53 protein-coding genes (1 of these 53 running past the window's edge) are annotated in these 57,671 nt (G+C 56.0%); 16 read left to right on the top strand and 37 right to left on the bottom strand.

Annotated features, from left to right (window positions below; translation table 11 throughout):
• Both gltA and ACTG39_RS06765 read left to right on the top strand, forming a co-directional pair.
• Positions 1–1,084 carry the 3' portion of a citrate synthase gene (gene gltA, locus ACTG39_RS06770; RefSeq protein ID WP_439106775.1) on the top strand. It extends 209 nt beyond the left edge of the window, so only the last 1,084 of its 1,293 coding nucleotides appear in the window; its start codon lies beyond the left edge, outside the window; it ends in the stop codon at positions 1,082–1,084.
• A 129-nt stretch (positions 1,085–1,213) separates the two neighbouring features.
• On the top strand, positions 1,214–2,359 hold the full coding sequence (locus tag ACTG39_RS06765; protein WP_439106774.1) for a beta-ketoacyl-ACP synthase III: 1,146 nt from the start codon (positions 1,214–1,216) through the stop codon (positions 2,357–2,359).
• 31 nt (positions 2,360–2,390) lie between these two features.
• Here the strand turns inward: ACTG39_RS06765 and hisC are convergent, their stop codons facing one another.
• The 22 genes from hisC to ttcA all read right to left on the bottom strand — a co-directional run bounded on the left by hisC (position 2,391) and on the right by ttcA (position 26,738).
• Positions 2,391–3,467, bottom strand: a complete 1,077-nt coding sequence (hisC, locus tag ACTG39_RS06760) for a histidinol-phosphate transaminase (RefSeq protein ID WP_439106773.1) — start codon at positions 3,465–3,467, stop codon at positions 2,391–2,393.
• Positions 3,464–4,189, bottom strand: a complete 726-nt coding sequence (gene phoU, locus ACTG39_RS06755) for a phosphate signaling complex protein PhoU (RefSeq protein ID WP_439106805.1) — start codon at positions 4,187–4,189, stop codon at positions 3,464–3,466. The genes hisC and phoU overlap by 4 nt, the downstream gene beginning before the upstream one ends.
• A 78-nt stretch (positions 4,190–4,267) precedes the next feature.
• The gene (pstB, locus tag ACTG39_RS06750) at positions 4,268–5,089 is read right to left on the bottom strand and encodes a phosphate ABC transporter ATP-binding protein PstB (protein WP_439106772.1); all 822 of its coding nucleotides are present in this window, start codon (positions 5,087–5,089) and stop codon (positions 4,268–4,270) included.
• Complete coding sequence (gene pstA, locus ACTG39_RS06745; protein ID WP_439106771.1) at positions 5,090–6,562, bottom strand: phosphate ABC transporter permease PstA; 1,473 nt, start codon at positions 6,560–6,562, stop codon at positions 5,090–5,092.
• Positions 6,549–8,624, bottom strand: a complete 2,076-nt coding sequence (locus tag ACTG39_RS06740; RefSeq protein ID WP_439106804.1) for an ABC transporter permease subunit — start codon at positions 8,622–8,624, stop codon at positions 6,549–6,551. The genes pstA and ACTG39_RS06740 overlap by 14 nt, the downstream gene beginning before the upstream one ends.
• 128 nt (positions 8,625–8,752) lie before the next feature.
• Complete coding sequence (locus ACTG39_RS06735) at positions 8,753–9,529, bottom strand: substrate-binding domain-containing protein (protein ID WP_439106770.1); 777 nt, start codon at positions 9,527–9,529, stop codon at positions 8,753–8,755.
• Entirely contained in the window at positions 9,526–10,803 is a 1,278-nt protein-coding gene (gene phoR / locus ACTG39_RS06730; RefSeq protein ID WP_439106769.1) for a phosphate regulon sensor histidine kinase PhoR, read from the bottom strand. Before phoR ends, ACTG39_RS06735 begins: the two co-directional genes overlap by 4 nt.
• Positions 10,800–11,510, bottom strand: coding sequence for a phosphate regulon transcriptional regulator PhoB (gene phoB, locus ACTG39_RS06725; RefSeq protein WP_439106768.1), 711 nt, complete (start codon positions 11,508–11,510; stop codon positions 10,800–10,802). The genes phoR and phoB overlap by 4 nt, the downstream gene beginning before the upstream one ends.
• A gap of 99 nt (positions 11,511–11,609) precedes the next feature.
• Positions 11,610–12,236 (bottom strand): transglycosylase SLT domain-containing protein, encoded by a 627-nt coding sequence (locus ACTG39_RS06720; protein ID WP_439106767.1) that lies wholly within the window; start codon positions 12,234–12,236, stop codon positions 11,610–11,612.
• Positions 12,233–14,254 (bottom strand): NAD-dependent DNA ligase LigA, encoded by a 2,022-nt coding sequence (gene ligA, locus ACTG39_RS06715; RefSeq protein WP_439106766.1) that lies wholly within the window; start codon positions 14,252–14,254, stop codon positions 12,233–12,235. The genes ACTG39_RS06720 and ligA overlap by 4 nt, the downstream gene beginning before the upstream one ends.
• Positions 14,255–14,262: 8 nt before the next feature.
• Positions 14,263–15,222, bottom strand: coding sequence for a cell division protein ZipA (gene zipA / locus ACTG39_RS06710; protein WP_439106765.1), 960 nt, complete (start codon positions 15,220–15,222; stop codon positions 14,263–14,265).
• Positions 15,223–15,291: 69 nt separating this feature from the next.
• On the bottom strand, positions 15,292–18,792 hold the full coding sequence (smc, locus tag ACTG39_RS06705) for a chromosome segregation protein SMC (RefSeq protein WP_439106764.1): 3,501 nt from the start codon (positions 18,790–18,792) through the stop codon (positions 15,292–15,294).
• Between the two features lie 138 nt (positions 18,793–18,930).
• A complete protein-coding gene (locus ACTG39_RS06700) occupies positions 18,931–20,124 on the bottom strand; it encodes a tetratricopeptide repeat protein (RefSeq protein ID WP_439106763.1) in 1,194 nt (397 codons plus the stop codon).
• Positions 20,121–20,618, bottom strand: a complete 498-nt coding sequence (locus ACTG39_RS06695; RefSeq protein WP_439106762.1) for a cytochrome c-type biogenesis protein — start codon at positions 20,616–20,618, stop codon at positions 20,121–20,123. Before ACTG39_RS06695 ends, ACTG39_RS06700 begins: the two co-directional genes overlap by 4 nt.
• On the bottom strand, positions 20,618–21,157 hold the full coding sequence (locus ACTG39_RS06690; protein ID WP_439106761.1) for a DsbE family thiol:disulfide interchange protein: 540 nt from the start codon (positions 21,155–21,157) through the stop codon (positions 20,618–20,620). The genes ACTG39_RS06695 and ACTG39_RS06690 overlap by 1 nt, the downstream gene beginning before the upstream one ends.
• Positions 21,141–23,123: a heme lyase CcmF/NrfE family subunit gene (locus ACTG39_RS06685; RefSeq protein ID WP_439106760.1), complete on the bottom strand. Its 1,983-nt coding sequence runs from the start codon at positions 23,121–23,123 to the stop codon at positions 21,141–21,143. The genes ACTG39_RS06690 and ACTG39_RS06685 overlap by 17 nt, the downstream gene beginning before the upstream one ends.
• Entirely contained in the window at positions 23,120–23,563 is a 444-nt protein-coding gene (ccmE, locus tag ACTG39_RS06680) for a cytochrome c maturation protein CcmE (protein ID WP_439106759.1), read from the bottom strand. Before ccmE ends, ACTG39_RS06685 begins: the two co-directional genes overlap by 4 nt.
• Before the next feature lie 4 nt (positions 23,564–23,567).
• A complete protein-coding gene (ccmD, locus tag ACTG39_RS06675) occupies positions 23,568–23,771 on the bottom strand; it encodes a heme exporter protein CcmD (protein ID WP_439106758.1) in 204 nt (67 codons plus the stop codon).
• Complete coding sequence (locus tag ACTG39_RS06670) at positions 23,771–24,511, bottom strand: heme ABC transporter permease (RefSeq protein ID WP_439106757.1); 741 nt, start codon at positions 24,509–24,511, stop codon at positions 23,771–23,773. The genes ccmD and ACTG39_RS06670 overlap by 1 nt, the downstream gene beginning before the upstream one ends.
• Positions 24,512–24,588: 77 nt before the next feature.
• Entirely contained in the window at positions 24,589–25,275 is a 687-nt protein-coding gene (gene ccmB / locus ACTG39_RS06665; protein WP_439106756.1) for a heme exporter protein CcmB, read from the bottom strand.
• Positions 25,272–25,877: a cytochrome c biogenesis heme-transporting ATPase CcmA gene (ccmA, locus tag ACTG39_RS06660; protein WP_439106755.1), complete on the bottom strand. Its 606-nt coding sequence runs from the start codon at positions 25,875–25,877 to the stop codon at positions 25,272–25,274. The genes ccmB and ccmA overlap by 4 nt, the downstream gene beginning before the upstream one ends.
• 3 nt (positions 25,878–25,880) lie before the next feature.
• On the bottom strand, positions 25,881–26,738 hold the full coding sequence (gene ttcA / locus ACTG39_RS06655; protein ID WP_439106754.1) for a tRNA 2-thiocytidine(32) synthetase TtcA: 858 nt from the start codon (positions 26,736–26,738) through the stop codon (positions 25,881–25,883).
• A 157-nt stretch (positions 26,739–26,895) separates the two neighbouring features.
• Here ttcA and ACTG39_RS06650 point away from each other — a divergent pair, with 157 nt between their 5' ends.
• On the top strand, positions 26,896–27,876 hold the full coding sequence (locus ACTG39_RS06650; protein ID WP_439106753.1) for a malate dehydrogenase: 981 nt from the start codon (positions 26,896–26,898) through the stop codon (positions 27,874–27,876).
• Between the two features lie 18 nt (positions 27,877–27,894).
• Entirely contained in the window at positions 27,895–28,518 is a 624-nt protein-coding gene (locus tag ACTG39_RS06645; protein WP_439106752.1) for a TetR/AcrR family transcriptional regulator, read from the top strand.
• 34 nt (positions 28,519–28,552) lie between these two features.
• Here ACTG39_RS06645 and ACTG39_RS06640 read toward each other — a convergent pair whose 3' ends face one another.
• A complete protein-coding gene (locus ACTG39_RS06640; RefSeq protein WP_439106751.1) occupies positions 28,553–31,021 on the bottom strand; it encodes an ABC transporter permease in 2,469 nt (822 codons plus the stop codon).
• 1 nt (position 31,022) lies between these two features.
• Complete coding sequence (locus ACTG39_RS06635) at positions 31,023–31,700, bottom strand: ABC transporter ATP-binding protein (protein WP_439106750.1); 678 nt, start codon at positions 31,698–31,700, stop codon at positions 31,023–31,025.
• Positions 31,701–31,710: 10 nt separating this feature from the next.
• Between ACTG39_RS06635 and ACTG39_RS06630 the strand changes: the two genes are divergently transcribed.
• Positions 31,711–32,364, top strand: a complete 654-nt coding sequence (locus ACTG39_RS06630) for an arylesterase (protein ID WP_439106749.1) — start codon at positions 31,711–31,713, stop codon at positions 32,362–32,364.
• Entirely contained in the window at positions 32,361–33,194 is an 834-nt protein-coding gene (locus tag ACTG39_RS06625) for an ion transporter (RefSeq protein ID WP_439106748.1), read from the top strand. The genes ACTG39_RS06630 and ACTG39_RS06625 overlap by 4 nt, the downstream gene beginning before the upstream one ends.
• A gap of 22 nt (positions 33,195–33,216) precedes the next feature.
• On the opposite strand, the gene ACTG39_RS06620 is transcribed toward ACTG39_RS06625, so the two are convergent.
• Positions 33,217–34,119: a hydrogen peroxide-inducible genes activator gene (locus tag ACTG39_RS06620; protein WP_439106747.1), complete on the bottom strand. Its 903-nt coding sequence runs from the start codon at positions 34,117–34,119 to the stop codon at positions 33,217–33,219.
• A 71-nt stretch (positions 34,120–34,190) separates the two neighbouring features.
• Here ACTG39_RS06620 and ACTG39_RS06615 point away from each other — a divergent pair, with 71 nt between their 5' ends.
• The 3 genes from ACTG39_RS06615 to ACTG39_RS06605 all read left to right on the top strand — a co-directional run bounded on the left by ACTG39_RS06615 (position 34,191) and on the right by ACTG39_RS06605 (position 36,674).
• A complete protein-coding gene (locus tag ACTG39_RS06615; RefSeq protein WP_439106746.1) occupies positions 34,191–35,054 on the top strand; it encodes an HAD family hydrolase in 864 nt (287 codons plus the stop codon).
• A 107-nt stretch (positions 35,055–35,161) separates the two neighbouring features.
• The gene (locus tag ACTG39_RS06610; RefSeq protein ID WP_439106745.1) at positions 35,162–35,731 is read left to right on the top strand and encodes an NnrU family protein; all 570 of its coding nucleotides are present in this window, start codon (positions 35,162–35,164) and stop codon (positions 35,729–35,731) included.
• A 67-nt stretch (positions 35,732–35,798) separates the two neighbouring features.
• Positions 35,799–36,674 carry a lysophospholipid acyltransferase family protein gene (locus ACTG39_RS06605; RefSeq protein ID WP_439106744.1) on the top strand — a complete coding sequence of 292 codons (876 nt, stop codon included), beginning with the start codon at positions 35,799–35,801 and terminating at the stop codon, positions 36,672–36,674.
• 37 nt (positions 36,675–36,711) lie between these two features.
• Here ACTG39_RS06605 and ACTG39_RS06600 read toward each other — a convergent pair whose 3' ends face one another.
• Together ACTG39_RS06600 and ACTG39_RS06595 are read right to left on the bottom strand one after the other, a co-directional pair.
• A complete protein-coding gene (locus ACTG39_RS06600; RefSeq protein WP_439106743.1) occupies positions 36,712–38,076 on the bottom strand; it encodes an MATE family efflux transporter in 1,365 nt (454 codons plus the stop codon).
• 79 nt (positions 38,077–38,155) lie between these two features.
• Entirely contained in the window at positions 38,156–38,695 is a 540-nt protein-coding gene (locus ACTG39_RS06595; protein ID WP_439106742.1) for a peroxiredoxin, read from the bottom strand.
• 353 nt (positions 38,696–39,048) lie between these two features.
• Here ACTG39_RS06595 and ACTG39_RS06590 point away from each other — a divergent pair, with 353 nt between their 5' ends.
• The 3 genes from ACTG39_RS06590 (at position 39,049) to ACTG39_RS06580 (ending at position 42,277) form a co-directional block, all read left to right on the top strand.
• Positions 39,049–39,522: a hypothetical protein gene (locus ACTG39_RS06590; protein WP_439106741.1), complete on the top strand. Its 474-nt coding sequence runs from the start codon at positions 39,049–39,051 to the stop codon at positions 39,520–39,522.
• Positions 39,523–39,706: 184 nt separating this feature from the next.
• A complete protein-coding gene (locus ACTG39_RS06585) occupies positions 39,707–40,567 on the top strand; it encodes a WYL domain-containing protein (protein ID WP_439106740.1) in 861 nt (286 codons plus the stop codon).
• A 114-nt stretch (positions 40,568–40,681) separates the two neighbouring features.
• The gene (locus tag ACTG39_RS06580; protein ID WP_439106739.1) at positions 40,682–42,277 is read left to right on the top strand and encodes an FMN-binding glutamate synthase family protein; all 1,596 of its coding nucleotides are present in this window, start codon (positions 40,682–40,684) and stop codon (positions 42,275–42,277) included.
• On the opposite strand, the gene ACTG39_RS06575 is transcribed toward ACTG39_RS06580, so the two are convergent.
• On the bottom strand, positions 42,264–43,658 hold the full coding sequence (locus ACTG39_RS06575) for a M20/M25/M40 family metallo-hydrolase (RefSeq protein ID WP_439106738.1): 1,395 nt from the start codon (positions 43,656–43,658) through the stop codon (positions 42,264–42,266). The genes ACTG39_RS06580 and ACTG39_RS06575 overlap by 14 nt on opposite strands.
• Positions 43,659–43,785: 127 nt before the next feature.
• On the opposite strand from ACTG39_RS06575, the gene ACTG39_RS06570 reads away from it, so the two are divergent.
• A complete protein-coding gene (locus tag ACTG39_RS06570) occupies positions 43,786–45,390 on the top strand; it encodes a WS/DGAT/MGAT family O-acyltransferase (protein WP_439106737.1) in 1,605 nt (534 codons plus the stop codon).
• A 32-nt stretch (positions 45,391–45,422) separates the two neighbouring features.
• Positions 45,423–46,904 (top strand): helicase HerA-like domain-containing protein, encoded by a 1,482-nt coding sequence (locus tag ACTG39_RS06565; protein WP_439106736.1) that lies wholly within the window; start codon positions 45,423–45,425, stop codon positions 46,902–46,904.
• Between the two features lie 35 nt (positions 46,905–46,939).
• Here the strand turns inward: ACTG39_RS06565 and ACTG39_RS06560 are convergent, their stop codons facing one another.
• The 4 genes from ACTG39_RS06560 to ACTG39_RS06545 all read right to left on the bottom strand — a co-directional run bounded on the left by ACTG39_RS06560 (position 46,940) and on the right by ACTG39_RS06545 (position 51,855).
• A complete protein-coding gene (locus ACTG39_RS06560) occupies positions 46,940–47,884 on the bottom strand; it encodes a DUF808 domain-containing protein (protein ID WP_439106735.1) in 945 nt (314 codons plus the stop codon).
• A 5-nt stretch (positions 47,885–47,889) separates the two neighbouring features.
• Positions 47,890–50,034, bottom strand: coding sequence for a polyphosphate kinase 1 (ppk1, locus tag ACTG39_RS06555; RefSeq protein WP_439106734.1), 2,145 nt, complete (start codon positions 50,032–50,034; stop codon positions 47,890–47,892).
• 54 nt (positions 50,035–50,088) lie between these two features.
• Positions 50,089–50,964 carry a universal stress protein gene (locus tag ACTG39_RS06550; RefSeq protein ID WP_439106733.1) on the bottom strand — a complete coding sequence of 292 codons (876 nt, stop codon included), beginning with the start codon at positions 50,962–50,964 and terminating at the stop codon, positions 50,089–50,091.
• Positions 50,965–51,033: 69 nt separating this feature from the next.
• On the bottom strand, positions 51,034–51,855 hold the full coding sequence (locus tag ACTG39_RS06545; protein WP_439106732.1) for an alpha/beta fold hydrolase: 822 nt from the start codon (positions 51,853–51,855) through the stop codon (positions 51,034–51,036).
• Positions 51,856–51,941: 86 nt separating this feature from the next.
• On the opposite strand from ACTG39_RS06545, the gene ACTG39_RS06540 reads away from it, so the two are divergent.
• A complete protein-coding gene (locus ACTG39_RS06540) occupies positions 51,942–52,703 on the top strand; it encodes a hypothetical protein (protein ID WP_439106731.1) in 762 nt (253 codons plus the stop codon).
• A 61-nt stretch (positions 52,704–52,764) separates the two neighbouring features.
• Here the strand turns inward: ACTG39_RS06540 and ACTG39_RS06535 are convergent, their stop codons facing one another.
• The 5 genes from ACTG39_RS06535 to pspA all read right to left on the bottom strand — a co-directional run bounded on the left by ACTG39_RS06535 (position 52,765) and on the right by pspA (position 56,690).
• On the bottom strand, positions 52,765–54,138 hold the full coding sequence (locus tag ACTG39_RS06535; protein ID WP_439106730.1) for an alginate export family protein: 1,374 nt from the start codon (positions 54,136–54,138) through the stop codon (positions 52,765–52,767).
• Between the two features lie 44 nt (positions 54,139–54,182).
• Entirely contained in the window at positions 54,183–55,007 is an 825-nt protein-coding gene (locus tag ACTG39_RS06530) for a lipase family alpha/beta hydrolase (protein ID WP_439106729.1), read from the bottom strand.
• A 102-nt stretch (positions 55,008–55,109) separates the two neighbouring features.
• Positions 55,110–55,676: a PspC domain-containing protein gene (locus ACTG39_RS06525; protein WP_439106728.1), complete on the bottom strand. Its 567-nt coding sequence runs from the start codon at positions 55,674–55,676 to the stop codon at positions 55,110–55,112.
• A complete protein-coding gene (gene pspB / locus ACTG39_RS06520) occupies positions 55,673–55,936 on the bottom strand; it encodes an envelope stress response membrane protein PspB (protein ID WP_439106727.1) in 264 nt (87 codons plus the stop codon). The genes ACTG39_RS06525 and pspB overlap by 4 nt, the downstream gene beginning before the upstream one ends.
• 67 nt (positions 55,937–56,003) lie before the next feature.
• Positions 56,004–56,690 carry a phage shock protein PspA gene (pspA, locus tag ACTG39_RS06515; protein WP_439106726.1) on the bottom strand — a complete coding sequence of 229 codons (687 nt, stop codon included), beginning with the start codon at positions 56,688–56,690 and terminating at the stop codon, positions 56,004–56,006.
• 392 nt (positions 56,691–57,082) lie between these two features.
• Between pspA and ACTG39_RS06510 the strand changes: the two genes are divergently transcribed.
• Positions 57,083–57,671: sigma 54-interacting transcriptional regulator (locus ACTG39_RS06510; RefSeq protein WP_439106725.1), on the top strand; the 589-nt coding region annotated here is incomplete at its 3' end.

The raw sequence follows: 57,671 nt of genomic DNA, 5'->3' as shown, positions 1-57,671 counted from the left end.
CCGCGGATACCCTATCGATCAGCTGGCCGCCGAGTCTGATTACCTGGAGACCTGCTATCTCCTGCTCTACGGCGAACTGCCAAATACCGAGCAAAAGGAACAATTTGTTAGCACCGTTCACAACCATACGATGGTGCACGAGCAGATTCGTACGTTCTTCAACGGTTTCCGTCGTGACGCGCACCCTATGGCGATCATGTGTGGTGTCGTAGGCGCACTGTCTGCCTTCTATCATGACTCCCTGGATATCTCCGACGAGCACCATCGCCAGGTGGCGGCCTTCAGACTTATAGCCAAGATGCCCACCCTTGCGGCAATGAGCTACAAGTTCTCTATCGGGCAGCCCTTCATGTATCCGGACAATAGTCTGGGCTACGCAGAAAACTTTTTGCACATGATGTTTGGCACCCCTTGCGCGCCCAGCAACGTATCGCCAGTTCTTGCCAAGGCTATGGATCGGGTATTCCTGCTTCACGCAGACCATGAGCAGAACGCTTCGACCTCAACCGTGCGTCTTGCCGGCTCTTCCGGGGCTAATCCCTTTGCGTGTATTGCAGCAGGCATCGCGGCGCTGTGGGGTCCATCTCACGGAGGCGCTAACGAAGCAGTACTCAATATGCTGGAAGAAATCGGGGATGTATCCCGAATTGATGAGTATGTCGCTCGCGCCAAAGACAAGGATGACCCCTTCCGCCTCATGGGCTTTGGTCATCGGGTTTACAAAAACTTCGATCCTCGAGCCAAGGTGATGAAGGAAGCAGCGGACGATGTGCTGGCTGAGCTTGGTATCGAGAATGATCCCCTCCTGGCCATTGCAAAGCGCCTCGAAGAAATCGCTCTGGAAGATGATTACTTCATCGAGAAAAAGCTCTATCCCAACGTAGATTTCTACTCGGGCATCATTCTCAAGGCCATCGGCATTCCCACCAGTATGTTTACGGTTATCTTCGCGGTGGGTCGAACAGTGGGTTGGATCGCGCACTGGAACGAGATGATCTCCGGCAGCTATCGCATCGGCAGACCGCGACAGTTATACACGGGCCACGCACAGCGCGACTTTGTAAACATCGACGACCGAAGCTAGATAAAGAGGGTTTTCCCCGGGGTCGTGATTGGCGGTTACACTGTCGCTCATCACGACCTTTTGATTTTTTAAGGGTAGCGGTAGCACCTACCCGCCCTCTCCACAAAACAACAATACGCAGAGGCACGCATGCCCGAATCGTCGGAATCAGCAGATTTAAAAGCGGTCTATCTGACCGGCACAGGCCTCTATACGCCGCCGAACTCCATCAGTAATGAAGAACTGGTTGAGAGTTTCAATCAATATGTAGATCTTCATAACGCTGAAAACGCCGACGCTATTCAAGCCGGCGAGCTACCCGCGCTTGCCCATTCATCTGCTGAGTTCATCGAGAAGGCCTCAGGTATACGCTCGCGGTACGTCATCAACAAAGAGGGTGTTCTGGACCCGAAACGCATGACGCCTAGTATCAAAGAGCGTGCTAACGACGAGCCTTCGGTTATGTGCGAAATGGCGGTCATAGCCGCCAAGCAGGCATTGCAAACCGCAGGACTGGAAGCATCAGATTTGGATTCGGTGATTTGCGCCGCCTCGAATATGCAGCGCGCCTACCCCGCGATGGCCGTAGAAATCCAGTCAGCCCTTGGCAGTAAGGGCTATGCCTTTGATATGAACGTCGCCTGCTCTTCGGCGACTTTTGGGCTTCAGCAAGCTCGCGATGCCATCCGCAGCGGTAGCGCCCGAAATGTACTGGTTGTAAATCCGGAGATATGTACCGGACATTTGAACTTCCGGGATCGAGACTCGCACTTTATCTTTGGTGACGTCTGCACTGCGATGATTATCAGCGACCGGCCTGGCCCCGCTGACAGCAACTTCAAAGTATTGGACAGCCGTCTACAGACCATGTTCTCAAACAACATTCGCAATAACTTTGGCTTCCTTAACCGCGGTGACGAAGAAGGCATCGGAAACGCGGACAAGCTCTTTGTGCAGGAAGGACGGAAAGTGTTCAAAGAAGTCTGTCCCGCGGTAGCGACCCAGATCAGCGAGCAGCTCGCATCGCTGGATATCGCGACAGACGACTTAAAGCGCTTGTGGCTTCATCAAGCCAATCTCAATATGAATGTGCTTATCGCCAAACGCGTTCTCGGCAGAGATGCCACGACCGAAGAGGCTCCGGTTATATTGGATAAGTATGCAAACACCAGCTCCGCGGGTTCGGTCATTGCCTTTCACAAACACCACGATGACTTTGCGGTCGGCGAACGGGGTGTGCTGTGTTCCTTTGGCGCCGGTTACAGCATCGGCAGCGTGGTGCTGGAGCGCTGTTAACGCTGCAAGGCTGCAACGCTGCGCTAATCCTCTACGCAGGATTAATCCTGCCAAGCACCGCTCGCAGCGTTTCGACAAAGCGTTGGCACTGGGACTCCGTACCCACACTAATCCGAAGATAGTCTTGGATACGCGGCTTGTCCCAGCGACGCACGATCACCCCCTCTCCTCTCAAGGCATCAAAGATCTGAGGTCCCGGAAGTGATGCATGCCTGGCAAATACAAAGTTTGCCGTAGAAGGCAAAACCTCGAAGCCCAGCCCCTGTAAATCCAGAGTGAGCTTCTCCCGACTGGCGATCACCCGTTCGCTGCACTGCCTGAACCAGGACTCATCACGATAGGCTTCTGCCGCTGCTCGCTGGGCGACTACGCCGATAGGATAGGAGTTAAAACTATCTTTGATACGCTCCAGACCCTCGATGAGCCCCGCAGAACCAAACGCCAAACCAATGCGCAAGCCCGCCAGCGCTCTGGACTTGGATAGAGTCTGAACAACCAGCAGATTGTCGTACTCTTTGAGCAAAGAAATCGCAGACTCTCCGCCAAAATCGATATACGCCTCGTCGACGACGACCAGACGATCAGGCGCAGCCTCCAGAAAACCCCGAACACTCTCCAGCGAAGTAAGGATGCCCGTTGGCGCATTGGGATTGGGAAAGATAACGGCTGCAGCGGCAGTATCGTAATCATCGGCGTGGAGCGTAAAGTCCTCACGCAGGGGGACCTGACGATACTTCACGTCATGGAGTTGGCACCAAACCGGGTAAAAACTGTAGCTAATATCCGGGAACAAAAGCTCCCGATGCTGCTTTAGCAGCCCCTGAAAAACGTGGGATAAGACTTCATCGGAACCATTGCCGGCGAACACGCAATCAACACTAATGCCGTGGGTGTCGGCTACCACCTGCCTGAATGCTAGCGATGTGGGATCGGGATAGCGCAACAGCTCATCACCGGTAACCGCCTTGATCTGCTCCAAAACTCTCGGCGACGGCGGGTACGCGCTCTCGTTCGTATTCAGCTTTAAGAGGTTTTCGACCTGAGGCTGCTCCCCCGGAGTGTAAGGTTCCAGGCGTGTTGTGAGTTCACTCCAAAATCGCCGACTCATTGCCCTCGCGCCTCGACCAAGCTCTGCAGCTCATCAGTGGTCATGTGTCGTACATCACGACCTAACACCAGATAAATCACTTGTTCGGCAATATTGGTCGCGTGGTCCCCCACCCGCTCGAGTCCCCGCAACGCCCACATCTCATGGACCACGCCACTGATGCTATCGGTATCCGACTTCATCAGAGTGATCAGGCTTTCCAGGACCGCCTCGTACTCCCCGTCAACCTTGTCGTCGTCTAGCACCACGTCAATCGCCTTGCTCACATCAAGACGGGCAAAGCTATCCAGGGCCTCTCTAAGCATTGACGCTACGTGATCACTGATGAGTCTCAGCTCCATAAACATGCTTGCGGACGGCGGCAGTTCCGTTAGCTTTGTCGTCTGGCGCGCGATACGGGTCGCCTCGTCGCCAATACGCTCAAGGTCCGTCGTAGACTTTGCAACCGCTAGCACCAAACGCAGGTCACTGGCCGCTGGCTGGCGTCTGGCGAGAATTCTCGAACACTCCTCGTCAATCTGCAGTTCCATCTCATTGATCTGTCGATCACCGAGCACAACAGACTCAGCCTGACCACTATCGCGATTCAGCAATGCCATCACGGCAAGACCGAGCTGTTGCTCAACAAGCCCACCCATCTCCAGAAGATGATTTTTCATGGCATCCAGTTCCGCATTGAATTGGCCGGAAATATGCTGCCTGTGCTGATCGCCTTGCAAGATTGCTCCTCGAATTTATCTAAGTGTTTTTGCCACGCTGAAACCCAGAACCGGAATCAGCAGAGACACGCTCACCCGCTGCTATCCATAGCGGCCGGTTATGTAATCCTCTGTTTGAGATTCACGGGGGTTGGTAAAGAGTGTATCTGTTTCTCCAAACTCCACCAATCGTCCGAGGTTCATAAAAGCCGTCATGTCCGATACCCGGGCTGCTTGTTGCATATTGTGCGTGACAATCACAATCGTATAGCGTGTCTTAAGCTCATAAATTAACTCCTCGATGCGCAGCGTCGAGATCGGATCCAGAGCCGATGCCGGCTCATCCAGAAGAAGCACCTCGGGCTCTACGGCAATGGCCCGCGCAATAACCAGACGTTGTTGCTGGCCTCCTGAAAGCAACAAGGCATTGTCGTCCAGCCGATCCTTTACTTCATCCCACAGCGCAGCAGCGCGCAATGCCCGCTCTATAAGCTCGTCCAACAAGCGCTTCTTGTTCAACCCTTGAATTCTGAGGCCGAAAGCGACGTTCTCATAGATGCTTTTAGGAAAAGGGTTGGGTGATTGAAACACCATACCCACGCGACGACGCAAGGTAGCGACGTCGACGCCCTTTGCATACACATCTTCCCCATCCAGCCAAACGTGGCCGCTGACGATACTGCCCTCGATGAGATCATTCATACGATTGAAGCAGCGCAAGAGGCTTGATTTACCGCATCCCGAAGGGCCAATAAAGGCCGTCACTCGCTGCCTGGGTATCTCCAGACTGACATCCTGCAAGGCCACGTTTTGGCTTCTCTGGTAGTGAAGGCTGAGTCTTTCGACATGCAAACACACATCCGAGGCACTCTTTACGCCCGGTGCACGTTTCAAAGCCTTCACATCAATACTGTGGCTTTTCATCTAAATGGCTTCTTGTGGTTTAAAGGCTTCGCGTAAGCGGCTACGCAAGAGTACCGCGGCGATGTTAAGAAACACTGCAATCAAAACTAACAGTAGCGCGGTGGCAAAAACCAGGCCCTCAACGGTTTCGAGATGCGTACTTTGAAATCCAAGGTCATAGACGTAAAAGCCAAGATGCATAAACTGCCTATCCAGGTGCAAAAAAGGATACTCCGTACTGACCGGAAGCCCCGGTGCATACTTAGCCACACCCACCAGTAAGAGCGGCGCCACCTCACCTGTCGCTCTCGCGACCGCCAGAATCAGTCCCGTAAGCACCGCTGGTGACGCCGCGGGCAGTACGACCCGCCAAAGAGTTTCAGCGCGCGTCGCACCCAAGGCAAGACTACCCTCCCGCAAACTGGCGGGGACCCGGGCCAGACCCTCTTCCGTCGACACAATCACCACCGGAAGAGTCAGTAACGCCATAGTCAGTGCTGCCCAAAGCATACCCGGAGTTCCCAGAGTCGGAGCGGGAAGTCTGTCTTCGAAAAAGAGAGCGTCAAGGGATCCGCCCAGGGCGTATACAAAAAAGCCCAACCCAAAAACGCCGTAGACGATGGAGGGAACTCCCGCCAGATTGTTTACCGCGATGCGAACTAGTCGGGTGAGAGGGCCGCGCTGGGCATACTCATGCAGATAAATTGCGGCGAGCACGCCAAGGGGCGAAACGATGACTGTCATCAGCAGTACCAAGACCACCGTACCCAGAATCGCCGGAAAAACCCCGCCCTGCTCATTACTCTGGCGGGGAGATTCGCTCAGAAATCGTCCAAACGCGCGCGCAAAGTGTCCCAGCTTCTCGGACGTCAGCATGGCATTGGGCGCATAGGCTGCCTTCACATCCTTAAGAGGAATATCCGCCACCAGACCTGATGCCAGGCGCAGCTGGAGCATTGCTACGCCCTCTGTTGTTCCTGCCGAGGAAACTAAAGACGCTGTATCGGTGCCGTTCTCAATGAAGTCCAACTGCAGATTGGCGGAGAGCTCCGCCAACGGCGTTGTCTGCTGAGCAAAATTCAAAGCCTCGGCAAAACCGAAAACAGGTCCCTGGGATAAGCGCTCAACCACCAGAGCATTCTCAGGCGCACTTCGAAGAACTATGTCAGCGTCGTCAATCCACAGGAGCGGAGAGTCAAACAAGTCTTCGCCGCCGCGGTGCAGCAGCGTTCGAGCGCTATCCAGCGAAGGCCCGGACTCTCGCTCAAGAATGACTCCCAGGTGGGCCTGTGGCCCGGACGCTGCGCTCTGAAGCAGCATTAGCGGCTGAGGCCAAAAGTGCCCTAAGCCACGGGTAGTCAGCAGAAACAGGAGGCCAATAAGGACCAGCATCGCAAATACCACGGCACCGGCACTCATCCATACCATCGGTTCTGCTCGCCGCACACCGCTTTGCAGGCTCGAAAAGTTGATGAGGCCTCTAGCGGCTGGCATAGGCGTACCGCAGTCGCTGCCTGAATAGCTCGGCAATGGTGTTGAGAACAAAGGTAAGCCCAAACAAGACCAGCGCCGCCAAAAACAGCAAGCGGAACTGTACGCTTCGGGAGCCTGCCTCCGGGAGCTCGACAACGATACTCGCACTGAGACTTCTTAAACCGGAAAACATACCGGGCTCCATTAATGGCGTATTCCCGGTCGCTAAAAGCACAATCATGGTCTCGCCGAGGCCACGCGCGAGGCCGATAAGCAAGGCCGACAGTATTGCCGGAGACGCGGCCGGAAGCACTACGCGAGCCAAGGATTGCCAGCGCGTGGCCCCCAGAGCGAGACTCCCATCAGAGAGACTTCGAGGAACCGCGAAGATCGAATCCTCGACGATCGAAAACATCACGGGCGTAATAGCCACGCCCATTGCCAGACCGACCAGCAGCGCGTTTCTCTGCTCGTAGGCAATACCCCACTCCGTCCATAGCCAATCCCGCAAAGAATTTTCGAACAACCAGGCTTCTAAATTTTGCGCATTCAGCATGAGCGCAATGATCGCAGCGATATACACCACCGAAATCAGCGCGATACGTGGGGGTCGGCGTTGAAACTTAGGCGACAGCACTTGCAGCAACAGATGAATGACTGAGAGAAGAAGCGGCAACCCCAGCAACACCAATGGCAAAAGAAGAATGGGTAACAAATAATCCAGTAGTAATGGCGCAAGCCAAAGTCCTGCCACAAAGCCCAGTACCACCGTGGGGAAGGCTTCCAGTAACTCGATACTGGGTTTAATGCGATTGCGTACTCGCGGTGACAAAAAGTACCCGGTATACACAGCCGCACCCAGAGACAAAGGAATCGCCAATAACATGCCGTATACAGCGGCTTTAAAGGTACCGTACAGCAGAGGCGACAAGCTCAGTTTAGACAAGGCGCCGATCGCAGCGCCGTCGGAATGCCAGTATTGGCCCGGTGCATCGTAGGCCCCAAACCACTGCGGTAGCCACAAACTCTTCCACCCCGTTTCGGGAAAGGGGTTGTCAAGCGCTACCCGCAGCAGCTCCTTGTCGCTTAATCGATAAACAAAGGCTCCATCAGCGCTGACACCCAATCGTCCGGGCCCCCGGAGCTCAGAAACTGTCTGTCTCAGAAGCTCTTCCGCGCTGCTGGGCACGAGAATAACAAGCTCACCCGCCTCGCTCAGCAAGTACACAACGCGTCTACTGGACTCACTGGCCAGCCATCGCACCTTCATTCCCACGTCGATGGGAGGGCCCAGAAGCGGGAGTGCCGCGCGGGCAGTATCAAAGCGATACAGCTCATTGTTTGCATCAACCACAAGGAGCGTCTCGTGGTTGGGCCCCCAGGCGACGAGGCTTGCAGACGCTTTAAAGCCCGGCAACGTAGCCTCCAGCAGACGGTTGGACTCTGCAGCCTTAGGCTGCCATCGCAAATACGAGTGGTCATTAAGAACAAACACAGTCCCTGTGGCGGCATCGACCCGTATCATGCCAGCCGCCATCGCTGTTGCTGATGTCGCATAGCGAGTAATCACGGGATCAGGCAGCTCGGCAAAATTGACAACGCCAGCATGCAGCAGACCGCCATCGTCTAAATAGGCAAACATCAGGCGGTCACCGTCACTGTGTACATCCAGACTCTCTGGCACGGCACCGGGTGCAAGAAGGGCTTCCCTGAGCACCGCGTCTGCTGGAGACCTGCCAGCTACAGCTCCCGGAAGCTTAAGCTCGAACAGCTGTAAAACATCATCCCCCAGGTTCGCTGCATAGCGCTCGTCGCTCAACAAGACTCCCGCTTCGGCAACGCCCGGAACTTTCACCAGAGCATCGCCCACCAGTACCGACGCCGCCCCCGCAAAGGACAAGCCTTGTACTGACCTGGCCTCCAGCTTTGCTGGACTCGCCAAGGGCAGCGTCACGTACAGCAGATACATCAGGATCATCAGAAGCAACAGAATGACGGCAGCACCGGCAGCGTTGATGGCTAGGCTTGCGGCGCGATCCCAGGCCCGGCGACGGGACGCGATCCTTGTTCGGGCATCAACCATCACTTAAACCCAGCTCTTCGCGTAAGCGCCTTAACTCGTTTTCGCCCAGGGGTGTATAACCAAGTCGGGAGACCTCTCTCTGCCCTTCCCCACTAAATGCCACCTCCATAAAAGCCGCGGTCAGCGCCTCAACGGGCGTTTGGGGGGGGGCGATTGATGTAGACGAACAACCTTCTGGACAGTGCAGCCTCATCCACGCCATCACTTCCAATCAACTGCAAGCGCTTGACGCTCGCATTCAGATAACCGGCACTGGCATAACCAACCCCATTAATATCCATCGCTACCGCTCTCACAACCGCCGAAGACCCGACTAAACGATTGAGATACACGGCGAAATCACCGGAGCACAATACCTGTCTGCGAAAGACGCTATAGGTTCCCGAGGCCGCACTCCGTCCGTAGACGCTGATCACCCTCTGAGTCCAGGGACTACTCAGACCAAGCTCCCCCCACAGACGGACCGCCCGAGGCAACCCGCAGCGTCTGGTCCCGGAAAAAATCGCGTCAAGCTGGCCGAGGGAAATACTATCCAGAGGGTTATCCCGATGCACAAAAACCGCCAGTGCATCTTCGGCGACCGGCACCGCTGTGGGTTGATATCCATACTTGCTGGTAAATGCACTAATCTCGTCCGGAGACATGGGGCGACTCATAGGACCGATATTCGCCGTCCCCTGGATTAATGCCGTAGGCGCCGCTCCAGAGCCTATCGCGCGCACATGCATCGAAACTCCAGGATGCCTGGCAGTAACCATTTCAGCCCAGAGTGAGGTCAGGGAACCCATGGTGTCAGAGCCTGTGCTGACGAGCTTGCCGACCAGAGGCTCTGCAGCCAAAGCGCCGCGACTCCACGACAAAAGAAGGAACGCCAGACAGGCCGCCGCAAAGGAACCGGGTTTCACAGTTGAGGAAAATGTAACGAGAATCGGCTCCCGCGCCCGAGTTCACTGTCAATCGTTAACTCAGCACCATGAGACGCGGCCACGTGTTTCACTATCGCAAGCCCCAATCCGGTACCTCCCGTTCGGGCATTACGACTCTCATCGACTCGATAAAAACGCTCTGTCACGCGAGCAATGTGCTGCTCTTCGATACCCACGCCGGAATCCACAACGCTCAACACCAATGCATCGCCTTCTCGCTCCCAACGCACCACGACCGGCTCCTGATCATCACTGTACTTCAGCGCGTTGATCACAAGATTCGACACCGCACTGCGAAGTTCCCGGTAGTTGCCAAGCACTGTTTCCTCACTCTGGACTTCGACCACTACCAATCTGTCCGGATGACTTGAGTCGAGCTCTTCGCGCAATTCTTCAAGCATTGCCACCATATTCACTGCACTGGTTTCACGATCTTCGCTAACGGTTTCGATGCGACTCAGCCACAGCAGGTCTGTGAGCAGATTTTCCATACGTTGGACCTGCATGTCCATTTGCCCCGCCGCTTTGCGAAACCTTGGGTCGTCAAAGAGCTCGCTGGACTCCAGGGTCTCCAGATATCCCTTAAAAACAGTAAGCGGCGTGCGTAGTTCGTGAGACACGTTGCCTACGAAATCCCGGCGCATTTGTTCCATTTGCACCACCCGGGTGACATCACGAAAGAACAGTAGAAAGTCCCCACCGGCAAACGTAGTGATCTCAATCTGAATGATTTGCCGAACATTAGTGGCATTTGGTATTTGTAGAGGCTGCTGGAAATCGCCCTTCAAGAAGTACTCGTGAAATGCGGGCCAGCGTAAGAGATTGAGTACTGGCTGACCTCGATCCCGTGGGTACTGTAGCCCCAGCAGCCTTTCCGCTGCATTGTTAGACCACTCGATGACTCCGCTCTGCGTAAGGATCAAAACTCCATCACGCATTGAGGCAAAGGAGCTTCGGAGGTAGTCCACGGTAGATTGAAGCCGACCCCGAGCATCACGGTTTTCACGCTGCAGGCCGTAGATTGTGTCGTAAACCAGTCCCCAGATACCCGCGCTCTCAGGGGGCGCCTGCTCGGGATCCTCGAGCCAGCGACGCATGAGCCACAGCTGCCAGAGCCAGATACCCGTCAGTACAGAAAGCCCGATACACAGCATCTCGAGGGTATAGCCCGTACCCCAGCCGAGTGCGCCCGAGGCAACAAGTACCAGTAGCAGCTTACGAAGTTCAGCACGCCAGCTGCCCGCTAGACTCAATCCGACGGTGCTCCCCGAGAAGAAAAGCGGTAACCGGTACCCCTTACAGTCTGAATCAAACCGCTGTAGTCCTTGTTATCCACCTGCAGTGCTTTTCGCAGCCTGCGGATATGCACATCAACGGTTCGCTCTTCGACGTAGACATTCGCGCCCCATACCTGGTCAAGCATCTGGTTGCGACTGTAAGCCCGCTCCGGATGAGACATAAAAAACTGCAGGAGGTTAAATTCCGTGGGGCCCATGTCCAGCGGTTCATCGGCCAGAAATACGCGGCGACTTTTACCATCAAGCACCAGTTCTGACACCTGCATACGATCCGTGCTTTCACCGACGCCGGAGCGACGGAGCAAGGCCTTGATCCGCGCGATCAATTCTCTGGGAGCAAAGGGCTTTGTGATGTAATCGTCTGCGCCTACTTCAAGCCCCTGAATCACATTGTCTTCGGCCGTCTTGGCCGTCAGCATAATCACAGGGATCTCCTGTGTGGTGTCGTCACGCTTCAAGCGCCTGAGAAGCTCAATGCCGCTACCGCCGGGCAACATCCAGTCAAGAAGCACGATATCCGGTCGCTGATCGACAACGATCGCATGCGCGTCCTGTATGTTGTCCGCTTCCAAACATCGATAGTCGACTATCTCTAGCGCCATTCGCAGCATATCTCGAATGGCAAACTCATCATCAACCACCAAAACGGTACGTTCGCTCATGCCCATTCTCCCGCTGGACCACTAAAGCGGTGAATCTTGCAATCTCCGTGTGACACAAAGATGACAATCGAAGAGCAATCTGACACATAAATGTCACAGTTAAAACCAGTCAAACCAGCCCCTCCCTTGTTCAAGGCGAGCCCGGCAGCCATTTAACTGCCCTGCGTAGCTTGCGGAGCGCGCCGAAACTTTCCGCGCCACACCCAAAAGCCAGTCCTTGGACCGATAGGTACCCCGCTCATAACCGCCATGCCCATCGTGATAGGCAAGATAGAGGGAATAGGCGTCGTTCTTCTGAATGCCGTTGCGCCGAAAGGACTGATGGTTGTACCAGCCGACAAAATCAATGGCGTCGCCAAAGTCGTCCCGGTCCGCACCATAACGACCCGCAGAACGTTGGTAGGACTCCCAGGTGGACTCCAGTGCCTGACTGTAGCCATAGGAGTCCGACGGACGTGGTCCGGGGATTACTCCGAGGATTTTCTTGCGCGGCGGCTTGGCATTAGCCACAAAGCGCGACTCCTGATGGATAATGGCCATCATTACAGGGATGGAGCTTCCCCAGGCTTTCTCAGCCTTTCGCGCGTCTTCATACCAACCCTTTTTGTCATCAAATATATTGCAAATATTGTCGAGGTCTCTGGGAGGAGACGTTGCACATCCGCCGAATAGCACGGCAAGTGCGGCCGATATCAACAGGGCCACCCCCGGGCGCAGGAGGCTCATGTTGTCGCCGCCATCCGTGAGAGGAACTCGGCTTCATCCACGATCTCGACACCCAGGGATTCTGCCTTAGCCAACTTACTCCCTGCGCCGGGCCCTGCGAGTAACACGCTGGTCTTTCCCGAAACTGACTTGGCTGTTCGAGCACCCAGGGCGCGCAGTGCCGCCTCGGCCTCATCCCGGGACTGACTCTCCAGCTTACCGCTGACAACCCAGATCTGCCCTTCCAGGGGGCCCTCAGCATCGGTACTTTTCTCGATGACCGGCCAGGCCAGCCCTGCCTCAAGGAGTGCCGCAAGAACCGTTTGATTCGCAGGCGTGCTAAAAAACGCTAACAAGTGCTCCGCCACCACGGGCCCAACGTCAGACACCTCGAGCAGGCTTTCAAGACTTGCCGCGGCTATCGCCTCCAAGCTCCCAAAATGATTGGCGAGGGCCAGCGCTGTAGCCTCCCCCACTTCGCGAATACCCAGGGCAAAGATGAATCGCGGCAGGGTAGTCTGTCGACTGGCATCAATGGCAGCTAAGAGCTTGGAGGCAGACTTATCCCCCATGCGCTCCAGCGTAAGCAGCTCCGGTTTTTCTAACTTGAAAAGGTCTGCGACATCGCGAACCAGTCCGTTGTCGATCAGCTGCTCCACTATTTTTTCACCCAGGCCATCGATATCCATTGCCCGCCGGCTGGCAAAGTGTCGCACCGCAGCCTTTAACTGCGCCGCGCAAATCAAACCGCCGGTGCATCGCAAGGTGGCTTCGCCTTCTACCCGCTCTACGGGTGACGAACAAACCGGACAGGCATGCGGCGCCTGAATGGGCGCGGCCGAGTCCAGGCGACGCTCTTCGATCACCGACACTACCTGAGGAATAACGTCGCCCGCTCGACGGACTACGACGGTGTCACCGTAGTGCAGTGCCAGGCGAGCAATCTCGTCCATATTGTGAAGCGTCGCATTACTCACCGTAACCCCGCCTACAAACACCGGTTCGAGACGCGCAACCGGCGTAATGGCCCCGGTACGTCCTACCTGAAACTCAACACCGCTTACCTTGGTAAGAGCTTCCTGGGCAGGAAACTTCCTGGCGATAGACCAGCGCGGCGCACGGGCAACAAAGCCCAGCTGCTGCTGCGCGTCAAAACGATTGACCTTGTACACGATGCCATCAATATCAAAGCTCAGGCCATCCCGTTGCTGGCCTAGTCGCTGGTAGTAATCGACGCACTCCTCCAGATTACCCAAGCGCTCTGCATAGCGACTGATGGGGATCCCCCAGCGGGCAAACAGTTGGAGAACGTCCCAGTGCGATTCAGGCCAGGCCTCTTCCGGATGCTGCCCTGCCGAATAGGCACAAAACTCCAGAGGCCTCCGCGCGGTGACCTGTGAATCAAGTTGTCGCAGGGATCCTGCGGCCGCGTTGCGGGGATTCACAAAAGGTTTTTCCCCCGCTCGCCGTGCCGCCTCATTGAAAGCCTCAAAGCCGGCCCGGGGCATAAAGATCTCACCCCGTATCTCCACCTCCGCAGGTAAATTCTCACCCCGAAGCCTCAATGGCACCGAACCAATGGTGCGCACGTTAAGGGTAATGTCTTCACCGTGAGTGCCGTCACCCCGCGTCGCAGCGCGAGCGAGCACACCCTCGCGATACAGCAAACTAATGGCTATACCATCAAGCTTAGGCTCCGCCACCAGTTCGGGGACCGAATCCACATCCAGACGATCTACTACCCGACCCAGAAACGCCCCCAACTCCTCGTCGCTGAAAGCATTGTCCAGTGACAGCATGGGGATCGGGTGAGCGACGCTTTCAAACGCACTGAGAGGCGCTGCGCCTACTCTCTGGGTGGGTGAGGAAGGATCCTCTAACTCGGGGTATCGGGCTTCAAGGTCCTGCAGTTGACGCAGCACCTTGTCGTAGTCCTGATCGGGAACCGAGGGCTCATCAAGAACGTAGTACTCGTGATTCCAGCGCTCAAGCTGCTCGCGGAGATCCCTAGCCTGGTTTTGGATGTCAGCTTCGGACATACCAACCACTAGTCCTGCTGAGCGAGTAGCCGACGTTCCAGCTCGCGTATCTGTTGCCGCGAATGCTCTACAGCTTGCTGGGTTAGAACGCTGCGGGACTCATCTAGCAGCTCTCCCCCGAGATTTCGCGCGACGGCACGAGCAGTTTCAAGCATGTGATCAAAGGCCTGGATCATATCCTGGGGGCCCGGGAGAGTAATGAAAAACACCAGCCCCCGGGTATGCATCCCGTCCATATTGTCGATATCGAACACGCCCGGTTGCAGCATATTTGCGACACTAAACTGAATGGGACCACGACCCGCCTGCTGCTCGTGTCGATGAAAAAAGTTCATATCACCGAAGCGCAGATCGCAGGCCAACAATATCTCGAGGATGTCTTTACCGGAAAAGCCCTCGGTGCTCCGCGACATCACATGCAGGATGATGACTTCCGTTTCTACACGCGGGGCGGGATGATCTCTGGCGGGGCTATCAGCCTCCTCAACGGGCATATCCTCAAGCCAGTCGAGGTTGCTCGGCTCATCGCTATCGGCGCGCATACCCTCAAAGCTGACCTCCTCCGTCACGGGGAGCTCCGCCGCCTCGGACGCCGGCTCTGGCTTCGGCTTCGGCTGACCAGAGGAACGACCAGCGCTGGTATCCTTCAGCGAACCGCTGTCTGCCAAGCCGTCTGAAAAGGACCCCGTCGCGGAAGAATCTGAGTCTCTGGGATTGTCACTGGATGGACCCAGCCCACTACTCCCAAGCAAGTCCTCGCGACTAACAATGCGGGCCCCGCCATTGGGTAGCTCACGAAAAATAGACAGGTCATCAGCAGGCTCATCACCCGGAGACTCCGGCGCGAGCTTCACCCGCACGCGCTCCCGTTGCTGGCTACGCATCCTGCGCCAGGCATCAATCATCACCGCTAGGATCAGGAGAATCCCGACGAGCACCATTCCATCGCGCAAAGTTACTTCAGGCACGGGTCTGTTTACTCCTCCCTGTTAACAGCAAGTCAAACCAAGGTTTTCGGCCATTTGCAGGCACTCGTACTAACTTGCCGCCAGTTCCGCGGCTTCTTCTACATCGACAGTCACCAGGCGCGATACGCCCGGTTCGTGCATTGTTACACCCATGAGTTGATCGGCCATTTCCATGGTGATCTTATTGTGGGTAATAAATACAAACTGCACTTTCTCGGACATTTCTTTAACCATGCGCGCATAGCGGCCCACGTTGGCGTCGTCCAGAGGTGCGTCAACCTCATCAAGCATACAAAAGGGTGCCGGGTTCAGTTGGAAGATCGAGAACACCAAAGCGATCGCTGTGAGCGCCTTCTCTCCGCCGGACAGCAGATGAATAGTGCTGTTCTTTTTGCCCGGAGGCTGCGCCAGGATCGAAACGCCCGTATCCAGGAGATCGTCTCCGGTCATCTCCAGACTCGCAGAACCCCCGCCGAACACGCGGGGGAACAGTTCCTGAAGACCCGTGTTGACCTGATCAAAGGTGTCCTTAAAGCGGTTGCGCGTTTCCTTGTCGATTTTACGAATCGCTGCCTCGAGCGTCCCGAGTGCGGACTCTAGATCCTCATTCTGGGCATCGAGGTAGCGCTTACGCTCGGACTGCTGCTGGTACTCGTCTACCGCCGCGAGATTGATGGGGCCCAGGCGTGCAACACGATTGGCGTAGCGCTCGAGCTCATTTTGCCAGGCCTCCATATCCACATCTTCAGGGAGGGCCTCAAGCAAGGCATCCAGGTTGCCTCCCAGCTCTTCGAGCTGCCCATGAAGGGTGTTGCGCTGATGCTCAAAACCCTGCACCGCAAAACGCCGGGACTCCAGTTTCTCGCGAAGACTCGCTGCCCACTGTTCGGTTTGCAATCTCTCTTGCTCGGCATCACGTAAGGTGTGCTCTATCTCTGCCAATGCCTGGCGAGCAGCCGACAATCTGGATTCAGACTCAAGGCGCAAAGCAAGCTGCTCTTCAAGCTCTTTTTTGAGACCTTCGAGAGGTTCATCATTTTCGAGGCGCGAACTGCGTAAGACCTCCAGTCGCTCGCCAAGGCGCTCTACCTGCTCTTTACTTCTTACAAGGGCACTGCGAATAGTTTCACTCTGGGTGACCAATGACTGATGCCTAAGCGCCGCCTGATGGGCCGCGTCGCGGCTCTCGTGAGCCTCACTGCGGATACTGTCTAGAGTGCTTCGCAGGCCTTCGCGGAGCGATAAACGGGTCTCTCTGTCGGCGGTATCCCCGTCCATGGATTCAATGGCGGAGGAGAGTTTAGTTCTGGCCTCAGCGATCGCACCCTGCTCTTGCTCAAACTGAGTCCGCAGTTCCGATACTTCGTGATCGAGGCGCTCTCGCCGGGCAAGCACTTGTTCCTGCTTGGCTTCCTCGGCCCGGAGTCGCGACAAAACCTCTGATCGGGCGCGTGCCGCGCTATCAGACTCGCTTCGCGTTGCTTTCAATTGTTGCTCTGAACTTGCCAGGCGCTCGTCGCTGGTAGACAACGATGACTTCGCTGCCGCCTCGCTCTCCGAGAGCTGAGCAATCTCCAGACTCAAAGCCTCAAGCTCCTGCTGCCGGCCAATCAGCCCAGACTCGCTTTCGCCGCCTTGCAGCGTGCGCACCCAGTTTCGACCAAACCACAGTCCATCGGGGGTGATGAGAGACTCGCCGGGAGCGAGATTTGCGCGTTTGCTTCGAGCCTCGGCGCTATTCTCCGCGCAATGCACGGCCACCAGCAAGGCGCGAGCCCGGGTATCGCCCAGGAGTTTTCCAGCTAGGCTGTCGTCGGCGATCACTCGATCTTCAGCCGCCTCAAGGAGGGTAAGATCTCCCGATGCCAGATCACACAAGGCCTCGTCCAGGGTATCCACGCTGTCCACGCACACACCCTGCAAGGCACTACCCAGCACGACTTCTACCGCGCGCTGCCAGCGCTCCTCTACCTGCAGCTCATCCAGCAAACGTGGGTTATCAGCTAAGCCGCGCTCGCGGAGCCAATCACCGACTTTACCGCCCTCAGCCCGCTCTTTAGCCGCCTGCTGTAGCGCTTCAAGAGAGGCCTCCCGACCACGCTGAATTTGTAATTTGGAGCGCAGGTTATTGAGCTCTTCCTGACGCTCGCGACGCTGCGAACGCACATCGGTCAAGTCACTCTCGAGACTCTTAAGCTTTTGGGACAGCGCTTCGCTGGTCTCATTGGCCTGATCCAGCTCGCCACGCAAACTTTGCAAGGCTTCTACAGCGCCACCGTCATCCTGGGACTCCCGCTCCTGATCAAGAAGCTCGAGACGCTTTTGCAGACGAGCCAGAGAATGCTCCAGGTGTTGAATCCGCGATTGCTGCACCTCAGCCTGCTGGCGAGGTACCGCGGCCTTTTGGTTGAACTCGTCCCACTCAGCCTGCCATGACTGCATGTTCGCTTCAGCCTCCGCCAATGCCGCGGTCGCGCTCGCGGCTTTGCTGCGCTGGGATTCCAGAGCGGGTCCCAGGGCGGCCAGCTCCTGTTCCCAGCCCGCTAAACGTTCGCCGTCTTCCTCAAGATGCTGGGTAGCCTGCTGGAGGCCCACCTCTGTACCCCGAAGATCGTCGGCAATCTGCTCGGCTTTCTCTCCCTGATAGCGTATTTCCTGCTCAACGCGGCTGACCTCTGCACCGATAGCATAAAAGCGTCCCTGCACCTCTACCAAGGCGTCGTTACGCTCGCTGTGAGTGACCCGGTGCTGCTCAATCAAGGTATCAATGCGCTGCTGATCGGCATATACCGCCTCGAGGCGCACTTCCTGCTCACCCACATCGTGACTCGCGGAGGCGTGCTGGGCCTGCAGGTCCCGCAACTGTGCGGCCATCACCTGCTGCTTGAGCGCCCGCTCTTCTGCCTTGAGATTTTTATACCTTTCCGCGGCCTGGGATTGCCGTTGCAAATGCTGCAGCTGACGCTCCAGTTCATCGCGGAGATCCGTCAAGCGCTCTAGATTCTCCAGGGTGCGCCGCATGCGAGACTCAGTCTCTCGGCGACGCTCTTTGTATTTGGAGATACCCGCGGCTTCTTCGATGAAGATACGCAGCTCTTCGGGCTTGGACTCGATCAACCGGGAAATCATGCCCTGCTCGATAATCGCGTAGCTTCGAGGACCCAGACCCGTACCCAGGAAGATATCGGTGATGTCTCGCCGGCGACACTTGGTGCCATTCAAAAAGTATTCTGATTGCCCGTCCCGGGTAACCTGTCTGCGAATACCAATCTCGGCATAGCTCGCATACTCCCCGCCGACACCACCATCGCTGTTGTCAAAAACCAACTCGATAGAGGCCTGACCCACGGGTTGACGGTTGCCCGAGCCATTAAAGATGACGTCCGCCATCGACTCCCCGCGCAGGTTTTTGGCCGAACTTTCGCCCATAACCCAACGAACAGCATCAATAATATTGGATTTTCCGCAGCCATTTGGGCCGACAACGGCGCTCATATTGCTGGGAAAGTGCACAGCAGTGGGATCCACGAAGGACTTGAAGCCTGCCAGCTTAATCGACTTTAGGCGCATCTAGCTTTAACTATCTCTCGTAAGTTCTTGTTTTATATAAAAAATTTGAATTTACACTTTTGCTGGTCACCCTGGGAGACCACTAGATATAGTGTATCCGCTTTGCAGGAATAACACTATGCCCGATGAGCAATCGACTCAATCGCTTTGCTTAATGGCCCGTAATTCGATACTAATTGTCGTATCAGGACCACCGGCGACTACTGACTCCGAGCTGCCTGAGAACGACGCGTTTGCGAGCCCCGGCTGACCGTTCACCGAAACCTGCGCAGACACGACCACCTCTCCGGCCTCGCTGAGCAGTTGCCCGGCCATGGAGTCGCCATCACTCAAGCGCAGCTCGGTGGGGAGCTGTGCGGCCTGGAACCGGCGCACCGCTATGGGCATGCCGCCCTGCGCGCCGGCCCGTCGCGCGAAGACAAAAACTGTCGACTGTGGATCTACCGCTGCATTGGGCGCCAAAGCCAGCGCCACCGATATGCCCGGAGCATTGATATCTTCGACTGCGGTGTCTTCACTGTCAGGGGTCAGTCCACCCCGAGTCTGCGCAATGCCTATCACCTGTGACAGCATTTCGTATTCGGGAGTGCCGCGTGCCTCTTGGGCCTGCAAACGGCTCCAATAGTTTATTGCCGCCCCATAGGCACCGGACTCAAAGGACGCCATCCCCAGTAAGCCCAGAGCCGTGGGCTGCTCCGGATCTACCGCGAGCGCGCGCTCCGCGAGGAGCTGGGCATCACTGTCGAGCTGACGATTCGCCGCCAAAAAGCGTGCCTGTGCGGCCATAGCCAGGGCCTGAGGATCCTCCGGTGCCTTCTCAGCCAATCGACCAAAGCTATCCTGCGCCGCCGCAAAGTCTTCGCTTGCCATATACAGCTGGCCCAGCAATCCCAGGTATTGGAGATTGCCTTCCTTAACGCGACTGCGCTCGGCGATCCGATTCAGCAAGGCTTCTCGCGTAGCGTCGCTGTCCTGTGGCGTCAGCTCTGCAAGCTCTTCGTAGATCAGCACATCCTCCAGGGAACCCGTTTGCTGATAAATCACCGCGGCCGCCAGCAGCACCGCAAGCAGCAAAACCGCAGAGAGACCTCTGCCACCGGTTGCTCTAAGCTGAGCTTGGGCACCCGAAGAGTCGGCATCTTCCAGAAGGCGCAGGCGGGCATCATCGAGGAGTTTTTCGTCCTCTCCTTCGAGCTCTGCGGCCCGCTGCGCATACCACCCCAGGTTGGGGTCGCTTGCATCAGCAGATCGGGCCGTAGCCGGTTTTTTCGCCAACAGGAGACCCGCGGCGATAACGCACAGCACTCCGGCACCTAACAAAAAACCCATCATGTGTGGTCCGTCTCGTTGCTCATCATCTGCTCGAGACGTTGCTGTTCTTCTTCGGTGAGCGGAGAATCTTCAGTCTTCGACGCGCCGCGTCCGCGGCGAAGAAGCACAAGCAACAGCACAAATCCCGCGACCAGCATCAGGGCCGGGGCCAACCACAGCCACAGCGCTGCACCCCTAGTATCCGGTCGATAGCGCACAAACTCGCCGTAGCGCGACACCATATCGTCAAGAATGGCTTCGTCGCTCGCCCCCTCTTCCAGTTGCGCGTAGAGCAGCGCGCGTAAATCCTGAGAAATAGGCGCATTGGAGTCGGCGATGTTTTGATTCTGACACTTGGGGCATCGCAACTCCTGACTCAAGACGTGGTAGCGCTGCTCCAGCTGCGGATTTGAAAACTCGTAAGTCTCTATCACGGCCAGCGCAGGCGCTACCCATGCAACACCTACCAGTACCACCACGGCAAAAAACCGCATCGATAACATCTCAAAAAACATCAGGAGTCGCCTGGCGTTGCGAGCGCGTCGTATATTGCTTTTAAGCGCCCAGTCCAAACTCGCTCATCAATGACGCCAACGTGGCGATAACGAATCACTCCGTTTGCATCGACGAAATAGGTCTCTGGAGCCCCGTAGACGCCGAGGTCCAGACCGAAAGTACCTTGAGCGTCAACAATGCTCTCTTGATAAGGATCGCCCAATTGTTCGAGCCAAGCTCGGGCAGCGTCAGAGTCATCCTTGTAATTAACGCCGTAGATGCGCACCCCCGCATCCGCAAGTCGCTGCAGGTATGGGTGCTCCACACGGCAAGAGATACACCAGGTCGCCCATACATTCAGGAGCGTCGGCTCCCCGAGCAAATTTGCCTCACTCAGGGTTTCTTGAGAGCGCAGCGCCGGCAAACTGAATGCGGGCAATGGCTTATCTATAAGCGCCGAAGGTAAGGCCTGAGGGTCCAGCGACAAACCACGAAACAGCAACACCGCCAAGAGCACAAAAAGTCCTAAAGGCACGAACAGCTTAAGCCTGGACGACATTCGCTGCCTCCGCGCGGACACTGCTCTGACTATGCTGACGACGATAGCGACGATCAGTCACCGTGAGCAGTCCCCCTGCCCCCATAAATATTGCCCCTAGCCACATCCAACGAACCATCGGTTTGTAGTGCAAACGAATGGCCCAAGCGCCGTCAGTACCCACGGGTTCACCCATGGCCACATAGAGGTCGCGAAACAGGCCTCCATCAATCGCCGCCTCCGTCATGACAGAACCCGACGCAAGATAGCGGCGCTTTTCTGCCAGCATGGTGCTCACCAAGTCATCGCCTTGGTAGACATTAAAACGTGCGCCGTCGGCAACATAGTTAGCACCGCGCAGTCTCACTGTTTCAATAAACTCAAAGCGATAACCCGCCAGCGTTTCACCCTCGCCGGGAGCCATGCGTAGATCTCGCTCGATACTGTATTGCGATGTTGCAATCACGCCAATGATGGCCATGGCAAAGCCACAGTGCGCCAGCACCATGCCCCAGTAACTCGGTGACTGCCGCCTAAAGCTGCGTAGCAGACTGGGGCTGTTTCGCGTCCGCTCGCGAAAGTCCTGAACGAGGCCGGCGACCAGCCACCCGGCCAGCACCACCGCCAGAGCCACCCACACGTTATAAGCCTGGTCGCTCAGCAGCGGAAAACTCACTCCGCAAGCAAGCACGACCAATGCAGGAATCATCATCCGGCTGCGCCATCGGTAGACGCTGTCGTCGCGCCATTTAGATATGGGACCCACACCCATGAACGGCACAAGACAGGCCATGAGCGGAACGAACACGGCATTAAAGTAAGGCGCACCCACAGAGTATTTACCCTGCCCCAGAGCATCCATTAGTAGCGGGAACAAAGTGCCGAACAACACCGTAAGCGTGGCGACCAAAAACACCACGTTGTTTACCAGTAATAGAGACTCCCGAGACACGCTGCCAAAACCTATGCGGCTGCGCACGGATGGTGCGCGCAAGGCATACAGCGTGAGTGAACCCCCCACCACCAAAGCCAGAAACACCAGAATAAACAGTCCACGCTCCGGGTCTGCAGCAAACGCATGCACCGACGTCAGCACGCCTGAACGCACCAGAAAGGTTCCCAAAAGGCTCAGGGAAAAGGCAAAGATCGCCAGCAGCACAGTCCAGCTTTTAAACAGGCCGCGCTTCTCCGTTGCCGCCAAGGAATGGATCAAGGCCGTGCCCGCAAGCCAGGGCATAAACGAGGCATTCTCTACAGGGTCCCAGAACCACCAACCGCCCCAACCAAGCTCGTAGTAAGCCCACCAGCTTCCCAGCATGATGCCCAGACTCAAAAACGCCCAGGCCACGTTAGTCCAGGGCCGCGACCAGCGAGCCCAGGCGGCATCCAAACGCCCGCCCATTAACGCGGCCACTGCAAAGGCGAAAGCCACGCTGAAACCTACGTAACCCATGTACAGCAATGGAGGGTGAATAATTAGCCCAAAGTCCTGCAAAAGCGGGTTCAGGTCATTGCCATCTGCAGGCACCCCTGGCAGCAGGCGCTCAAAGGGATTGGATGTAAACAGGGAGAAGGACATAAAGCCCACACCCACAAAACCCATCACGGCCAACACGCGGGCCAGCATAACGGTTGGGAGTCCGCGGCTAAATATTGCGACCGCTGCAAGCCAAAAACTGAGTATGAGCACCCATAAAAGCAGCGAGCCCTCATGATTACCCCAAACGGCTGAAAACTTATAAATCGGCGGCAGCAAACTGTTGCTATTAGCTGCGACGACCTTCACTGAAAAATCATCCTGTAGAAACGCGATCGCTAAACAGGCAAAGCTGATTAGGCAGAACACCGTGACCGCCGTTGCGAGTGTCGGCGCGAGACGCATCGCAGCGTAGTTGCCTCGCCAGCTCCCCCAAAGGGGAACCACGGTCAGGGCCACTGCCATGAGCAGCGCTATGACCAGAGCAAAGTGACCGAGCTCTGGAATCACTGGCTGACTCCAGCGGTGGCACTGTTCTTCAGTGCCTCGGCAACTTCGGGCGGCATGTAGTTTTCATCGTGCTTTGCCAGCACTTCATCTGCACGGAGCACGCCGTCAGCACCCAGTCTCCCGGATGCCACCACGCCTTCTCCCTCGGCAAACAGATCAGGGAGTATGCCTTCGTAAACGATCTCCACCGTGGCCTGATAATCCGTCACGGCAAAGCGCATCTCCAGAGTGGTATCGGATCGTTGCACACTGCCGTCAACCACCATCCCTCCAACTCGGATAGGCGTATCCACCGGCGCCTTCCCTGCGGCCACCTCGACCGGCGGATAGAACAGATTGATATTGCCACGCAAGGCGTAAGTCGCGAGACCAATAGCTAAGGAAGAAAAGAGCACAATACTCAGAACCACCCAGAGACGTTGCTTGCGGACAGGATGCATTAGATTAGGACAACTCCACGTTAGAACTAGCTTCGGATTGCTGACTACGTCGATACTCGCCACGGAGCTCTCGAAGTAGACGACGTTTGCGGATTAATGGTGACGCGACAAGCACTGCAATCACGGTCAGGGTGAGACCGTAAGCGGCCCACACATAGGGCCCATGACCATCCATAGCCAACGCCGCTGCCAGACTCTCGAAGTACATCAAGCACCCTCCCCGACTAAACGCCGAACCCAGCCTGTACGATGCTCCCGACGCAGAATTTCGACGCGCATATTGGCCAGCAACACGCAAGTGAATAACAAATAGAACGACACGATGCACAGCAACAAGGGATAAAGCATGCTCGGATCGATAGAGCTTTCTCCGGTAAACTTAATCGACGCGGGCTGGTGCAGGCTGTACCACCAATCTACCGACTTGTAGATGATGGGAATGTTAACGGTGCCCACCAACGCCAAAATTGCACAGGCTCGCGCCGCAGCCGCTTTGTTGTCGTAGGCCTCGTAGAGAGCCATGACCCCCAGGTACAAAAACAACAGGATGAGCATGGATGTAATGCGGGCATCCCATACCCACCAGGTCCCCCAGGTCGGTTTGCCCCAGATAGAACCGGTCACCAGTGCTACAAACGTCAGCGCGGCTCCTATGGGGGCCGCGGCCAACATAGCGACATCCGCCATCTTCATTTTCCAGATCAGGCTCACCGCACCCGCTATCGCCATCACGTAGTAACCCGCTAGCGCGACTACCGCTGCTGGCACGTGAATATAGATGATGCGATAGCTGTTGCCCTGCCGAAAATCCGGCGCCGTGTACAGCAAACCCCAGGTGACACCGACGCTCAAAGCAATGAGGGCGATAGGCAGTAGCCACCGCAATATCGTACCTGCAATACCGTAGAGCCAGGGGGGAGAACCCAGCTTATGAAAGAACGTCCACATCGCGAAATTATACTCGGGTCAAATAGTGGGAGCAAAACAAACGGCAGTACCCGTCAGTGCCCTGCGCCCTTGCAAGATCATGCATCCGCTGAAATTCTCAACGCCGCAGCAATGGCCACCGGTCCCAGTGCCAGCGCCAGGGAAAACATCGCTCCGAGTACCGCAAGGTAAGGTCCATAGGACAAGCCATCCACGGCCGCTCGCACAGCGCCACTGCCAAAGATCAACACCGGCATGTAAAACGGCGTCACCAAAAACGCGATCAACATGCCGCCTCGTCGCAATCCAACCGTGAGCGCCGCGCCAATGGCGCCCAACACGCTCATGACACCGGACCCTAGCGCTAAAGATGCCATCAGCACGGTGATTCCCGCTGCGGGTAAACCCAACATGAGAGCAAAAAGCGGCGATAAGATCGCGAGTATCACGCCGCTCAGAAGCCACTGCACAAGTAAGTGCGGCATCACGAGGAAGTACAGCGGCTGCTCCGCAATCAAGAGCTGATCCAGGGAGCCGTCGTCGTAATCACTTTGGAACAGCGTTTCCGCGCCCAGCATGTTCGCCAGCAGCGCAACGATCCAAAGAATACCGCCCGCAAACAGGGACAATGTATCGGGGGCAGGCCCCAGGCCCAGAGGAAAGAGCACAACCACTATGGCAAAAAATAGCGCCGGATTAAGAAGTTGTACCGGACGTCGCAACGCCAATGTCAGCTGGCGTCGCAGCAGAGCAATGTACACGCCGCTCGAGGGCTCAGTGCTCACGGAACAACCCCGCCAGCAATTTCCAGCACCAGAGCCGGCACTGCGTCATCAAGCATCTGATGCGAACTCAGAAGCACTGCACCACCTTGCGAGGCGTGTTCGACGAATCGTCGCTGCAAGCGCAGTACGCCCTCGGCGTCGATCGCTGTAAAAGGCTCGTCGAGTAACCACACAGGCTTTTGGCTCAGGTACAAGCGCGCCAAGTCAACGCGACGCTGTTGACCCGCAGACAGCTGTGCGGCAGGGACGTCTTCATAGCCATAAAGCCCGACTTCGGCGAGCGCCGCATCAATCGCCGCGTCCTCGTCAAAGCGCTCCCCCGAAGGGTGCCAATGCAGGTTCTCTCGCGGTGACAACATCCTCTTTACGGCACTTTGATGCCCGAGGAAAAGACAGGGCGTCCTGCGTTCTACGTGACCTTCGAATCCATAGCGGGACAAACCCGCCAGCATGCGCAGCAATGTCGTCTTACCGGCACCGTTCTCTCCACGGAGATGCACGATGTCGCCGGCAGACAAGCTGAAGGACAAACCCGCAAACAGCTGTCTTCCGCCCCGCTCTATTCCCAGCTCCATCGCGTCGAGCATCGAAGACGTGGTCATGCGCTAGAGGTTCACCGCATTGATGCGAGGGAGCGCCGGCTCTGCGTCTCCAGCGGCGGGAGGCTCAGCCGCGTTGAGACTTAAGAAGTCAAAGAGATCCCGATCCGCCAGCTGCGATGGCGAGACATTGGAAATCGCTTTAAAGATTGTTTCCGTGCGCCCGGGATACTGCCGATCCCAGTCTACTAACATTTTCTTTATGGCCTGGCGCTGCAAATTGTCCTGAGATCCGCACAGATTGCAGGGAATGATAGGAAACTCCATTTCCTGCGCGTAGCGCTCGAGGTCTGCTTCCTTGCAGTACGCCATAGGCCGGATAACCACATTCTTGCCATCATCAGACAACAGCTTTGGTGGCATTGCCTTGAGGCTCCCGCCAAAAAACATATTGAGGAACAGCGTTTCGACAATATCGTCGCGATGATGTCCCAGCGCTATACGCGTGGCACCGATCTCTTCGGCAAAGCCATAGAGCGTTCCCCGTCTTAGTCGCGAGCACAAACCGCAGGTCGTCTTACCCTCAGGAATGACGGATTTCACCACGCTGTAGGTGTCTTTTTCGAGGATGTGGTACTCGATATTTTGCTTATCAAGATACGCAGGAAGAATCTCCGGCGGATAACCCGGTTGCTTCTGGTCCATATGAACCGCAATGAGTTCGAATCGTACCGGCGCGCTGCGCTGCAGGTTTTGCAGAATATCCAGCATGCCATAGGAATCTTTACCTCCCGACAGGCACACCATAATGCGCTCACCGTCGCGGATCATATCGAAATCCACGATGGCCTGGCCCACCTGACGTCGAAGACGCTTGTGTAACTTGTTGAACTCAGTTTTTGAGCGTCGCGGATCGCGGTTCATCGCGATAAAAGCCCTGTATTAAACACGCGCGCATGGTACTCGTCAGGCATTAGGGAGGTCCAGCGCCGCTTCTGCGCAGAACTTGTCTTTTTGGAGCGTAATGCCGACAATGCGCGGCGTTGTTTTTACCCCCAAGTCCCGACATCAGAGGTTTCCCATGAAAGCACCTGTTCGCGTCACAGTCACCGGCGCCGCCGGCCAAATTGGCTACGCACTCCTTTTCCGCATTGCGTCTGGCGCTATGCTCGGTGACGATCAACCGGTCATCCTGCATCTCTTGGACATCACGCCGGCCATGGACGCGCTGGAAGGCGTCCGCATGGAACTCGACGATTGCGCCTTTCCGCTGCTGGCTGGCATTGTCTGCACCGATGACCCCAATGTAGGCTTCAAGGATGCTGATTACGCTCTCCTGGTAGGCGCCCGCCCCCGGGGCCCGGGCATGGAACGCAAGGACCTGCTGGAAGCCAACGCCGCGATTTTTTCTGTCCAGGGTAAAGCGATTAACGACCATGCCAGCCGCGACATCCGCGTACTGGTAGTCGGCAACCCCGCCAACACCAACGCCCTCATTACCCAGCGAAACGCCCCGGACATTGATCCACGCAACTTCACCGCGATGATGCGACTGGACCACAACCGCGCAAAGACTCAAATCGCACAAAAGCTTGCCGCACCGGTCACCGCCGTCAGCAACATGACCGTTTGGGGAAATCATTCAGCCACCCAGTACCCTGATCTGCACCACTGCTCAGTGAGTGGCAGCGTAGCGGTCGACGCGGTAGAGCAGCAATGGTACGAAGATGACTTTATCCCGACGGTGCAACAACGCGGAGCCGCCATCATCAAAGCGCGGGGTGCGTCTTCGGCAGCATCCGCCGCAAACGCGGCTATCGATCACATGCGCGATTGGGCACTGGGTACCCCAGAAGGTGATTGGGTTTCCATGGGAGTTTACTCTGACGGGTCCTACGGGATTGCAGAGGGCTTGATCTATTCGTTCCCCTGCCGCTGTAGCGGTGGCGACTGGAGCATCGTTCAAGGCCTGGAGGTCAATGACTTCAGCCGCGGACGCATGCAGGCCACAGAGCAAGAGCTCACAGAAGAACGTGATGCCGTTGCGGACCTTCTGCCCTAGACCCTGTCTGGCTAGTCAATGAACCAAGTCGCTGATCAGCGGGCGTATCACCACGGAAACCTGCGTGCGGAGTTGCTCGAGGAAGCTATTGAGCAGCTTCAGCATACGCCTGCGGAGCAGTTAAGCCTGCGGGCCGTAGCTCGGGCACTGGGTGTTTCTCAGACTGCGCCTTACCGGCATTTCAACGGCAAGGAAGCGCTACTCGCGGCCATCGCTACTCGCGGCTATCGGGAGCTTCTGGCGTTGCTCGCTGCCGCGCGAGATGCCGGTGGTGATAACGCTGCTCAGCAGCTCAGACTGGTGGCGCGCACTTACGTCGACTTCGCAGAAACCCAGGAGCAGATATTCAAGCTGATGTTCGGGCCTCTGGTGCAACCCAGTGCGGATTATCCCGAGCTGCGAGGCGTGAGCCGCGAAACGCTGCTACTCGTGCAGTCTATCTTGCAGCACGGTATGCAGAACGGCGAGTTTGAGGAGCAGGATGTGATCTATCTTGCCAACGCTTCCTGGGCAGGCATCCATGGCGTAGCAACCTTGCGAGTCGACACCCCCGGGCTCTACAGCAAACACATCGACCTGCTAAGGCAAATCGATGTTGCGGTGAATGCGTTTATCAACGGTATTAAACGCCGGGATAGCTAAACCCAGCGTTGTCCTGGGAACCCCAAAGCCTCTGTCAGGCGTCTCGCAAGACTTCTGCGGGAGCAACAGACACAACTCTGCGGCAGTTCCACAGTCCCAAGCCACCGATAAGAGCCGCGGCAGCAAGCAGTGTAGGTAGCCACAGAGACGGCGTCGGGATATACGGCAGCTCCAACACAAATCGCTGCAACGCCCAAAATGCACCCTCGGCCGCCACGATGGCCAATACACCCGCCATTACGCCCAAGGTTAGAAACTCGATCGCCACACCGCCAAGGATATGGCTGCGACCCGCGCCCAAAGCTCGCAACAGCGCGCTCTCCCGCAAACGTGAATCTGCGGTCGCCTGCACTCCGGCAATGAGCACCAGCACACCCGCCAGGAGCACCAGTCCCAGCACCAACTCAATCGCAGCCGAGACCTGACTCAAGGTGCTACGCAACTGCGCCATGATCGCGTCAATTTCCAGCACCGTCGCGGTGGGATGTTGTCGCAGTAAGTCGTTAAGCAGGGGCTTTTGCTCGGGCGGCAAATAAAAGCTCGTCATATAGGTCACCGGGTAGTTTTCGAGAAGCCCGGGAGGGAACACCATAAAAAAGTTGGGTTTAAAAGACTCCCAATCGAGAGTCCGCAAACTGGTGACTGTGACCGTCAGTTCCGCTGCGCCGATACGCAGATCAATCTCATCACCCAGCTCCATGCCGTAACGCTCAGCAAACTCAGCCTCCAAAGATACCGCCGCGGTGTCTCCAGGCTGCCACCAGCTGCCCTCAATGACTTCATTGCCATCGGGTAGATTCGCTGACCAGGTGAAGTTAACTTCTCGCTGCGAAGGCGCGTCCTCCTCTTCGGGCTCGATAGGCAGAGGCTCCCCTGCTACCGCCATCAAACGGCCTCTAAGCATGGGATAGAGTTTTTCCCGTCGCACCTGACGATCATCAAGAAGGGTACTTACCGAGCCCAACTCATCCGGCGCCAGATTCAGGAGAAAGTGGTTTGGCGCGCCCTCAGGTAACTGCTGCTGCCAGCCCTCGAGCAAGGAGGTGCGCATAAGCCCCAGTAAAAGCAGCAGCATAATTGCTACGGCAAACACCACGAGCTGGAGTGCATTTCCTAAGCCGTGTCGTTGCAAGCTTGCCAAAGCCAGACGCCAAACACTGCCCGCCTGCATGCCCAAGACACGACCGCCACGCAACAAGAACAACGCCAGTAATCCACCAACAATGATCACCGCCAGCAGCCCGCCGAGCACGATGAGCGTCAGCTGCAGATCGGCGCTGTACCACCACATTAGCCCCAGCACCGCTAACAAACCCAAAAGGTAGTCCCGGGGTTCGCGCGTGTCGTGCAAAGGCATGTCGCTGCGCAGTACGCGCAGCGGGCTAATCGCTGTGAGTCTTCCCAGAGAGGGCCAGGCAAACACCGTGACACACACCAGCGCCGTGACCGCGCCAATAAAATAGGGTCGGGGCTGGATTAGTGACGGCACTACCGTCAACTGGTCCGCAAATGATTGTAAAGCGGCCACCTGCAGCACCCAGGCCAGCAACCAACCCAGAATTAGTGAGATCAGCCAGCTCACCGCAAGCGTTGCCGCGTAGAGGCGTTTTACCCGACTCGAGTCTGCGCCCAGACTTTTGAGGAGCGCGACGTAGTTTTGATGACGCTCGGCATAGCGACGAGCGGCAAGCCCCACAGCCACACTTGCCAGAATGACAGCCAGGCTCCCCGCAAGGAGCAAAAAACGCTCGGCGCGCGCCAGCGCCCTACCCACGGCTGGCTGCGACGTCTCTACATTCTGCAGACGCTGTCCAGGCTCCACCGTTTCTTCTAACCACAGCCCGAAGGCTTCAGCGGATTCAGGGTCACCGGCGTAAAGATGTCGATAGCTAACACGGCTGCCGGGCTGCACGACTTGCGTGGCGGGGATATCTTCGCTGTTAAGCATGATCCGAGGACCCACGCCCAGGAAGCCACCCGCACGATCCGGCTCACCGCGAATCGCCGCAGCGACTACGAACTCGGCTTCACCAATGCCCACAACATCACCAATCGACAGATCAAGAAGTGCAAACAGTCTCGGCTCAAGCCATACAGAACCCCGGGGAGGCGCGCCACGATGCTCCCGAAGCTCACCGTAGGGCGTGTCACTGAGCCTCAGCAAACCACGCAGGGGGTAGGCGTTACTCACAGCCTTTACCGAGGCAAGCACCATTGCGTCATCTTCGGCGTAGAGCATGGACGTGAAATTGAGCGTCTGCGCTGTCTCTATACCCCGTAATTCGGCTTCCTCCAGCCACTCTGCGGGCAATGGCCGCGCGTCCCGGACTACAAGGTCCGCCGCCAGGAAGCTATGGCTCTCCTGTCGTAGCGCAGACTTAAGCGCCGCAGCAAAGCCGCTGATACCCGAAATCATGGTCACCGCAAGCACCAAGGCGCCCAGTAACACGCCGAGTTCGCCTCCGCGCCAATCGCGGACGAGCATACGCAGAAGCAGTGTCATCTCAGGCAGTCTCGGTATCGATTTCGATAAGTTCGCCGCTATCCATTTGCAGCTGACGGGCACAGCGCTTGGCTAGTTGAAGGTCGTGCGTCACCAGCACCAGAGTCGTCCCCTCCTCCCGGTTTAGACCGAACAGCAAATCGGTGATTCGTTCGCCTGTGGTGCGATCAAGATTGCCCGTAGGCTCATCCGCAAACAGAATTCGGGGAGAACCCGCGAACGCCCGGGCGATAGCAACGCGTTGTTGTTCACCTCCAGACAGCTGGCGGGGATAGTGATCCCGGCGATCAGCTAAACCCACACGCTCGAGATACTCCGCCGCGCGTACACTGGCGCTGGCATCTCCCTTGAGCTCTAGAGGCAGCATCACGTTTTCAAGCGCCGTTAATGCAGGCAGCAACTGAAAGGACTGAAACACAAAGCCCACATCACGACCACGCAAAGCTGCTCGCCCATCCTCACTCAGCGCCTGTAAGTCGGTTCCATCAATCAGCACGTGGCCGTCCGAGGCCGTATCCAAGCCTGCAAGCAATCCCAGAAGTGTTGATTTACCCGAACCTGAAGCGCCTATGATGGCCACACTCTCCCCCGACTTGATTTCGAGGTTAATCCCTTTCAGTATCGCAAGCTCTCCCTCTGCCATGGGTACTCGCTTGCCGAGATTTTCTGCAGTAATCATTTGTGCTCCTTTGTTGCACGCTTTACGCGTGGGGATGCTCCTTGGATTGGCTCTGGCACTTTTGAGCGGACCAACAAGCGCGGCAGACGAGCCTCCGGTGGCACCGAAAGTCCTTGTGCTGGGCGATAGTATCAGTGCGGCCTACGGCATGTCCCTCGAACAGGGTTGGGCTGCCCTTCTGGAGCGACAGTTACAGGAACGCTGGCTCAACAGCCGCATAATCAATGCCAGCATCAGTGGCGACACCTCCGCTGGAGGCTTGCGACGCCTGCCTACGCTGCTGGAGGAGCACGCTCCGGATCTGCTCGTCATAGAACTCGGCGGTAACGATGGCCTCCGTGGATATCCCACCAGCAAACTGGAGAGCAACCTGACACAGATGGCAGAGCTCGCGGTGCAGAACGGCGCCGAGGTGCTGATTTTGCCCATGGAAATTCCACCCAATTATGGCCCTCGATATACACGCTCCTTCAGAGAAAGCTTTCAGCGGGCGGCACAAACGACTAACTCAACCCTGGGGCCATTTTTGCTCGATGGCATAGCGACAAAGCCCGAACTCATGCAACAAGACGGCATTCACCCCACGGTAGAAGCACAGCCTCTCATCACAGAGATACTTCGTCCGGTGATTGAGTCGCTCCTGTCCGAGCGCACTGTCTCATGAGCCAGCGCGAGCAGACTGAACTACAGGCCAAGCTCTACAAGATCATTTTTGGCACGGACACGCCTGCAGGTAAGTGGTTCGACCTCGCGCTGATCTTCGCCATTCTGATCAGCGTGGGAGTCATCGTTGCAGACTCCCTGGCCGACGTTCATCGCAGCTACGGAGATTTGCTGCAGAAAATTGAATGGGGATTCACCGCCCTGTTTACCATTGAGTATCTTGTGCGCATCTGGATTGCCAGAAACCGTCGTGCGTATCTCCTTAGTGTTTACGGCATCATCGATCTATTGGCGATTCTTCCCAGTTACCTGGCCATACTGATACCGCAAACAGCGCCTCTGCTGATCATCCGCTTGCTGCGTGTGCTCCGGGTGTTCAGAGTTCTACGTCTGGTGGGCTATCTTCATGAGGCCAATCAGATTGCGGGGGTAATGCGAAACTCCTGGCGACAAATCTTCGTGTTTTTTTCCATCGTCATCACAATCATCATCGTCTTTGGCTGCCTGATTTACGTACTCGAAGGGCCCAATAACGGCTTTGACAACATTCCTGTCAGTGTCTACTGGGCCATCGTCACGGTTACGACCGTGGGCTACGGTGATGTGGTGCCCGTGACCGCGGCCGGGCGAGCTATATCAGGGTTAGCCATGCTGGTGGGTTATGCGATCATCGCCGTACCAACCGGTATCTTTACGGCCAATATCATCGAAAAACGACAAACTAAACGCACGCCGCTAAATTGTCCGCAGTGCGCCCGCGCCGGTCACGAAGAAGATGCCCGGTATTGCCGCCACTGCGGCAGCTCTCTGAGCACGAGTGATGAAGACTAAAGATCTATCTACTGAACAACACTCATTCGACCACTCGATCGATAATGTAACTCCCCAGTAAACGAAACTCTGTTTGCCGCGGCGTTTTCTTTCGCCACATGAGTCCGATGTCGCGTTTCACCTGCGGATCGGCGAAGGGGGTCACAACAACGTCTGGTGTGGCCAACGCTCCCGCCGTCACGGCCATACCGGGAACAAGAGTTACGCCAATACCACTGGCCACCATCTGCACCACGGTGGTCAAACTGGTTGCCTGATAAGGCACTTTGTACTCACTCCCTCGAAGCTTGCAGGCCTCCAGTGCGTGGTCCCTCAGGCAGTGTCCGTCCTCGAGCAAAAGAAGTTCCTGCCCCTGGAGGCTTCCGGTATCAAGATCAGTCTGTGCCGCCAAGGGGTGATCCAAGGGCGAGGCCAGGTAGAAGGGGTCGTCAAAGAGATGCATGGTTTCCACGCCTTCCGCCGCGACCGGCAGTGCCAGGAGTAACAGGTCCAACTCACCACGGTGCAGAGCCTCTACCAAAGGCTCGGTTAAGTCCTCACGTATGAACGGCGTGAACTCCGAATAATCGCTACGCAAAGACTTCAGCAAACCTGGAAGCAGGAATGGGGCTATGGTCGGAATCACCCCAAGTCGCAGGCGTCCGCTAAGGGGCTCTGCGGAGGCCTGACAAAGGGCGACAAGATCCTCCACGTCCAACAGCAGCCCTCGAGCGCGCTCTACCACCTCCTCACCCAAGCCCGTGAGTACAAGGCTGCGATTGTTACGCTCCAGCAGAGACGCACCGAGAACTTCCTCCAGCTCCAGAATTCCAGCGCTCAGCGTAGACTGGGATACATGGCAAGCTCTTGCCGCGCGCCCAAAGTGGCCGTGCTCAACGACAGCGCACAGATAGCGGAGTTGTTTGATGGTTGGATGTCTGCTCATGAGCCACGTTTTCCTGTAAGGGCGAAAAGATAGCAGAGTTCGCGGCAAGAATTCGCTGGAATTTAGCGTCTGTGTGCAAACCTCGCTGCACCAATGACGCTATAATCACGGCCATGGATCTCATCGTTTTTGACCTCGACGGCACGCTACTCAACAAGTCGTCCAAAATTTCAGCCTACACTCGGGAAACCCTTCGCAGGCTAAACTCCCGCGGTATCGCTTACACCGTAGCCACCGGCCGCGCCTTGCATGGCGCTGCAGATATTCTGGATGGCCACGGTTTTCTGCTGCCGCAGATCTATAAGAATGGGGTCATGATCTGGGACCCCGATCTCGATACTTACAGTACAAGCCACGTGTTAACTCTTGACGAAATCGGCCACGTAGCCGAGGCCTTCATGGAGAAAGATGTGACACCGTTCTTCTTTACCCTTGAGCCCGGTAACAAGCATGCGGTCTATCACCCCCCGTTGCGCCAGAAAGCCGAGTACAAACTCATCAAAAGCTTTCAAAAAGAGCGGAATTTACCGGTCTTTCCCATTGCAGAACTACCCGCAGATGCCGACATCACTAATATCAGTGCTATCGGCCCTGACACCGCTATCAATGCGGTCGCCGCTATGATTGAGGACGAGGAACAACTCGTTGCCTACATGGGGGTCGCCATAGAAGATCGCAAACTGAACTGGATTGACATCCACCACCACTCCGGGAGCAAGGGCGGCGCTGTGGAGTCCCTTAAACAGGAACTGGGCTTTAGCCGGGTTATTTGCTTTGGGGACAGCGATAACGATCTCAGCATGTTCGAAACCGCCGATGAAGCCTATGCGCCTGAGAATGCTAAAGAAAGCATCAAAGCCGCCGCAACTGCGGTAATCGGCCATCATGACAGTGATGGTATCGCCCGCTTCCTTCGGGAACGATTTGAACTTTAGCGCTTCCGGGACGCCCTTCGGGTAACCATGCGCAAGCATTTTTGTTGTCCCAGTACTGGTAGAATCAACCCAACAGAAAAGTTTTACCCCTAAAGGAGCTTGATGCTATGGCCTTATTGTTTGCAGGCGTCTTGTTGTTCACGGGAACCCACCTGTTCCTGGGTCTCGCCCCCGAAAAGATAGAAGCTGCGAAGGCCGACCTGGGGCAAAACGTCGTCAAAGTATTGGTGACGGTGTTTAGCGTCGCTGGCATAGCACTTATGGTCCTTGGATGGCGCTCCAGCGAGACGTCCTGGCTGTATACAACGCCATCTCCCATTCGAGGCCTGGCGACCGCCCTGATCATCCTGGCAATGTACTTCTTTGTTGTATCCAACCGGCCTTCCAGGATCAAACGCCTCATCCGCCATCCACAGTTAACCGGTGTACTCCTGTGGGCAATAGCGCACCTCTTGCTGAACGGAGACTCACGCTCCGTAGTCCTTTTTGCAGGCATGGGCGTCTGGGCCATACTCGAGATTCTGTTGATCAATCGTCGAGACGGGGCCTGGGAAAAGCCTGCGGCGCCCGGCGTCACGGCTGAACTTATTACCGTCGCAATTGCCGCCGTTTTCGTCGCCTTTCTTGCCTGGGCGCACCCATGGCTGGCCGGGGTACCCGCGATAGCTGGGATTTAACGCGTCCCGTGTCGCGCACGGTATAATTGCTAACCCCGAGTTTCCCCATTACTTCAGGACTTCCTTCATGGCCGTCAAAACGCCGCTAAGTCGCGACAGCAATCCCCTGTCCGAAGAACAGGCATTGCGTGAACATATCAATCGCGCCCTGGCTACCGAACCACCAAGCGGTCTGGAAGAACAACTCATCTACCGGTTCTCCAAGTTCTGGTTTCGGCCTGAACTTCACAACGTTCATCGCCTTCCCGATAAACCCTGTTTGTTCATTGGCAACCACGCTCTGTTTGGTTTGGACGGCTTCGTGATCTTGCCGGTGCTTCTGCAAGAGTACGGGCGCTTTCTGAGGCCCATGGGGGACAAGTTCTTATTCGCTCAACCTCGTGTGGCCAAAACGCTGATCCGGCGTGGGGCCACCATGGGGCATCCCGATGTCGCCCGAGCCCTCATGGCTCATGATCAGGACATATTGGTCTTCCCCGGCGGTGCTCACGAGGCAGTAAAACCCAGCCGGGAGCGCTACCAACTGCAGTGGAAAGAACGCCTTGGTTTTATCCGTCTCGCAGCCGAGTTTGGCTACACGATTGTGCCCTTTGGCCTCGTAGGACCTGACGAATTTTACGAGTACCTTCTGGACAGCGAACAGATTGTGAAGCTTTTGAAACAAACAGGCTTTTGGTCCGACAACATGCGCCCGGATGCCATACCGCCCCTACTCCGCGGCGTTTTTGGAACGCCTATGCCCAGACCTCAGGCTAGCTACCTCAGCTTCGGCGAACCGCTGGAGTTACCCCGCCCCACACAGCGGGCGCCGGGCAAAAAGAAACTGCAGGCCTGGCGCTCCATCGTCGCTGAACGCATCGATAGCGAAATCGCTGATATGCTTTTGCGGCGCGAGCAATCAAGACATGAACTCAGTATTTTTCGCAGGATCGCCAACGTTTAGTAGCTGGCGCGACGCCTGCCCCCCGAAGGGGCCCGGGCTATTCAGCCATCACTCTGGCTAAGCGTTCCGGGTGTCGCCATCGAGAGCCCAGTACTCGCCATAGGTAGAGCAGCGCGTTGACGATCAACATGCTGACAAAAACCCACCAGCTCACCAAGGGCCCAAGCTGCCACACGAGGATCACAAACACCTGCACGATTAGCGTCAACACATGAACAATCACCGACGCAACCAACAGCCAACGCGTGTCTCCCGCTCCGCGAAGAACACCGCTGCAGACAAGAATAAGGCCGTCTGCAACGGCATAGGTCGCGAGGCCAATCATCATCGGCGCGCCCACGGCCAGAATCGGTGAAAAGTCCATGCCCGGCGTGGCAAAAATGTTCAGCAGCGACTCCCGCGCGACCACAAACATCAGCGCCATTGCACCCGAGTAAGCCACAGCAATCACAAACCCCGCAGAGATCACCTCGTTAGTCTTTGACATGTCGTTCGCGCCAACGGTACGACCCACCATACTCATGAGGGCAATGTTCAAACCCATCAGCGGCACAAAGGACAGCATGTCCCAGTTAAACACGATAGCCATGGCCGCGCCCTCCGCCACTCCATAGGACTGAAAGAGCAACAGAAAAACGTTGAAGGTCCCCACACCGACAAACACCTCAACCCCCGAGGGCAGGCCAAGGCGTAGATACCGACGCATGATTCCTGGCGCATAAACAAATGACTTTCGCAGATGGAAACGTTTGGCGTGGATAGCGTTGAAGTAAAACAGTAAATAGATACCGACGGACAGTATGCAGGCGACGACAGTCCCCATGGCCGCTCCTGTAATGCCCATTTCGGGCAAGCCAAGACGCCCGAATATCAGCACGTAACTCAGGGGGATATTCAAGAAAACCCCTATGAGATCAGCAATCATGACGATCCGGGGCCGAGCGATGCCGGAAAAGTACGATGCCAATACGGTCTTCACCAGAAAGAAGAAGCTCCCGGCGATGAAGGTCATGAAATAAGGCTTCTCTAGGGCCACCTGCTCGGGGGCGTGGCCCATCCATTCGAACATCGAGAGCATGGGCCAGGCCAGCAGCAGAAGCAGCGGCATCGCCACCACTGAAAGAATGACCCCCTGAGTGACAACTCGAGGGCAGCTGCGCATATCCCGACGCCCGAAGTACTGGGCAACCAGAGCGTTACCGTAGGCTGCAATGCCGTTGAAAAAGCACAAGCACACCCAGAATGACACGCCACCTCCGAGAGAAGCGGCAACGTGTACGGGACTAATACGAGATAGGAAAAACCGGTCCGCGAAGGACATCACCGCGAACGCGCCTTGCGACACCACCATAGGCAGTGCCAGCAAAAAGAGTCTGTTCAGCGTTGATCGAGAGAACCACATAGTGCCCGGCCATATCAGTGGGCGCGTATTCTACTCTCCCGAAAGCTTCCTCCGCGAAAAAAGAATGCGGCGTGGACCTTTAGGAATCGCGCTGGGAGACACCAAGCTTTTCGAGATTGGCAATCATGTCCTCGGCGGAGGTGCTTGGCTTAACCGCGGTATCGATGTGCGTGATCACTCCATCGACGTCGATGTAGTAGGTGTAGCGACGCGCAAAGCCCCGTGTATATACGCCGTAGGCCTTGGCAACTTCGCCATCAGGGTCGCTTAAAAGCGGGAAATCTGCACCCGTGTCGTCGGCAAACTCCGCGTTCTTCTCTACGGGGTCTGTGCTGGCCATGAAGTAACTCACGTCAAACTTTCGGATATCGTCGCCGTTCTCAGCGAGGCTCTTGCACTCAACGGTACAACCTGAGGTAAAAGCACGGGGAAACCATGCAAGCACCACCGCCTGCTCTCCGCGGTAGTCCGCCAACTGATAAGTTTTGCCATCGGAGGCTTCAAGAGAAAAATCAGGGGCCATATCACCCACTTTTAGCTCCGCGTTGGCAGAAACAGCAAAGACGCTCAGAACAGAGATGAGCATTGCGCGAAGCGCAGTGATTCCAAAGTACTGCATAACAAAGAAACTCCCGGATCGATTATTCGTAGACTGACCACAGCACCGCGTCTTTTTCACAGCAAGGCTGAGTGTCAACATGTACCATTGATACGCGCCGAGAGGTAGTCAGATCACTTCCAGGGCAGCTTGAAAGCTCTGGTAGAGCTACTGTTTGAGTGGCGAGACAACGCCAGCGCGAAGATATTAACCCTTTACCTGCGCGGCTCTTCCCGTTAAGTTCAGAGCCGCGCTCTGTTTTTGGCGCGAAGGTAACGGCCCGATTAAGCGTTTGCGCGTCAGGCCTTTAGTAGTCCACAGCCGATCTCCCCTCGGCGTATGCACATAGACAAACAACTCAACAAGGAATAATCATGCGAACGAAAGCAATCATAGGCGTCGTTGCCACCTCAGCCCTGCTCCTGACCATGAGCGGCTGCAGCAAAGAAGATATGGACAAAGCCAAGAGCACGGCTCAGGACGCAGCTGAGTCTGCCTCTGAGATGGCGGAAGGCGCTATGGACACAGCGGGTGATATGGCTGATGGCGCTGTAGATGCCGCCGGCGAAGCCGTGGAAGCGGTAGGCGACGCCGCCGAAGGCGCCATGGAGTCGGCGGGCGAAATGGCCGAAGCTACTATGGACTCTGCGGGCGAAATGGCGGATGACGCTATGGAGGCTGCTGGCGAGATGGCTGACTCCGCGGCCGATTCAGCCAACGAGATGATGGACGACGCAAGTGACTCGGCAGACGAAATGATGAAAGACGCGGAATCCGATGCCGCGGATATGATGGAAGGCGCAGAAGCTGACGCGGCGGACGCTATGAAGAAAATGGGCGAGAGCTAATCGGGAGACCCCCAGCTGTCGAGCCTGAATACTCTTAAGGCACTCATCTTAAACGACGTTCAAACTAAGCGTCGTAGAGGTGGGCTGCCTTGGAGCTTCTCATGTCCCGCTATGGGACAGCGCGGTTACAGCAAACCCCGCGGGGACGTCAAAGTATTCAATTCGTAGCCTATTGGAGCCGATAATGGACCTGTGGCCGTATCGTTGGGACCATCTCCTAAGGTATCGCTATATAGAAATCATCAGCCTTTGGGAGGGTCGCCTCACTACCGGGCACCTCACTCGCTGTTTTGGCATCGGTCGTCAACAGGCGAGCAAGGACATCAACTTTTACCTTCGGGAGATAGCCCCGGGCAATATTTCCTACGACAAATTTCTGAAAGGCTACCGCCCTAGCGATAGCTTCGTACCCACTGTCACAAAGGGCACCGCAGACGAATACCTGCACCTGATGACGCGAGACGAGCAGCTTATGGGAGTGTTTGAGGCGCTCCCACTGACTACCGCAAACGTTGAGCAGCTCACGCCGCCCGGCAGGGACGTATCACCTTCGATTCTTCGACCCATGATTCAGGCCGCTCGTGCGCAAAAACGCCTCGAAGTCGATTACGTGTCACTCCAGAGTCCCGATCGCGAAGGTCGTATCATAGTTCCACACACTCTGGTGTTCACCGGCTATCGCTGGCATGTGCGCGCCTGGTGCGAGAAAAACCAAAGCTTCCGTGATTTTGTGCTCAGTCGTTTTCGCGGTGAGGCCGACATTCTCGACACGTCCACCTACGGCAAGGAGCATGACGAGGACTGGCAACAGCGAATAGACCTTGTGGTCATACCCGACCCCAGGTTATCCCCCGCACAACAAGAAGTCATCGCTCACGACTATGGGATGACGGATGGCCGACTCTGCCTCGCAACGCGCGCGACGTTGATCAACTATCAATTGCAACTGCTGCAACTAGATCCGACAGCGACCCATGAAAACCCTCTGGCACAGCAAGTTGTGCTCGAAAACCGCCAATCTCTGGCGCCCTGGCTGTTTACCTAAGCACCGTGGAAAACCCGTGTTTTTGGCGGATAGCGCTCGCTGAAAGTGTGCCCGCGCGGTACGCTTACGCCGCAGATCAACCGACAAACCTCGCTTCTTGCTAAGGAGATCCCCGTGTCCCGTGCAGCATTTTTTACCGTGCATATCCTGCTCGCCTGCATTCCCTTCTTTGTGGGATTGCACAGCCTCCCGGCCTGGGTGTTTTTCCTGTTAGTACTTGTCAGCTTTTGTGTCGGCATCTATGACATGCAGCAGACTGAACACAGCATTCGCAGAAACTTCCCTCTCATTGGCCGGGGAAGATGGATGATCGAATCTGTGCGCCCGTTTGTCCAACAGTACCTTATCGAGTCCGATGTGGGCGGCGCTCCCGTTAATCGTATGTTTCGAGCCATTGTCTACCAGCGCGCCAAAGGCGACCTGGCCAGCGTGCCCTTCGGTACCAAGTTAGACACCTACCGTGATGGCTACGAGTGGATGGGGCACTCTATTGCAGCGCGAAATCTCTCAGAGCTGGACCATGACCCGAGGGTCACCATTGGAGGCCCCGATTGCACAAAACCCTACGCGGCATCGCTACTAAACATTTCGGCGATGAGCTTTGGCGCGCTGAGTAACAACGCTATTCGCGCACTCAATAAAGGAGCAGCGCTGGGAAACTTCTATCACAACACCGGGGAAGGTGGTGTTTCAGACTTCCACCGCGAACATGGTGGCGACCTTGTCTGGCAAATTGGCACCGGATACTTCGGGTGCCGCAGTGATAGCGGCAGTTTCTCTGCGGAAGCGTTTGCTGAAACAGCAACCCTTAGCAATATCAAAATGATTGAAATCAAACTTTCTCAGGGGGCAAAGCCCGGCCACGGCGGCATTCTCCCGGCCAGCAAGAACACCGACCTCATTGCGCGCATTCGACAGGTTCCCGCTGGCACAGAGGTAGTATCCCCCTCGGCGCACAGCGCTTTTTCGTCGCCAAAGGAGTTGCTGGAGTTTGTGGGCCAACTAAGACAGCTCTCTGGTGAAAAACCCGTAGGTTTTAAGTTGTGCGTGGGCCGAGAAAGTGAATTTATTGCCATTTGTAAAGCCATGCTGGAAACAAAAATCACGCCAGACTTTGTGACCGTAGATGGCGGCGAAGGCGGCACAGGCGCCGCACCTCTGGAGTACAGTAACTCTGTGGGCATGCCTTTGCGGGATGGTCTGGCATTCGTGGTTAACACGCTGGAGGGCTTTGGCGTGCGAGAGCAGGTAAAAGTCATCGCTTCCGGCAAGATCATCACCGCTTTTCATGCTGCCAAAGCCCTCGCTCTGGGAGCAGACCTATGCAACAGCGCTCGAGGCATGATGCTGGCCTTGGGCTGTGTCCAATCCCTTGAGTGCAACACCAACCGCTGCCCCACGGGCATTACAACCCAGGACCCCCGTCTTGTCAGAGGTCTGGACGTCGGCGACAAAGGCCAGCGGGTAGCGCGCTTCCAGGCCGAGACCCTTCACGCGCTCCTGGATCTGGTGTCCTCCGCCGGACTCAAGTCCCCAAGGGACCTCAATCGATCTCACATCTACCGGCGAATCGATCAGATGAGTGTGAAACGCTACGACGAGCTGTTTCCCCTACCACAAAGTGGTGCTTATCTGAGGGCTACAGCTACAGATCCTATCTACACTCACCTGAAGGAGGCCGACAGCGAAAGCTTCGCTACTCTGGGGTAGTTAGATCTCGAATAATCACTGACCAATGGTCAAGGCCGTCATAGAACGCCTTGATGGGCACACGCTCGTTAAGTCCGTGGGCATACATCTCATCGGGATTCATAAACACGCCGGAGATGCCCCAGGTCGGAATCCCCGCCTTTCGAAAATGCATACCGTCGGTGCCACCCGATTCCATGTAAGTGATTAGATCCAGTCCCGGATGCCGGGCGTGGACTGCTTTACCCACTGCAGCGAGGACATCCGCACGAGCCTCGGATATGGGGCTCTCGGTTGGGTCTCCCAGCAGTACAAACTCCGCGTCCTCATTACCCACGACGGACTTTAGCTCCGCCTCAATCTCCGCGACGGACACGCCGGGAAATATTCGGCAGTTAACCGTCGCGGTTGCAGACTGGGGCAAGGCGTTTTCAGCATGGCCTGCTTGCAGCATTGTCACCACACAGGTGGTCCGCGTGGTGCCCACGTAGGATGGCTGGCTGCGCAGAATCTCCGCCGCCTCTGCGTCTTCCGGGTCATAGGCAAAGCGAACCATGGCATCGCCTAACTCACCGCCTATCTTCTCGCCCACTTGTTGAAAATAGGACAAGGTCATTTCGCTCCAGCGCACAGGGAAGCGATGCGCCTCAAGAAGCTTCACAGCGGCCGCTAGCTCATAGATGGCGTTGTCATCGCGCGGTCGGCTACTGTGACCACCGGGATTACGCATGGTGATTTCCCAGGTCGCGTAGGTTTTTTCTGCGGCCTGTACCCGATAGCTCACTGCCACTCCATCAGCTGTGAGACTCCCGCCACCCGCGTCGGAGTTCAGGGCATACTCGGCCTCGGCAATTTCCGGCATCTCGTAGGCCATCATGCGTGTAGTGGTCATGCCGCTCTCCTCATCCCCGGAAAAGACCAGCATGAGGTCTCTGTCAGGAACAAAGCCCTCTTTCTTCAAGCGAATCATGGTGCCGGTAAGCTGCGCCACACCGAACTTATTATCGATGGTGCCTCGGGCGTAGAAATTCACGTCGTCCTGGGTAAGCTCAAAAGGTGGTCGAACCCAGTCTTCCGCCAGCGCTTCAACAACATCCATATGCCCTAGCAACAGTATGGGCTTGGCCCCCGCGCTACCGTCACCTCGATAAGTCGCGATCAATGTGCCGAAACCGTCCTTTGGCACGATCCTAACATCCTCTTCAGCAAAGCCCGCTGCGATAAGCTCAGCTGCGAGGTATTGAGCTACTTTTATGGTGTTGCCCTTTGTTTTGGAAGTATCAACCTCCACAATGGTTTTGTAGATTTCCAGTGTCTTTTGGGCGTGCTCGCTTTGAATCTGAGCTTGTACGCTCGCAGCAAAGAACGTCAAAAACAAAGCAGAAAAGAAACTTCGACGCATGCGTGTTCTCCTGATTTACGGGGTGAGGGTGAGCAGTGTAGTGTTAACGAGGCCCCGCGTCACCGGAGCCGCTTACAACATGGGCGCAAAGCTTATAGGATTCGATTATCGCTAAGGGAACAAAATAATGCGCAGAATTGACCTAGCCAGTGCAGGATTTCTTTTGCTGGAGAAACGCGAAACTCCCATGCATGTAGGGGGCATCAACTTGTTTACGCTTCCCGAGGGCGTCGATGAACAGGCGTTTATGGCGTCGCTACTGACCCAGCTGCGGGAAAGCACCGATTTTCGAAAGCCATTTGGCGAGTACGTCGTTACCTCCAAGACCGGCCTTTACTGGGAAAAAGACTCCCATATAGACATGGATTACCATGTTCGCCACTCTGCCTTACCCAGTCCGGGGCGTTACCGGGAACTGTTTGCGCTCGCCTCAAGATTCCACACTACATTACTGGATCGGACCCGCCCCCTCTGGGAGATGCACATCATAGAAGGGTTACAGGATCGACAGTTTGCGGTTTATAACAAAATCCATCACGCAGCTATAGACGGCGTAGGTGCCATGCAGATCACCCAGGCCATGTGTACAGAGGAAGCCGACGGCCCGCCGGGTTATGCGCCCTTCTCTCTGGAAGCCTACAACGCCTACAAGAAATCACGTTTTGGAGACGCGCCCAAGCCCTCAGCCCCTGATAAAAGGGACATGCGCAATGTAATGGAAGCGCTTAAGCAACAGTACGATTCGAGCATCAACCTCGCCACAGCAATGCGACGCTTTGGACTCGCCTTTGTCGGTCGTAGTGGCAACCTCGCTGTGCCCTGGCACAACGTTCCCAAGACATCGATCAACACGAGAGTTTCCGGTGCCCGACGTTTTGTCGCGCAGACTTTTGCCTTTGAGCGGGTGAAAAACGTTTGTAAGTCCATGGACGCGACGGTTAACGATGTTGTTCTCGCCATGTGCGCCGGAGCGCTTCGTCGCTACTTGCTGTCCCGGGATGAACTTCCCCTGCATTCCTTAAAAGCCATGGCACCGGTTTCTCTCCGCGAGGAAGGCGACGTGGATTCGAGCAATGCCATTGGCTTTATCACGGCGGATATGGCCACCAATGTTTACGATCCGGAGAAGCGCTTACGCACGATTCAGGAATCCATGCGCGCCGGCAAGGACCTTCTTCGGGAGCTCTCCCCCGCCGAGGCCGCGCTGTTTATGCAGCTGACACAGCTGCCTGCCCTACTCACGTCGATTCTTGGCTTAGGCTCGAAGTTCCCCGCTTTCAGTACCGTAGTATCCAACGTTCCCGGGCCTCGAAAACCACTCTATTGGAATGGTGCGCGACTAGACGGTATTTATCCCGCCTCCATCGTCTTCGACGGTTTTGCCATGAACATCACGCTGGTCAGCTATCACAACCAGCTCGACTTCGGGATCGTCGCTTGCCGTAGGTCTCTGCCGCAGATACAGCGCATCATCGACCATCTCGAGGACTCTCTGGCAGAGCTGGAAATTGTCGCCGGGGTTAGTGGCGCAGGACGTCGATCTACGGACAACCGCCGCACAGCTGCAGATCCAGAAAAGGGCAAAATGAAGTCCACCGCCAAGCCCAGGTCGAGAACAGCGCCAAAAGCTAAAACCAAAACAAAAAACGAAAATGAAAACGAAAACCAAGGCAAAAACAAAGAGCGCTGCAAAACCCAGAGCCAAACGCGCCGCGCGCAAAGTTGCCGTTAAACCCAAACTCGCCAAAAGCTGACAGGTCTACCATGAATAAAGCGCAAGAGAATCCCGGCATCCTTATCGGAGGGTCCGATGCGGGCCAGGTATTTCTGAACCCAAAATATGCCAACCGTCACGGCCTCATTGCCGGCGCCACGGGCACGGGAAAAACTGTCACCCTTCAATGTCTTGCAGAGAGCTTTTCGGCACAGGGCGTTCCGGTGTTCCTGGCCGACGTGAAAGGCGACATATCGGGTCTTAGCCAAGCGGGCAAACCGCATCCCAAGATTGACGAGCGGGTAGAGAAAATCGGCATCACGGGCTACAAACAAGAAGCTTATCCCGTTGCGTTCTGGGATCTATTTGGCAAGAAAGGCACCCCCATTCGAACCACGCTCTCGGAGATGGGGCCGCAGCTTCTCTCGCGCCTCCTCGGCTTAAACGATACGCAAGAGGGCGTGCTGACACTGGTGTTTCAGTTTGCAGATGACAATGGTCTGCTTATGCTGGACCTGGCTGATCTTCGCACCACGCTTCAGCATCTTGCCGATAACCGAAAGACCCTGGGTAGCTCCTATCGAGTCGCCACGGCGTCTGTAAACGCAATTCTGCGACGATTGCTCATGCTGGAACGCGAAGGCGGCAAACACTTTTTTGGGGAGCCCGCATTAGAGCTGAGTGATCTCATGCAGCGGACGCGCGATGGACGCGGCCTCATCAATGTTCTCGCGGCAGACACACTGATTCGCAGCCCGCGCGTCTACAGCACGTTCTTGTTGTGGTTATTATCCGAACTCTTTGAACAACTGCCGGAAATAGGTGATCCCGATAAGCCTGAGTTGGTGTTTTACTTTGACGAGGCTCATCTTCTATTTCAGGACGCACCCAAAGTCCTGTTACAAACCATTGAGCAGGTCGTGCGTCTCATTCGGTCCAAGGGCGTGGGAATCTACTTCGTGACTCAGAGCCCTGCCGACATTCCCGATAGCGTTCTGGGACAACTGGGAAACCGCGTACAGCATGCCCTACGCGCCTACACGCCAAAAGAGCGAAAGGCCGTACGAGTAGCGGCGCAAAGCTTTCGGGAAAATCCGTCACTGGATACAGAAACGGTGATCAGCGAGTTGGGGGTAGGCGAAGCGCTTGTCTCAACTCTGCAAAAGAAGGGCGTACCATCAATCGTCCAGCGAACGCTCATCAGACCGCCCTCCTCGCGCATGGGCAAGGCAACGATGGCCGAACGCGCCGCGGTGTTAAAGAACGATCCCAATGGCCGACGCTACGCCAAGGGCATTGACAGAGAGAGCGCCCACGAACAACTTCTGGCACGAGCCGCTGCGCAGCAGGCTGACAGGGACGAAAAAGCCTTGAAAAGACGTGAAACCAGTGCGCGTAAAAAAACCGGACGGAAAACCCAAAGTAGCAGCGACGCCTTTGTGAAGAGTATGGCAAGGAGCCTGGGATCCGCCGCAGGTCATTCTCTCGGCAAAAAACTGTTTAGAGGGATCCTGGGGTCCTTGTTGAGATAGCGTAGTACTCAGCACCCCAAGCGAGGCCGGAGACGCTAGCTCTTTTTAAATACAGAGCTAGTGCCACTCACGACCAAAAGCACCACAGCACCGGCTAGCAATCCCGCCAGAGCGGCAAATAGCTGGGGAAAAATCGCGGTGACCCAGGCACTGTCAGCCAAAGTCTGAGTAGCAAGGCTCAGCGCGCTCTCGGAGAGATGATGGAGCTGCGGAATCCCATGAACCAGGATACCGCCACCCACGAGAAACATCGCCGCCGTACCCACCACTGTCAGAGTACGCATCAGGCGTGGCGCGATAAACAACAGGCCTCGACCCATGGCCCGGACAAGCCCTCCTCCAAAGCCTTTGTTGTCAGTTTGAATCCAGTACAAACCCAGGTCGTCAATTTTTACGATTGCCGCGACAAGTCCGTACACGCCGATGGTCATGGACAGCGCTATCGTCGTAAGGACGCCAGCGCGGACCGCCAGACTGGCATCGCCAACAATTCCCAGGGTAATCACAATGATCTCGGCAGAGAGAATCAGATCCGTACGAATAGCACCGTTGATGCGTTTCTTCTCGAATTGCAAAGGGTCGATGGAGGGATCCTCCAAGCGCTCGCGAAAAGCCTCTTGCTCCTTGTGGCGGGAGTCGGCGCTGTGGCTAAGATAGTGCCATAGCTTTTCAAAGCCTTCGAAACAGAGGAACAGCCCTCCGGCGATGAGCAATGGGGTAATCAGCCAAGCTGCAACAGCAGCGATGACTATTGCTGCGGGAACCAGCATGACCTTATTCAGTAGCGAGCCTTTAAACACGGCATACACTACGGGCAATTCGCGATCTGCAGCGACGCCGGTGACTTTTTCGGCATTAACCGCTAAATCATCACCCAGCACGCCCGCTGTTTTTCGCGCGGCGACCTTGGTCATCACCGAGACATCGTCCAGTAAAACGGCGATGTCATCTAACAGGGCGAGGAGACTCGCACCAGCCATAAGGATTAGCCCTTCTTCACTTTCTTGCGCTGCTTTGGCGGAAGCAGCATGTTTGAACGTGGAATTCGTGGTTTTTTGCCCGCGCTCAAATAGGCGTGGATAGACTCCTGGGAACGGATAGCCGCTGATTTCGCTTTCCGGACCACGGCCTTGTTCGACTGCGCCCTATCGAGCGTCCTCGCGCGCACATTGTCATGCCACTGTATGTCCAGGACATCCTGAATAATTGTGCGCGCATCATCATCGTAAATCGGACACAACACCTCGACACGATAGTCGATATTGCGCGTCATCAAGTCCGCTGAACCTATGTAATAGCGCGGCTCTCCCCCATTGTAAAAAACATACACCCGGGGATGCTCAAGATAGCGATCGACAATACTAATCGCCTGGATATTCTCCGAAATATCTTTGACCCCCGGCTGTAGGGAGCACATGCCCCGGACAATCAGTCGAATCTCTACGCCGGCATCGCTGGCTTCATAGAGCTTCATAACCAATTCGCGATCTACCAGGTTATTGCACTTGAGCGTCATGGCCGCGCGCAGGCCTTTACGCGCGTTGGCGATCTCCGTGTCAATCATCTTGACGAGCCCCGGGCGGGAGCTGTGCGGAGACACCAGTAAATGCTGATAATCAGGGCGGCGATAGTTGTACTGAAGAAAGTCGAAGACATCGAAAACTTCACGACCGAGCTCCTGATCGTAAGTCAGCAAAGAAAAGTCCGTGTACAAACGTGCGGTTTTTTCGTTGAAGTTCCCCGTGCCGATATGCGTATAAAACCGCTGCTGCCCGTCTTCGCGCCGCTGAATGAGCAGCAACTTGCTGTGCACCTTTAGTCCCGGAACACCGAACTTGACCTCGATTCCTCCCTCGGTAAGTCGCTGCGCCCAGTTAATATTGGCCTGCTCATCAAAACGTGCAGCTAGCTCTACCACGGCCAAAACGCGCTTGCCGTTGTGCACCGCGCTCAGCAGCGCGTCTACGACTCTGGACTCCGACGCCACCCGATATAGGCAGATCTTTATATTGTCGACCTGAGGATCAACCGCAGCAGTCTTAAGCAAGTTAATGAGGTAATCGAAGGAATGGTAGGGGTAGTACAGCAAAACATCCTTGTGGCGAATAGCGGCAAGGATATTGTCCTCTTTATCAATGTGCGTGACAGGCACATTGCCCAGCGGTCGTAACTCGAGGTATCGGGGACCAACATTGGGAAAAGACATGAAATCTTTTGAGTTGTGATAGCGACCGCCGGGGATCAGGCTATCGTATTTACCCAGAGAAAACCTGGAGGCTAAAAAGTCCAGCAGCGACGCCGGCATCTGCGCATCGTAGACGAAGCGCACCGCGTCGGCTTTCTGGCGCTGCTTGAGACTACTGGCCATCTTCTCGATGAGGCTTTCCATAATGCCCACATCAAGCTCCAGCTCCGCATCCCGCGAAAACTTGAAACAGTAGGCTGCAGTCGAGTCTATGGGCAGTACGCCACGAAACATTTGTGGAAGACAGGCGCGAATCACGTTATCCAGGGCAATAAACACCCGACCGCTTTTACCCTTACGCCGCGGTATCTCCACGAAGCGGTTCATTCGATCCGTGGGCACCTCCACCACCGCGACGCGTTGTTTCTTGGCGAATTTGATCTCGACCGCGAGATACAGACACTCGTCATTGAGAACGGGTATCGGCGAACCTTCGTTAAACAGTATGGGATCGAGCTCAGGCAATACCGTATTGGTAAAGTAATCCTGTACAAATTGCGCCTGATTGGGCTCCAGCTGTCGTTCGTTGATGAGATAGATGCGACGCGCCTGCAGCGCTTTCATCACCGACCCATACACCCGCTCAAAGTCATGTTGCTGGGACACCACTTCAGCCTGTATCGCCGCCAGTAGTTCCTTGGCTCGCTGCCGGGTATTGCCACTGGACACGGAGATGATCCGCCGTACCTCCGCTACGCGTACGCGAAAGAACTCATCCAGGTTGTTGGAGAAAATACCGAGATACCGAAGACGCTGAATCTCCGGTGCCTTTGGATCAGCCGCCTCCTGAAGCACTCGGGCGTTAAACGATAGCCAGCTGAGTTCTCGCGGCACAAAAAGGCTGTCGTCCAGATCCGCTAAACGCGTTTTAATCGGGCTATTCATAATGTCTCACATCTACCAGTCATCGGGCCCCGATGCCGCGTAGCTCGCAATGCATCAGGCTTCAGGCTTAATAGCTAACACATCTGTGTGAAGATCTTGTAATACAGACTCTGCGGTATTGCCTATGAGTTTGGCACTGAGACCCTGACGCGCGACGGTACCCATCACAACTATTTGCGCGCGAGCTTTTGCCGCCTGCGAGGTAATAACCTTGCACACGGGGCCACGCTTGGTAACAAAGGCCTTTTCGGAGATGTCATGCTCCTTCGCAAGCGCCTTGAGATGCGGAAGCATCTCTTCGCGATGTTTCTTGGAGTAGCTAATAGGATCAACCAAATCAAGATCGGCGAGCACCGACGGTATCTCTATCGCCGACATGATTTTCAACTCCACGCCCAAGGCTTCGGCGAGTGCCTTGGCTGCGCCCAGGACCTGAGAATTGAGTTTTTGCTTACTCCGCTTACGCGTCCCTAAATCCAAAGCTGCCATCACTGGCCGCGTACGACTCCACTTCTTCTCGGCCACCATGAGCACGGGCACGGGACACTCCCGCAGCACATGCCAATCTGTGGATGTATAGCCCAGACTCCCGGTGCTGTGCGTCGTCTTGACCACCGCTGCAAACTTGGCGCTTCCGCTTCGCTTGACGATCCAGGGGTGGACAGTTTTCATCCACACCACTTTCAAAGCCACTTTCTGATCTTTTGCTGAAAAGCTATCAATCCGCTCCAGCATCTGCGTCCGACGTTTTTCGAGAATTTGTTGCTTCAATGCCGTCTGAGCGGTTTTGCCGCCCTCAACATGATTGAGCGGCGCATACACGAATGCGACCACTTCGGCCTCATAGCCCAGCTTGGCAGCCAGTTCGAGGCCCCGGGATGTCGCGACACAGGACTTACCCTTGTCAGCAACGATTAAGATCTTCCCCATAACAACTCTCCGTGTGTCTTACACCCGATTATAGGCGCTCGGTGCTAGCGTGAAAGGGGCCCAAGAAAATTAATCCGCAAAAACACGGCTCACCACCGCGTCCGCCGTCGCCTTTGGTGATTCCAGGGGGAACAGATGCCCTCCCGGAATCTCTATAAAACTCGCCCCGGGCTGCCAATGCTGCCACCGCGACCAAATCTCGGGGCGCAGCGTGTCACTCTCGGCCCCTCGCAGCGCCACTGTGCGCAGCGACATGCGTTTCATCAATGGACGTGCCCTGGGGGCACTCCCGTACACTGCCGCCTCCCAGGCGCCCGAATAGCGAAGTTGGACGCCGCCATCTGGCATCGGCGCTTTACTCGCTTCAACATAGTGCGATAGCGCCTCATCGCTCAGACCCTGAAAAGCAAGTTTGCCACGATAGAAGTCAAAAGCTGCGGCGTGACTTTCAAAATGCTCCGGTCGCGAGAGGGCCCGACGGAGCATGGGCATATTGCGGCGTCGTTTCTCGGACTTCAAGCGGGTCGCAATCACTACGCGATCGGGCAGAAACACCGGATCCAGAAGAATAATTCCTGCAATCTTCTCTGCGTGGCGCCGTGCAGCAAGTGCGGCAATGGTACCGCCCATACTGTGTCCCATGACCCAGACAGGCTCTGAGTAGTTCCTGTTGATCGCATCGAGCGTGTCGTTGGCAAACAACTGCCAACTGAGGCGGCGCGGCGGCTCTCTCCCGCCCCACAGCGGCCGGTGCTCAAGCGCTTTGATCGCAAAGCTGTCCTCAAGATACGCAAACAGTTCACGGTAGCTGCCCGGTGGGTAACCATTGGCATGAGCAAACAACAGAGGCAGCCCCTTGCCCCCAAAATCTTTTACAACGACCGTGTCCACGAAGACCTCCAAAGCTGTGAACGGCATAGCCTAGGGCATGCCTGAAGTATTCAACAGCCCCCTTTGAGCTCTGCTATGCTCCGCATATGGACAATGAAGATACAACAGGCAAAGGCCTCGACTGGCGGATCATTTTAGGCCTGACGGTTACGACGCTCTGGATGAGCACAGGGATCTATTACGTCACCCGGGTGGTGGGTTGGACCGAATTCCAATCCTTGCCCACGGCCGATATCGGCAGTTTCTTTGAAGGCGCCTTCGCGCCCCTGGCCTTTTTGTGGCTGGTCATCGGTCATTTCATGCAGCAAAAAGAAATCACGGCGAACACCCGCGCGACCAGCATGCAGGAGCAAAGCACGCGACGCCTTGAACTGCATTCCAGGCGCGACTCTTACTTTAAGCTCCTTGGCCTTGTGCAGGAACAATTGGGCAGCATTGCCGGTTTCCACTATGTATCTGTTTTTGGACCCACGGGCAGCAACGATGTCAGTCTCGAAGAATTTTCAAACCTACGCTCCGAGGCCAGCACCGGAGACCACTCCTTGTTTATTCGCCGCTTGGTTTCTGCCGCCGCAAGCAGTCGTGAAACCCCGGAACTCGTGCACGACATGCTGTTTGGCACAGAAATTCGTACGCGCCACAGCGAAAACTTTAAGCGAACTTTTGGCAGACTTTTAGACGCAGCGGAATCTGTGGATACGGACAATATGCTGCGGGAGGCCTTACTTGAAGGCTCTTCCGCAGGCATCTATTACCGCATTATTCGACATGTCTCCGGCGAGGAGGATATGAATCCTCTGTCCGGGCTTCGCGGCACTCATAGTACTAATAGCACCAGCAGCACCTAGTCCGTATCGAAGGGTTTTTCGCATCGGAAACACTTCCGGCATGGAAGGCGCGAGGAAGACCTTAGTAATGCCACTGCAGCTGTGCAAACAAATATTGGCTGCTGTTTGCCGACGGAGGGTTCAGCGCTGCCCCCGCTCCCCCATCAAAGTACTCACCCTTATCGAGGTAGGCACCCCCTAGCTCGAAGTCAAACGCCGAGCGAAGGGGATTCCAACGCCAGCGCAACTCCCACTGCCCACCGATTTCGCGACCCGAAGCTCCGCTAAGATCTCTACGAGCACCGGTCACAAAGAAGTCTCTGGAACTATCCAGCGATAACCAGCGATAGGACAAGAGCCAGCTTTGGGTGAAAGTAGGCTTCCACCGCAGACGAAGAAAAGGCGATCGGAGGTTACTGCGCACTGCTGCACCAAAAATACCGCTGGGTCCCAAATCAAAAGCGCGAGCGCCGTAGAGGCGATCAAAACGTTCGTTGCGCCCGTCAAAGGGATCACGATCTCCCGTCGCGTGATCGTAGCCAAGTGCCAGGTTTACACCAGGCACCACTTCCATCCCAAGATGCAGATGCGAAAACCAGGCGCGATGCTGAAGCTGATCCGAGGGAGAAGACAGTAGGCTCGCTAGTGATTCGCCCCACTGGTAGGCAGCCTCCAACTCTGTATCCAGGCGCCCCCTTTTCCAGGTCAGTCGTGAACCCAGCGTCGTTAACTCTCGATCCGCTACAAGCCGACCGGGCTGATCCTTCAGCTCGCTGCCAAAGACATAAGCGCCGAGCGTTGCGTCAGCCCCCGGGAGCAGATGATCGAAAATCCCTCCAAAAAAGCGTGCTCCCCGCCCGGCTTTATCGAGGCGGAACTCGTTATCTCTTAGAGATTCAATGGCAAAGACATCAGGTTGCCGCTGCAGCGGCAGCGTATAGAACACCTGGGCTGTGGACGCCGCAGACGAGTGTGTAAGTTGAACACCCTGAAAGGCATTACTCGTATTTCGAAAGTTGTTTCGCGCAAGAAGCCTACGACTGCCGTAATCAAGGGTCATTCGCCCGACCGTAAGGTCTAGTGTGGAATCTCCACCTGCGGCCCACTGCTTTGATAGTTTGAGATTTATAGGCTCAAGGCTATTGACGTCATCGGTACCGACGGGAGACAAGGTTTCGATACCCCAGGCTCGACTGTCCTGTACTTCAAACTCGAAGCTCCAGCTTGAGGCCTGAAAAAGCGCTCCCAACTGGGTGCGAGAAAAGTACAGGTGGTCCTGTTCGGGAGCGAGGAGGCGAAAAGATTCCGCCAGAGACTCCGCTCGCAAACGCACACTGGCACTGACAGACCACCCCGGTGTCGGACCCGGATCAGTCTGAGCAAACGCGCAAAAGCTCAGGGGCAGCAGTGCGAGGGCTATGCCCGCGCATCGACGTAAACAGTCGCGTGATGGCATCGGAAACTAAGCTATATCAACCGCAATAAGAGAGGAACAAACAATCAAGCGTGCTTGGGCACCATGACTTTCGCCAGTCCGCTCACAGAAAAAGGCTGCCAATCTTCCACCGATTGCCGCAGTCGATCTGCGATCAAGTACCAAACCGTCGGGTTGAGGGTCATCCCACAGTGACTGCCACGAACCTGGATGCTTTGCGTGCTCGCATGCGCAAAGTCGGGGCTTTGAATAGACGTACGCCAATTCACTATACCGTCTCCCTTGGAATACACAGCGGTGGTAGGCACAGGAGGCGCGCGATGAAGATCATCCAGCGCAACCGGCAGGTCATCCGTTGGATTGAGAGCTTCGAACAAGCGGGCTGGATAAGAGCCGCTATGCCGTCCACGCCCGAAGGGACTACCCAGAGTTATCACCTGCCGCACGAGCGCGGGCTTTTCTCGGGCAATCTCTCGAGCAAATATGCCGCCCAGACTATGTCCTATGAGGGATACCGACGTCCCGTACCGATCGCTCAGCATAGCCACACGCTCCAGGAGGCTCTCGAGGGTGTCCCCCCGAGGACCGAGATTTTGACCCTGTCCCCAGCCATAGACTCGATAGTCGAGACTTTTGAGAAATCGTCGTAAGGAGGCGTTGTAGCCGTCCGAACCCAAAAATCCCGGCAACACCATGACCGGATGTCCGTCACCCGTGGGTAGTTTGCTGAGTAAGCGGCGCACCGACGCTAGGGAAAGGACTTCCAGAGCCACTCTTTGCGGCTCCGTAAGTGCGAGCCAGGCGGCGGGTGGTGGGAGGTGATAAGGGTCGACAGCTTCAGTTCCCGGCATGACCACGTCACCAAACAAAGCCATTCGACTTGCACCCATACTTACCCTCCACGAGACGAGCCAAAAGGCCCATCTACTTATTATCATGAGGTAGGAGGATACCCGGAGGAGCCGGGGGCACAACCCCCGGGAACAATGTTCTTAGAGTCTGGAAAACTCTTTGTTGAGCTTGTAACGACGCGAGGTCACGTAAGTCTCCATGTCCTCGACCCGCTTCAGCGCCCCATCAAGACGCTCCCGTGCTCGGGAGAGACGCACGCTCGCACTCTCGCTGTAGCGAAACATGCGCTTGGGACGGTAATCATGATAGCGCTCGTCGTATTCCATCTCGGGACCGAAAGCCTCTTCGTTTGCGGATTCAGGGGCTGCTCTTGAAGCGTCCTCTGCCTCACGCCTGCGCTTGCGACCGCTCCGATCATCGGGTCTCGGACTCAACAGCAAGCATGCCGCAACATAGGCCCAGATTGCCAAAGTGCCCGTGAAGAGAAACGCGCCAATAAACACCAGGCGCACTACCCAATCGGCAACGTCCCAGTAATCCGCGATCCCTGCAGCAACACCACAGATTTTGCCGTCGCGGCGGTTGCGATAAAGCCCCATGCCCCAGCCATGACGCTTACGCTCCTGATAGTAGCGAAACTGCGCCCCCCCACTGCGACCGCGCGTGCGTCCGCGTCTGCGTCGACCGCCTTGCGAATAGTCGTTCATGAGCTTCTCCTTGTGTTGCCACCTTGCTGCTCCTGATCACGCCAGTCGCCATGATCGGAGTCCAATATAGACTCCAGCGCCTGAATACGTTCCGACAGTCGATCAACCGTTACCAGGATCTGTTCAACGTTTTCGCGATCTTCTTCATTCAAGCTACGACTTGATCGATTCAGGCTGCGGTAATGCAGCACTATCCAAATCGGGGCCACGATGACCATGAAGAGGATCGTTGGTACGAAAAGTAGTTCGTAGAGTTCCATTAATGGCTCTCCGCCTCAAAGGGTAATGCTCCCATCCTGCACTATTGCTGCCGGGAGCGGAATGGGTTTAGGCATCCCGGGACGAATCAGACCCACCCAATTCCGCTTTTAAACGGTCCAGCTCTGCGGTGATCTTCTCGTCCTGCTCGAGAGCATTGATCTCTGCGGCCAGGGACGGCGCAACATCGTTGCCCATATCCATCACTTCCAACTGGCTCTCAAGATTGTCCATGCGTCGCTCAAAGTGCTCAAAGCGCCCAAACGCTTGATCGAGGGCATCCCGGTTAACCTGTCGCTTAACCTTGATGCGTGACTCGACGGTCTGTGTGCGCATCACCAGGGCTTTTTTCTTGGCCTTGGCGTCATTGAGTTTCGCCTGGAGCTTGCCAATTTCATCGTTCAACTGGGCGATGTGCTCATCGGTCGCCGCGAGCTCACCACTCACCGCATCCAGCTCATCTTCGATCTCACGCTTTTCTTTTAGCGCAGCGCGAGCCAGATCTTCTCGTCCCTTACGGATCGCTAATTTGGCTTTTTGCTCCCAGGAATCAGCCTCAGCCTGCAGTTGCTCAACCCGTCGTGTCGCCGCCTTACGATCAGCGAGCACCCGCGCGGAAGAACTGCGCACCTCTACCAAGGTGTCCTCCATTTCCTGAATGATCAGCCGAATCAGCTTTTCAGGGTCTTCGGCCTGATCAAGCAGCGCGCTGATGTTCGAGTTAATAATGTCGCTCATTCGCGAAAAAATTCCCATGATTACTCTCCTTGCGAGTTGCTTGGGGTTTCGCCTCGGGACTGGATTGCGTCGCCCGGCGCGGAAATCAGATTTATCACTTCTACAACAAGTACAATTTCAAATAGTGATAAGAGAGCTAACGATGGTCCGGTGACCGCAGCTATCCCACAGGCCACCACGGCCAGGGCGAGATAAATGGTTATGCGGTCCGGTTCCATAAAGCGCTCCTTGAAGTCTCACACTTAGCTAAGATAATCCAAGCTCCAGGCCAGCTTTATCGCTAAATCAATAAAAACAATAAGTTATGTACTAAATATAACAAATTACTTTACTTAAGCGCTTGCTTTTAAGGTCAGAATAACCATTAAGTATGGTTATTTTAGCCATCCTTATTGGTGTATTATGCCGATATGAAGCAACCAGACAACATGCTGGGCGAGTCAAATGCCCTCGCTGCCGCCCTGGACCACCTTTCTCAGCTGGCCGGTATACAGCGTCCGGTACTGGTACTCGGCGAACGCGGGACCGGAAAAGAGCTCGCAGCGGAGCGATTGCATTATTTGTCTCCCCGATGGGACGCACCCTTCGTGAAGGTGAACTGTGCCTCTATGGCCGAGACCCTCCTTGAAAGTGAACTCTTTGGTCATGAAGCCGGCGCCTTTACCGGCGCGTCCAGACTTCACGTAGGACGCTTCGAGCGTGCTGATGGTGGCACCTTACTTCTCGACGAGATTGGCACCATGTCCCCTCGCCTGCAGGAAAAGCTCCTGCGCCTGATTGAGTATGGTGAGTTTGAACGGGTAGGCGGACAACGAACGCTTCAGGTTGACGTCCGCGTCGTCGGCGCGACTAACGCAGACCTTCGGTCTATGGCGGATACTCAAACCTTCCGTGCCGATCTTCTAGACCGCCTGAGCTTCGACATTGTGCATATGCCAGCGCTTCGCCATCGTGAGGAAGACGTGATGTTGCTCGCCCGTCAATTTGCCGTGCAAATGA

Source organism: Congregibacter sp. (genome assembly GCF_965662665.1).
Classification (GTDB): Bacteria; Pseudomonadota; Gammaproteobacteria; order Pseudomonadales; family Halieaceae; genus Congregibacter.
Note: the sequence above shows the minus strand (reverse complement) of the source record. Positions and strands in the feature narration are given on the sequence as shown.

What these genes read in the sequence shown, in the direction of transcription:
- ACTG39_RS06700 (WP_439106763.1), bottom strand. Translation starts at nt 20,124, where the DNA reads ATGATGGGTTTTTTGTTAGGTGCCGGAGTGCTGTGCGTTATCGCCGCG.
- ACTG39_RS06535 (WP_439106730.1), bottom strand. Translation starts at nt 54,138, where the DNA reads ATGCCATCACGCGACTGTTTACGTCGATGCGCGGGCATAGCCCTCGCA.
- ACTG39_RS06645 (WP_439106752.1), top strand. Translation starts at nt 27,895, where the DNA reads ATGAACCAAGTCGCTGATCAGCGGGCGTATCACCACGGAAACCTGCGT.
- ACTG39_RS06565 (WP_439106736.1), top strand. Translation starts at nt 45,423, where the DNA reads ATGAATAAAGCGCAAGAGAATCCCGGCATCCTTATCGGAGGGTCCGAT.
- pstA (WP_439106771.1), bottom strand. Translation starts at nt 6,562, where the DNA reads ATGCCAGCCGCTAGAGGCCTCATCAACTTTTCGAGCCTGCAAAGCGGT.
- ACTG39_RS06560 (WP_439106735.1), bottom strand. Translation starts at nt 47,884, where the DNA reads ATGGCTGGTGCGAGTCTCCTCGCCCTGTTAGATGACATCGCCGTTTTA.
- ppk1 (WP_439106734.1), bottom strand. Translation starts at nt 50,034, where the DNA reads ATGAATAGCCCGATTAAAACGCGTTTAGCGGATCTGGACGACAGCCTT.
- ACTG39_RS06585 (WP_439106740.1), top strand. Translation starts at nt 39,707, where the DNA reads ATGGACCTGTGGCCGTATCGTTGGGACCATCTCCTAAGGTATCGCTAT.
- ACTG39_RS06540 (WP_439106731.1), top strand. Translation starts at nt 51,942, where the DNA reads ATGGACAATGAAGATACAACAGGCAAAGGCCTCGACTGGCGGATCATT.
- ACTG39_RS06600 (WP_439106743.1), bottom strand. Translation starts at nt 38,076, where the DNA reads ATGTGGTTCTCTCGATCAACGCTGAACAGACTCTTTTTGCTGGCACTG.
- pstB (WP_439106772.1), bottom strand. Translation starts at nt 5,089, where the DNA reads ATGAAAAGCCACAGTATTGATGTGAAGGCTTTGAAACGTGCACCGGGC.
- ACTG39_RS06590 (WP_439106741.1), top strand. Translation starts at nt 39,049, where the DNA reads ATGCGAACGAAAGCAATCATAGGCGTCGTTGCCACCTCAGCCCTGCTC.
- ligA (WP_439106766.1), bottom strand. Translation starts at nt 14,254, where the DNA reads ATGTCCGAAGCTGACATCCAAAACCAGGCTAGGGATCTCCGCGAGCAG.
- ACTG39_RS06595 (WP_439106742.1), bottom strand. Translation starts at nt 38,695, where the DNA reads ATGCAGTACTTTGGAATCACTGCGCTTCGCGCAATGCTCATCTCTGTT.
- ACTG39_RS06620 (WP_439106747.1), bottom strand. Translation starts at nt 34,119, where the DNA reads ATGAGCAGACATCCAACCATCAAACAACTCCGCTATCTGTGCGCTGTC.
- ACTG39_RS06625 (WP_439106748.1), top strand. Translation starts at nt 32,361, where the DNA reads ATGAGCCAGCGCGAGCAGACTGAACTACAGGCCAAGCTCTACAAGATC.
- ACTG39_RS06570 (WP_439106737.1), top strand. Translation starts at nt 43,786, where the DNA reads ATGCGCAGAATTGACCTAGCCAGTGCAGGATTTCTTTTGCTGGAGAAA.
- ACTG39_RS06575 (WP_439106738.1), bottom strand. Translation starts at nt 43,658, where the DNA reads ATGCGTCGAAGTTTCTTTTCTGCTTTGTTTTTGACGTTCTTTGCTGCG.
- ccmE (WP_439106759.1), bottom strand. Translation starts at nt 23,563, where the DNA reads ATGCATCCTGTCCGCAAGCAACGTCTCTGGGTGGTTCTGAGTATTGTG.
- ACTG39_RS06635 (WP_439106750.1), bottom strand. Translation starts at nt 31,700, where the DNA reads ATGATTACTGCAGAAAATCTCGGCAAGCGAGTACCCATGGCAGAGGGA.
- ACTG39_RS06695 (WP_439106762.1), bottom strand. Translation starts at nt 20,618, where the DNA reads ATGTTTTTTGAGATGTTATCGATGCGGTTTTTTGCCGTGGTGGTACTG.
- pspB (WP_439106727.1), bottom strand. Translation starts at nt 55,936, where the DNA reads ATGGAACTCTACGAACTACTTTTCGTACCAACGATCCTCTTCATGGTC.
- ACTG39_RS06605 (WP_439106744.1), top strand. Translation starts at nt 35,799, where the DNA reads ATGGCCGTCAAAACGCCGCTAAGTCGCGACAGCAATCCCCTGTCCGAA.
- hisC (WP_439106773.1), bottom strand. Translation starts at nt 3,467, where the DNA reads ATGAGTCGGCGATTTTGGAGTGAACTCACAACACGCCTGGAACCTTAC.
- phoB (WP_439106768.1), bottom strand. Translation starts at nt 11,510, where the DNA reads ATGAGCGAACGTACCGTTTTGGTGGTTGATGATGAGTTTGCCATTCGA.
- ttcA (WP_439106754.1), bottom strand. Translation starts at nt 26,738, where the DNA reads ATGAACCGCGATCCGCGACGCTCAAAAACTGAGTTCAACAAGTTACAC.
- ACTG39_RS06690 (WP_439106761.1), bottom strand. Translation starts at nt 21,157, where the DNA reads ATGTCGTCCAGGCTTAAGCTGTTCGTGCCTTTAGGACTTTTTGTGCTC.
- ACTG39_RS06530 (WP_439106729.1), bottom strand. Translation starts at nt 55,007, where the DNA reads ATGGGTGCAAGTCGAATGGCTTTGTTTGGTGACGTGGTCATGCCGGGA.
- ACTG39_RS06720 (WP_439106767.1), bottom strand. Translation starts at nt 12,236, where the DNA reads ATGAGCCTCCTGCGCCCGGGGGTGGCCCTGTTGATATCGGCCGCACTT.
- ACTG39_RS06640 (WP_439106751.1), bottom strand. Translation starts at nt 31,021, where the DNA reads ATGACACTGCTTCTGCGTATGCTCGTCCGCGATTGGCGCGGAGGCGAA.
- ACTG39_RS06525 (WP_439106728.1), bottom strand. Translation starts at nt 55,676, where the DNA reads ATGAACGACTATTCGCAAGGCGGTCGACGCAGACGCGGACGCACGCGC.
- ccmA (WP_439106755.1), bottom strand. Translation starts at nt 25,877, where the DNA reads ATGACCACGTCTTCGATGCTCGACGCGATGGAGCTGGGAATAGAGCGG.
- smc (WP_439106764.1), bottom strand. Translation starts at nt 18,792, where the DNA reads ATGCGCCTAAAGTCGATTAAGCTGGCAGGCTTCAAGTCCTTCGTGGAT.
- pspA (WP_439106726.1), bottom strand. Translation starts at nt 56,690, where the DNA reads ATGGGAATTTTTTCGCGAATGAGCGACATTATTAACTCGAACATCAGC.
- ACTG39_RS06550 (WP_439106733.1), bottom strand. Translation starts at nt 50,964, where the DNA reads ATGGGGAAGATCTTAATCGTTGCTGACAAGGGTAAGTCCTGTGTCGCG.
- ACTG39_RS06740 (WP_439106804.1), bottom strand. Translation starts at nt 8,624, where the DNA reads ATGGTTGATGCCCGAACAAGGATCGCGTCCCGTCGCCGGGCCTGGGAT.
- ccmD (WP_439106758.1), bottom strand. Translation starts at nt 23,771, where the DNA reads ATGTACTTCGAGAGTCTGGCAGCGGCGTTGGCTATGGATGGTCATGGG.
- ACTG39_RS06650 (WP_439106753.1), top strand. Translation starts at nt 26,896, where the DNA reads ATGAAAGCACCTGTTCGCGTCACAGTCACCGGCGCCGCCGGCCAAATT.
- ACTG39_RS06670 (WP_439106757.1), bottom strand. Translation starts at nt 24,511, where the DNA reads ATGTGGACGTTCTTTCATAAGCTGGGTTCTCCCCCCTGGCTCTACGGT.
- ACTG39_RS06765 (WP_439106774.1), top strand. Translation starts at nt 1,214, where the DNA reads ATGCCCGAATCGTCGGAATCAGCAGATTTAAAAGCGGTCTATCTGACC.
- ACTG39_RS06610 (WP_439106745.1), top strand. Translation starts at nt 35,162, where the DNA reads ATGGCCTTATTGTTTGCAGGCGTCTTGTTGTTCACGGGAACCCACCTG.